Raw genomic sequence first — 57,671 nt, 5'->3', positions numbered from 1 at the left:
TTCTTCCATAGCCTGAAAAGCATTCGTGCAGAGGTTGACAACCACCTGATGGATTTGTGAGGGATCTGCAAAAATGTTACCGCAGGAGTTGTCGATCTGCTGTTCGATGGTAATGGTCGAGGGAATTGAAGGACGAAGCAGCTTCAGCGCTTCATTGAGAATCGCCTGAACGCTGACTACAGAGGGTGTGCGTTCGTCGGCCCGGCTGAAGCTCAGAATCTGCGCCACAAGGTTCCGTGCTCTCTCTGCCGCCTGCGTAATTTCAGTAAAGTATTCCTTCAGAGGGTCCTGATCAGAAAGGGAAAGGGCTCCCATTTCGGCATAGCCGAGAACAGGCGTGAGAATATTGTTGAAATCATGCGCGATGCCTCCGGCAAGCGTTCCGATAGTTTCAAGGCGCTGCGTATTTCGAAGCCGCGATTCCAGTTGCTGATTCTCTTCCTGCGCCAGCACCCGATCGGTAATATCAAAAAGAATGCCGTCGATACCCGAAAACACGCCTTCTTCTGAAAAAGCCGAGGTTTTACGATCTTCGATCCATCTGACGGCATGCGCTGCCGTCAGAATTCTGTAGATAATGATCTTGGATGCCTTTCTCTCTCGAAGTTCCTCATAGGTATCCACAACAAGTCTCATGTCATCCGGATGAATAAACGTCAACATCTGCTGCAGGGAACCCGAAAAACAGGATTCCAGTGATTCTGCAGAGAGAAAATCCGAATGCGAAAGAAATTTTATGGTATCATCGCTTGAATGCCGATATACAGCACCGGGAATATTATCGATAATGGATTTGAACTCCTCGCTCACGCGTTTCTCCAGATCGCTTTCACGCAAGACTGCCTCTGCCCGTTTCAGCTCCGAAAGATCGACCAAGGTCGTACGCACGCCGGATACCTGACCGTCCTGTCTTATTGGCGAGCTGTAGAGCAGAACCGGCCGCCTGGTGCCATCCTTCATGATGATGGTGTACTCGTTTCCTTTGGGTACATAACCCGGAGCAAGTATCTTCTTCTGGTTTGCCAGGGCGCGGTCAAGCTCCTGAAGCACACAGAAGCTGAATGCCGAAATTCCCTGGCGCAGATCATCATCCGAAAGACCAAAAAACGCTTTAACTTCAAGGTTGATATAGGTAACCATACCATGCAGGTCCGTCTCGAAAAGCGGCAGGGGCAGAAACTCTGTAAGCTCCCTGAACTTCTGTTCGCTCTCCACGAGCGCAGACTGGTTTTTCAGCCGTTCGGTAATATCCCGGATGATACCGAACAGCACCGGCTTCCCGTCCCAGGTACCATGCGTGATTTTCGTTTCCACCGGAACCTGTTCGCCCGACTTCGACAGCAGCGGCACATGACAGACATTGGCCTGTCCGGAAAGCATCTGCTGAACCGTCCGCCCGGCTTCCTCCCGCCGTTCAGGAGGGTGGACATCGAGGACATGCAGCCTCCTGAACTCGTCGTGCGAATAGCCGAGCAATACAGTACATGCGGCATTGGTATGCAAAATGGCGCCATCATCGGCAATGATGAACAGCATATCGTCGATCGTATCGAACAGCGAGGCAAAATTTCTGTTGGCGGTTGTAATTTTCTCATCATGGGTTGCCTGAGCGATAGCGGCGCCGATATGCGACGCTACCGTTTCAAGAGCTTTTCGGGCGAACTCCGGAACCTGGTCAAGCGAATGCGATGCCACGTTCAGGCTTGCGACCACCCGGCTCTTGCTGATGACCGGTAAAACCGCAACAGCCTTCAGACCTTCGTTCAGAATGGAGTTGCAGGGGTTGGTGTTCATCTCAGCAAAACGGCTGTAGATCGCACTCCCGTTTGCGACAAGCCGGCATTGTGAGGAATCCGACATATAGCAGAACGTCTCCCGGACAAAAGCATCCGAAAAGCCTTGACTGTATGCAAGGCTCAGACTGTTATCGGCTTCGTTGACCAGATAAATCCCGCCGCAATCCATGCCCGAAATGTCAAGCGCGGCCTGAAGGCAGCTTTTCAGCGTCTCTTCGAACGATGACGATACGCTCAGTTTCAGGGTAAGATCGAGTTCGCTCTGGATAAGCTGTTCTACCTGTTTTCGCTGCAGGGCATTGGCAATGATGCCGCCGGCCAACGTAAGCACGGATGCGGCTTCCTTCGGCCACTGCCGTTCTTCCCTTACGGCATCGAAGCCTATGTAGCCGAACGGTATGGTACCGGATACGAGCGGAATGAGAATCAGTGACTGAATATCCTGCTGTTCGAGAATGTCCCGTTCCGAAGCCGCTTCATCAGGCAGATCTGAAACTCTGGGAACGATAAGCAGTTCGTTATGTGCAATCTTTTTCGTTGACCATGAAAAATCATCGGTGGAAAGCTGCTTGAGAATATCTATCTGCGGCTCGATACCCCCGGCACACCACTCGTGGGTGTTATCCATGAGCCGTTGATTATCGTAGTACTGAAAAATATAGCTCCGGTCGGCCTGTACGAACTCCCCGATGATTTTCAGAGCCTCGTTGATCATCGAATCGATCTCTCCGGCGGGAACATTGATAAACTGGTTGGCCAGTGAAGATACGATCCATTCGAATTTCCGGTTGAAGGCAAGCGATTCTTCGGAGCGCTTTCGTGATGAATTATCGAGCAGGTAGCCTTCGTAATGGGTAATACAGCCCTTTTCGTCGCGGGTGATAACCGTAAAATCATAAACCCAGATAACCTTACCGTCCTTCCGTATAATCCGGTACTCCTGCTCGAATGAGCTCCGCTGCGGATCGGCAGAGCAGAGCGCAAGTTCATCCAGTACCCCCGGCAGATCGTCAGGGTGAATCATGCCGGAATAACTGACCGCTCCACTGCTCAATTCATGGCTTGAATAACCAAAAAGGGTTTCAATGTTTGGCGATACATACTCGACCGGCAGGCCGGAAGTGTTCATACGTCTGAAAACGGAAACAGGGCCGCCCATGAACAGATTTCGTTCCTGCTTGAGCCGTTCCTCGGTGAGCTTCCGGGCGGTTATATCCTGATGCGAACCGACCATCCTGAGCGGTTTTCCCGCGGCATCGGTCTCGAAAACCTTGCCCCGATCAAGCACCCAGATCCAGTGACCGAGTTTGTGCCGCATTCTCAGCTCTATTTCATAGAAATCTGTATCTCCTTCGAAATGCCTCGCAAGCCGTTCTTCTGCTTCCATGAGGTCGTCCGGATGACAGAAAGCTTCCCAGGTCACAATTGTGACCGGTTGCAGCTCTTCGAGGGTATAGCCTATCATTGCAGCCCACCTGCCATTGACAGTAACGTTGCCGGTTTGCAGATCCCAGTCCCAGTAAGCGGCTTTCGTGGCTTCGACAACCATTGAAAGACGCCTGAGTTCGGTCGTCAGTTCGGCATTCTCAGACTGCAAACGCTCATTTTCAGCCTGAAACCGCTCTATGTTTTTTTCCGACAAATTATGCTTCATTAATAATTGAGATCGACAAATCCATCAAATTCAAATATACCGGAAAAACATACAGACTCAATTAAACAACCAATGCGATGCCTGAAATGGCTTGATATGCGTTTTTTTACATCAGATACGTCAACAAGATAAACGACGCAATCGAACAGCTGAAAACCCCTCCGCAATGGCACGAAACGATATAAAAAAAGCCGGAAAACCGGCACGAGCCATTGAACAACCTCTTCATGCGCACACCAAAAATGCGCTACCGAGATCCCATTCCGCGGAAAGCCTCAACGGAAAGGTCAGGCGCAAAAAGCAGCAAGAGTTATCCGCCGTAATTCAGCTTCGACTCCCTCCGGGTCATTCGCTTACCGGACAACAGGCAGGCTGTTGTAAACCGTCGGCGGAATTCATGCATACCGGACTAAAAACATAAGATGGCAAAGCGGACAGCCTGTCAGGAACAACGCTCCAAAAACGATCCATGAATAAAAACAAACGGAAACACCATCCCCTGAACCATACCGGAAACAATAGCATAAAGCCCTATACCAAAAAAAATAAAATGTATCGGTACATATACCGGATTCTGAAATCTGTCAGAATCCGGTAACGATCCCTCTATAAACGACAGATATGCCGTCACACCAGAAATGAGGCCGAGCGCGGACAGTTACGCGTAACTTGCCTTAAAAAAATATTCAGCAATATATCCCCAGGAACAAAATGCTTTTCAATGCCGTCACAGATAAATATAAACATATCATAAGAAAATAACGACATCTACACTAAATACCGAAACATTATAAAAATGTATATATAAAACATATATGAAATCCGAAAACATATATACAAGATACACGGCCGGCAAAAAAAAGCGGCCGAAAGGCCGCTTTAAATCGAACGGAAACCCCCAATTTCCGTTCTCTCCTTGCTGGCGCGAAGGAGTGAAATGAACTTAAACAAATACCAAATAAAAACAAAAAATCAAATAATTTTACTTAAATTAAATACAGCATATATATACCGCTTTCACGACAAAACTATATTTTATATAATCAAATCAATCCGGCTCGCATTACGTATTCAGCAACCCTTTATCCACAAATTACAAATCATAGAAGTAATCCACGAAACTCCATCGCTCCAGCTGTATTTAAAAAATACATATTTCTCTTTAACGATTGTTACAAAGAAATTTATTGATGTTTTTTTTCGTTAAATTATTATAGGCATTATCAATGATATCCATCGGGAGGGGTCAATTTGCATGTATGCAGATATCGACAGACAGAAACTGATTCCGGGTCTGGCTACCGAGGGTTTCTGGGACTGGAACCTGAAAACCAACATTATATACCTGAGCCCGAGGTATTGCGAACTCACCGGTTGCATTCCCGAAGACCCTTGGTTCGACAAGGGCTTTGTGGACATGCTAACTCTCCCCGATGATCATCAGAAATTTTTCCTTTCGATCAGCAAACATCTTCAGGGTAAAACAGACGTATCGATCCTTGACTATAAAATGATATTGAGTGATGGTTCGGCACTCTGGATAGAGAGCCGATGCCGCATCGTCGAACTCGATGAAAACGAGCGGATTTCACGCATCGTCGGTACCGTTGCCAATATCACCGAACGAAATCAGGCTGAGCAGGAACTGCATAAGCTGAACCGCGCGCTTCTGACGATAAGCAACTGCAATCAGGCACTGCTTCATGCCGACAATGAAGCCGAATTGCTGCAGGATATCTGCCGGATTGTCGTAGAAACCGGAGGCTACCGGATGGCCTGGGTCGGCTATGCTGTGGATGACGACGAAAAAAGTGTCCGCCCGGTAGCCCAGGCTGGTATTGAGGAAGGCTACCTCGAGACGCTCAACATTTCCTAGGCGGATAGCGAACGGGGACAGGGCCCGACCGGAAAAGCGATCCGTACCGGAAAGGCCTGCTCAACACGTAATTTGCTGACCGACACAAGCTTCCTTCCCTGGCGCATGGAAGCCATAAAGCGTGGTTATGCTTCTACTCAAAGCCTCCCGTTAAAAACGGATAGCAAGGTATTTGGCGCCTTGAATATCTACTCCGCAATGGAGGACGCCTTCAATGTGGAAGAAACCGGACTCCTCTCCTCACTTGCCGAAAACCTCGCATACGGCATCACGATGCTGAAAACCCGCAAGGCGCATGAACTTGCGGAAGAAAAACTGCGTCAGAGCGAGGCGCGCTACCGGAGTCTGTTTCAGAACAAACATACCGTCATGCTGATCATCGATCCGACAGACGGCACGATTGTTGAAGCCAATCCGGCGGCCGTAACGTTCTATGGATGGAAATACGATGAACTGTGCAATATGAAAATTTCCGGGATCAACACGATGAGCGATCGGGAAATAAAGGCGGAAATGTAGCGATCCCTGAACAGGCAGTGCAGGTGCTTCAGTTTCCGTCATCGGCGGGCTGACGGCTCGATTCGCGACGTCGAGGTGGTAAGCGGCCCCATTTCCATCGGAGAAAAACAGTTGCTCTATTCCATCGTCAACGACATCACCGAACGAAAACAGTATCAGGAGCTGCTACTTGAAAGCAATGAACGCATGCATTTCATCATGGCGGCAACCAATGCTGGCTTCTGGGAGCATGATCTCGCATCGAATGTCCAGATCTGGTCGGATGAACTATGGCCGCTCTTCGGTCTCGAACCCTATAGCTGTCCCCCGTCATATGCAAACTGGCTGAAAACCATTGTCCCGGAAGAGAGGGAAATGGTTGAGCGAACCGCCAGGGAGACCATTGACAACGGCTCGGAATTCAACTGCATGTGGAGAGTTCGTGATGCTGATGGATGCGAGCGGTGGCTCATGTCAAAGGGAACGCCACATAAAGATAACGACGGTCGGCTCATGCGCTATGTTGGTATCGTTATCGATATCACCGACCGGAAAAAGGAGGAGGAAAACAAACAACAACTCGAATCAAGTCTCCGAAAATCCCAGCGCCTTGAAACCATCGGAACGCTTGCCGGAGGCATCGCGCATGACTTCAACAATATCCTCATGCCTATTCTCGGTTACGCTGAAATGGGCATCAACAGCATAGCCGAAAAGGAGCCCCTGCACGATTATTTTTCGGAAATCATGCTCGCAGCTGAACGGGCAAGGAATCTTGTTGAACAAATTCTGACCTTCAGCAGAACCCAGGAAAATACCCCCTCCGTCGTAAGCGTTCAGTCGGTTATCGCCGAGGCCATGAAACTCCTCCGCCCGTCAATACCGGCAACGATCAGCATTGAACAGCATATCGAGAACACCTGCAGGAATATTCTCGCCGATCCGTCACAAATCCATCAGGTTATCATTAACCTCTGCACCAATGCGTTCCATGCAATGGAGGAATCAGGTGGAGTAATGAGCATAACGCTCAGGGAAATTCTCCCCGATGCCGACATGCTGAAAACGCTGCCCGGGCTGCCTGCCGAACGCTATGTAGAGCTCGGCATAGCCGACACCGGGACCGGTATGGATGAAGCGACCATGGAGCGGATTTTCGAGCCCTTCTTTACCACAAAGTCCGTCAATAAGGGAACCGGACTCGGCCTTTCGGTGGTTCATGGCATCATCAAAAGCTATAAGGGGGCAATTACGGTTGACAGCCGGCCGGAAAAAGGCACCTCTTTTCGTATCTATCTGCCGGTAATTGACAAACCTGCCCCCGATGCGGCCCTCAAAGGAAACGCTTCAGCGGGAAATGGCAGCATTCTGTTTGTTGACGACGAAAAGGCCACAATCAAGATGATGACGATGATGCTGAGCAGACTCGGTTACCGGATTTGCGCCGTGAGTTCTCCGCTGGAAGCGCTCGATCGCTTCCGGGAGCGTCCCGACCGCTTCGATCTGGTCATTACCGATCTGACCATGCCCGAAATGAACGGAATCACGCTTGCCGCCGAACTGCATAAAACAAGACCCTATCTGCCGGTAATCCTGATGACCGGTTACGGAAAGGATATCGGATACAACGCGCTGAACCAGTCGGGAATCTGCAAATTGCTGAAAAAACCGCTGAAGATGACCGAGCTCGGCGCAGCGATCAGGGAGGTCATTTCCAGCAGGAACACATAACGGAAACGGCAATAAAAAAACCGTTCGGGTCATATTGGAATATATATTGTGTGTGTTACCCGGCACCGGAAAACACAATCGATTTTGCAGCAGCATGCCAGGCTCTGCGAAGTAAAAATTTCTGTTTATGGATGAAAAAACCTACCGCGTCAAAGGCATGCATTGTGCAAGCTGCGCGGCGATCATTACCAATAAACTCTCCCGGACGGAGGGCATAGAGAAGGTCGAGGTCAACCTTGCCACAGAACAGGCGAAAGTATCGTTCAGGGAGCACGAACTTTCCGACAGCGAAATCAACGCCATCGTCGGCAAGTTCGGCTATGAGCTCACTTCCGGGGAGGCAGGAGATACCGGCTCAGGCGGACGCTCACACCAACCGAAAGGGCCGGGTACCGGCCCGTCAGCGTTCAGCGAAAAACAGGAACAGTTGAAACAGCAGCAGCGCCTGGTCAGATTCTCGCTCCCTGCGGCGATGGTGGTGTTTGTTTTCATGATGTGGGATATCGCTTCGGCAGCGTTGCACGGCGTGCCGCACATGCCGCTATCGATGGAGGTGTTCAACGGCATTACCATGATTCTTGCCGCGATTTTCATCTTCAGAATCGGCAAACCCTTTCTCGACGGCATTCTGCTTTTCATACGCCACAAAGCGGCCAACATGGATACGCTGATAGGAATAGGAACCCTCTCGGCGTTCACCTACAGCTCGCTCATCACCATTTTCCCCTCGCTCAGGGAGCTGCTCGGCCTTCCCGACCACACCTACTTCGATGTGTCGATCGTGGTTATCGGTTTCGTGCACCTCGGCAAGTATCTCGAAGCCCGATCGAGGCTGAAAACCGGTGAGGCAATTGGCAAACTCGTCGGTCTGCAGGCAAAATCGGCACTGCTGCTGCGCAAGGGTGAGGAGATCGAAATTCCGGTCGAAGAGGTAAGGAAAGGCAACCTGCTCCTGGTCAGGCCGGGAGCGGTCATCCCGGTTGACGGCATTATTGCCGGAGGAAGTTCATCGATCGATGAATCGATGGTGACGGGCGAACCCCTGCCGGTAGACCGGAAAGAGGGCGATCCGGTTATAGGCGGCACCATAAACCGCCAGGGTTCGTTCAGTTTTACGGCCATGAAAGTCGGCAGCGACACCCTTCTTGCGAAAATCATTTCGATGGTTGAGGAGGCCCAGGGATCAAAAGCCCCGATCCAGAACATCGCCGACCGTATCGCAGCCATATTCGTCCCGGCGGTACTTCTCATCGCCGCACTCACCCTGATTGCGTGGCTTACCATAGGAACGGCACTTCTCGGCTTCTCTGCGGCACTCTCCTACGCGATCATGAGCTTTGTCGGCGTTCTGGTGATCGCCTGCCCCTGTGCGCTCGGGCTTGCAACCCCGACGGCAATCATTGTCGGAATCGGCAAAGGAGCGGAATACGGCATGCTCATCCGCAACGCGGAAAGCCTTGAACGGCTCAGTTCGGTCGATACCGTCGTCTTCGATAAAACCGGCACCATAACCAGAGGGCTTCCGGAAGTCACCGACAAGGGATCTCTCGACGGCAGCTCCTCCCCTGCCGAACTCCTGCTGCTTGCCGCGGCCGTCGAGCGCTATTCGGAACACCCGCTTGCCGGAGCGATCGTCGAAGCGGCAAGAGCCGGCGGAGCGGTGCTTCCCGAAATAACGGCATTCGAAGCCATGGAGGGCATCGGAGTCAGGGCGACTCTCGGAGAGCTTCGCGTCACAGTCAGAAAGCCTGAAGCGCAGGAAACCGCCCTGCCCTCCGTTCAGCTCCTGCTGCAACAGGGGAAAACCGTTGTCGTGATTGAAAAAGGAAGCACCGTCGCAGGCTATATAGCCCTTTCCGATACTATCAAGGAAGGAGCAAAGGAGGCTGTGGGCGAGCTTCGGAAGAAAGGGATTCGCATTATCATGCTGACCGGCGACAACCCTTCGGCCGCAGGCTATATCGCATCGCAGGCCGGTATCGACGAGGTGATTGCAGGAGTGCTTCCCGCTGAAAAAGCCGAAAAAATAGCGGCTCTCCAGAAGGAGGGCCGAACCGTCGCCATGGCCGGCGACGGCATCAACGACGCCCCGGCCCTGGCCCGTGCCGACGTAGGCATCGCCATGGCCACCGGAACCGACATTGCCATGGAGTCGGCAGGAATAACCCTCCTGAAGGGTGATATTCGAAAAATATCACAGGCAATAACGCTCTCGAAAGCAACGATGAGGGTTATCCGACAGAACCTGTTCTGGGCGTTCATCTACAACATCGTCGGAATTCCGCTTGCGGCCGGAGCCTTCTACCCTCTTTTCGGAATCTTTCTCAATCCGGTTTTTTCCGGAATAGCCATGGCGGGCAGCAGTGTATCGGTGGTAAGCAACTCGCTGCGCCTGAAGGCGAAAAAACTCCGGTGAGGAGATTTCACAGGCGCCGGAGGCATAAGGGCAACATCTATTGAAGTGCAATATGGGAACAGCCCGATCAAATCCGGGCGCGTACGAGAATTATAGCGGCGCCAATAAAAAAGGCGGCTACGAAACTTGTCGTAACCGCCTTCAAGTCGGGGTGGCGGGACTCGAACCCACGACCTCTGCGTCCCGAACGCAGCACTCTACCATCTGAGCCACACCCCGAAAAAACCGTTTATCCAGTGCCCTTGGACAGATTCGAACTGCCGACCTTTAGTTCCGGAAACTACTGCTCTATCCACTGAGCTACAAGGGCTTGCCTGATCAATCCTGTCGATTGCTTCTGGACTTTTAAGATACGCAATAGAATATTTTAAAGGAACAATTATTTTATTTTTTTGCCGGAAGATGACCGGTCACTCCCTCGCCCCTGCCTTGAGGATGCCGTCGACGGCAAGATTTGCACTCATGACCGCGCCCCCCATGGAATCGTAATACAACTGACGGGAAAAACCGCCGGCAAGAAACAGGTTGCGCACCGGCGTGCACTGCGTGGGACGATACTGCTCCATGTTGGGCAGCGGTGCGTAGACCGAGTGCGGTATCTTGACGAGTGTGGACTTCAGCACCTTTGCCCTGTGCGTTTCTGCCGGATAGCAGGCTCGTACGCTGAGGTCGACCTGACGGATAATCTCCTCCCTGGAGAGCTTCATCAGTTCACGGGCGGGAGCCACACAGAATTCGAAGCGTGTTTTTCCGCTGAACGGTTCCCCCCGAAGCGTCCGGTACTCGGGTGTCGTGCGGGCAAGGTTTGCGTAAACCGGTATGATGCCGTCCGGACTGAACAGGACGTTGTCGTCCGAAGCTATTTCGCGGTCGTACCAGATCTGCACGGAGATGACCGGCACACCCTCGAGATTTGAAAGGCCCCCGAAAAATCGGTCGCGGGACTTGAGACCGGGAGGAAGTATCCTGTTGAGATCGTGGATAGGCAGGGCCGAAAGGTAGTAATCGGCCGTAAGGATCTCGCCGTTGCGAAGCTGCACGCCCCTGATCTCGCCGCCGTCGAAAAGCAGTTCGTCGACCGCCGTTTTGTTCCTGAAAACCGCGCCACGCGAAGCCGAATAGTCGAGAAGCGGCTGATGCAGATACTCCTGGGGCGCTCCCTTCAGAAATCCCATGCAGGAAGAGCCGGGTATACGGTAGAACGTTTCGGTTACATCGAGAATGATTTTTGCTGAAATCTCTTCCGGCGGAATGAATTTCAGGGCAAGAGCCATGGGTCTGAACATCTTGTCCATGAGCCTGCTGCCGAATTTTTTCTGTTCGGCCCATTCGGCAAAGGTGAGATGATCCTGGGTGGGCGGATAGTCCGCCTGTTTCAGGGCAAGAGGAATCAGGGATCGGGAAAAAAAAGCCATCTCCCCGAAGGTGAAATAGCCGTTCTTCACAATGGCCGGAAGCAGGTGCAGCGGGCTGGGCATATCCCAGGTATTGAAGGTGAAGCGCTTTCCGCCTTCGAGGGTATAGGTAAGCTGATGCTCTTTCCAGAGAACCGCATGATAGGTTTTTATCTCCTTCATCAGGTCGTAGAGCACATCGTAGGCCCCGAAGAAACAGTGGGTGCCCGATTCGACCCAGTCGCCCTCATCATCCTTCCACGAGGAGACTTTTCCCCCGTATATCTCTCTTTTTTCAAGAACCCTGACCTGGAACCCCCTGTCGGTCAGACGTTTTGCCGCCGTCAGGCCTGCAAGACCGCCGCCGAGAATCAAAACCGATTTTTTTTCTGTACTCATGGTCTGAAATGAAACTTCTCTTATGCCGTCACCGGAAAATCCAGGGGGGCGCTACACCGCAGAGCGTCCCTCCATTGCCCGTGAAAGCGTTGCTTCGTCAATAAACTCGAGCTCCGCGCCAACCGGAATGCCCCGGGCAATCCTGGTGACACAGATACCGTAAGGCTTGAGCAATCTGCTTATGTAGAGAGAGGTTGTCTCGCCCTCGACCGTGGGATTCAGGGCAAGCACAACCTCTTTGACCGGAACCGGTTGATGCTTTTCTCCGAGACGGGAAAGCAGTTCGTGAATCCGGATATCGTCAGGACCGATACCGTCAAGAGGTGATATGACGCCGTGCAGGACGTGATACTGACCTTTGTAATGGCCGGTTTTTTCAAAAGCCAGCACATCGGAGGGAGACTCGACAATGCAGATAACCGAACGATCGCGTCCGGTACTGCGACAGATATAGCAGGGATCGGCGTCGCGGTCGGTCACGTTCTGGCAGACCGAACAGCGGACAACCTTTTCCTTCACATCCAGAAGCGCACCCGAAAGTCTCCGGGCATACTCCGGGGGCTCATGCAGCATGTGCATGGTCAGGCGCTGGGCGGTTTTGCGGCCTATACCCGGCAGTTTAGCGAACTCTTCTATCAGGGTTTCAATAGCCGCCGAAGTATAACGCATGGAAAGCTATTTACCGAGGTTCAGATTTTTCAGGATGTCGGCAGGATTGATCATGCCTCCGGCAGCTTTGGATATCTCCTCCTGCGCAAGTACTGCCGCCGCATCGAGAGCGGTGTTGACGGCCGCGATGACGAGATCCTGCACCATCTCCACATCGTCGAGAATTTCAGGATCGATCCGCAGTGAAAGCAGTTTCTGTTTGCCGCTCACGCTCACCTTCACCATGCCGCCTCCGGATTCTCCCTGGGCGACAAGCTTTTCAAGCTGATTCTGCACATCCTGCATTTTCTCGCCGGCTTTCTGAATCTGCTTCATCATATCCCCCAAATTCGGCATACTCATCGTTCGATTCTCCTTACAGGGTTACGGTTAGTGTCGTCACGGCTACTTTCTGCGCAGGGCCAGATAGATTTTCTCGAGAATATCGGCCGTCGTCAGCTTGTACTTTTCAAGCAGTTCGTCAGGTTTTCCCGATTCGCCGAACTGGTCTTCGACACCAACCATTTCGATGGGCACGGGAATGTTGCGTGCACAGACACCGGCAACGGCATCGCCAAGTCCGTTGTAAATCTGATGTTCCTCTGCGGTTACGATGGCCCCGGTATCGTTCGCGGCCCGAACGATGGCAAGCGTATCGACAGGTTTGATGGTATGCATGTTGATCACCCTGACGCCGACGCCCTCCCTTTCGAGAATGCGGGCGGCCTCGAGAGCTTTCCAGACCATGATGCCGCAAGCGATGACGGTAACATCGGTTCCGGGATGCAGTTCTATGGATTTACCGATCTCGAACCCATCTTCGTCGATCGTAAAATCAGGCACATTCGGCCTTCCGAAGCGGAAATACAAGGGCCCCTGATGCCTGGCGATCGCTCTGGTTGCCCGTTTGGTTTCGCTGTAATCGCAGGGAACGACCACCGTCATCCTCGGCAGCCCGCGCATGAGACCGATATCCTCGAGAATCTGGTGGGTGGCGCCGTCTTCGCCGAGCGTAAGCCCTGCATGCGAAGCGCAGATTTTGACGTTGAGGTTCGAATAGCAGACCGACTGGCGAATCTGGTCGTACACCCTGCCGGTGGCAAACACGGCAAAGCTTGCCGCAAAAGGAATTTTATCTGTTGTGGCAAGTCCTGCCGCCATGGAAATCATGTTGGCCTCTGCAATACCGGTCTGGAAAAAACGGTCGGGAAAAGCATCACGGAACTGATTCATGTTCAGAGAGCCGGTCAGATCGGCACACAGCCCAACTACGGCACTGTTTTCACGACCGATCTCCAGCAGAGCTTCACCAAATCCTGTACGGGTAGCCTTGTTCCCCCGCGAAACATATGCTGCGGCTTCGGCGCTGATGTTATTTTCTCCCATTAATTCCAGAATAACTTAAATTAAAAAAAGTAGTTCCGCCCGGCCTCGGTCAACAGGAAAATCCCGGACACCATGACAAAAGTCGAATATAAGCATACAGAAATAGCGGTAAAAAAACAATTAGGGCAAAACTTTCTCACCGACCGGAACATCACGAAAAAAATAGTCAGGCTTTCCGGTGCGGAGCCGGATGAGAGCATCCTTGAAATCGGCCCGGGGTTCGGCGCCCTGACCAGAGAGATCGCCGACATCAGCCCTTCGTTCACGGTAGTGGAAAAAGACCCGAAACTTGCAGCCTTCATCCGTGCCGAGTACCCGCAACTGCAGGTGATCGAAGCCGATTTCCTCAAAACAGATATCGAAGCCGTGGCCGCCGGCAAAAAGCTGCGGATTCTTGGCAACATCCCCTACTCCATCACCAGCCCGATCCTTTTCAAGCTGCTTGAAAACCGGCACTGTTTCAGCACGGCGACCCTCATGATGCAGCATGAGGTGGCCATGCGCATTGTCGCCGCTCCGTCCACCAAGGATTACGGCATCCTGGCCGTCCAGCTGCAGGCCTTCTTCGAGGTATCCTACGGCTTCAAGGTAGGACGCAAGGTCTTCAGGCCCCAGCCGGGAGTGGACAGCGCGGTCATCACCATGAAACCGAAAGACGGGGTACCGGTCAGCGATCCCCGGGGCTTCGGCCGTTTCGTGCGCTGCGCATTCCGCCAGCGTCGAAAAACCCTTCTGAACAACCTGAAGGAGAGCTACAATCTCGAAGCCGTTCTGCCTGAAACCCTCAAACTCCGGGCCGAGGCGCTTTCGGTCGAGGAGTTCTTCGAACTGTTCAGTGCGGTGAACCTTAAACCGGCAGAACCCTGACGCGGCGTTCACGATGCTGTGGTACAACAATTGTTGATTGGCCGTAACTGTATTTTTTCTTAACATGAAGGTTACCGGCTTAAGCCGCAACTACAATCATCGGGATTCCGCTCGAACACTATTCCGCCGGTCTCTTTCTGTTCCTTGCTGTTTGATTTTTTCCTGCGTTATATCAACATCCTAAGATTTTCAAAGGGGGGTTATCTGTATGTCGCAATCCTACAACACCGTCTTTCAGCAATCGATCGAGCAGCCGGAGGAGTTCTGGGGCGCAGCTGCCGCTGAGCTTCACTGGTACAAAAAATGGGATTCCGTCCTGGATTCCGGCAACCCGCCCTTCTATCGCTGGTTTACCGGCGGCATGACCAACACCTGCTACAACGCTCTTGACCGTCATGTGGACGAGGGCAGGGGAAACCAGCTGGCGGTAATCTATGACAGCCCGGTTACCGGCACCAAGGAGCGCTATACCTACCGGGAGTTCCGCGACATCGTCGCCCTTTTCGCCGGCGCCCTGCAATCGAGAGGCGTACGGAAGGGCGACCGGGTGATCATCTACATGCCCATGATACCCGAAGCGGTGGTCGCCATGCTGGCCTGCGCGAGAATCGGAGCCATCCACTCGGTGGTGTTCGGCGGCTTCGCATCCCACGAGCTTGCCGTAAGGATCGACGACTGCAAGCCGAAGGTTATCATATCGGCATCCTGCGGCATCGAGCACGGCAGGGTTGTCGATTACAAGCGGCTGCTTGACTTCGCCATCGAACTCGCCCACTTCAAGCCTGAAATCTGCATCATCAAGCAGCGCGATCAGCTTAAAGCAGAACTGAACGAAGATCGCGACCTCACCTGGAAACAGTCGCTGCTCGGCGCAGAGCCGGCACAGTGCGTTCCCGTGGAGTCGAGCGACCCGCTCTATATCCTCTATACATCGGGCACTACCGGCCAGCCCAAAGGCATTGTGCGCGACAACGGCGGCCACATGGTGGCCATGAAGTGGTCGATGGAAAACGTCTACAACGTCAAGCCGGGAGAGGTGTACTGGGCCGCCAGCGACGTGGGGTGGGTGGTAGGCCACTCCTACATTGTGTATGCACCGCTGCTTCACGGGTGCACCACGCTCATCTTCGAAGGCAAACCTGTCGGTACTCCCGATCCGGGAACATTCTGGCGGATCGTAAACGAGTACAGCGTCGCCGTGCTCTTTACCGCTCCGACCGCGTTCCGGGCCATCAAAAAAGAGGACCCGAAGGGCATGTATATGAAAAAATACGATCTTTCCAGCCTGCGAACGCTCTTTCTTGCCGGTGAACGCGCCGATCCCGATACGGTGAAATGGGCCGAGCAAATGCTGCAGGTTCCGGTAATCGACCACTGGTGGCAGACCGAAACCGGCTGGGCCATCGCCGCGAACTGCCAGGGTATCGAGCCAGGGCCCATCAAGTACGGTTCCGCTTCGAGGGCTGTTCCGGGCTACGACGTGCAGGTGATCAACCAGGAGATGGAACAGCTTCCCAGGGGACAGATGGGCGATATCGCCATAAAGCTTCCCCTTCCTCCCGGAACCATGCTGACCCTGTGGAAAGCCGACGTCCGGTTTGTGGAGAGCTATATGACGAGCTTTCCCGGATACTACCAGACAAGCGACGCGGGTTATATCGATGAAGACGGCTATATTCACATCATGTCGCGCACCGACGACATCATCAATGTTGCCGGTCACCGTCTTTCAACCGGAGCTATCGAGGCCGCGCTGTGCGAGCACCCCGATGTTGCCGAAAGTGCCGTTATCGGCGTCCACGACGATCTCAAGGGACAGGTGCCGCTTGGCTTCCTGGTGCTGAAAGCCAATGTCGATACCCCGGAAACCCAGATCGTCAGGCATGTGATCGAATACGTGCGGGAGAACATCGGACCGGTCGCTTCGTTCAAGAACGCCGTCATCGTCGAACGGCTGCCGAAAACCCGGTCGGGCAAGATCCTTCGCGGCACCATGCGTAAAATCGCCAACAGCGAGGAGTACCCCATGCCGGCCACCATTGACGATCCGGCAATTCTCGACGAAATCAGGGAGGCTCTGCAGACCATCGGGTATGCCGTGAACAGCCGCTCCATAACCAGGGAAACATGATCAGAAAAATCGACCATATCGCCATCGCCGTCCAGAATCTCGAAAGCGCACTCGAAACGTTCCGTAACGTTCTCGGGTGCGATGCCGGAGCCATCACCATCGAGGAGGTACCCTCCGAAAAGGTGCGGGTTGCGTTCATCCCGGTCGGGGAGACAAAAATCGAACTGCTCCAGCCGCTCGGCGACGACAGCCCCATTTCGAAGTTCCTTCTGAAAAACGGTGACGGCATGCACCATATCGCCCTCGAGACCGACGATATCGAGGCGGAAACGGAGCGCGCCCGCTCGCTGAACCTCAGCACGCTGGGCGCTCCGAAAGATGGGGCCGGAGGGAAGCGCATTGTTTTTCTGCACCCGAAAGAGACCAACCGGGTACTGATTGAATTCACCGAGAAACATTTCTGAACGGGAGATAACCCTTTAGCTGCAATCTGTGGAACATTTTTATCTGCCTTTTGAAAAAAGAGAGGGGTTCAGCTATTCGCATGAAGCTGTCGAGGCCCTCAGCGAATATGAAAAATATCAGCTCTCTTTTCATCCTGAACGCCCCAAGTACCTCGATTACCTTGCCGTTTTCATTGAGCCTGAAGAGTGCCTTTCGAGCGATGAGCCCGGCAGCTGCGTAATCCAGACGCACCGGGCGGCCATCCGCTCCGGCGAAGAGAGCGTTCCGGTCATGCTGATCGGACAGCAGTCCGGGCCTACATCGGATTTCGGTCTCTTGAAAAAGCTCATGAAGGACCCCCTGAGTTCCGGCCGCTGGAACCACGGCATGCCTACGCCGGGGGCTTTCCGGAAAGCCCTGGAAGCCATAAGGCTTGCCGAAGAGGAGAAGCGTATCATCATCACCGTTATCGACACCGCCGGCGCCGACCCGACGGAAGAATCGGAAGCCGGTGGCATTGCGTGGAATATCGGACGGTGCATGCAGGCGCTTGCCGAATCGAAGGTGCCGACTCTTTCGGTAATCATCAACCGGGGATGCAGCGGTGGAGCCATCGCCCTGACCGGCTGCGACGGGGTGCTCGCCATGGAGTACGCCACCTATATGGTCATCTCTCCGGAGGCCTGCAGTTCGATTCTCTTCCATACCCGGCACAAGGCCGGCCTTGCGGCGGAGATTTCCCAGATTACCGCAAAGGAAGGGCTGAAGAACGGTATCGTCGATGAACTGATCATCGAACCGGAAGGCCCTGCCCACCGTTTCAGGGAAGCCGCGATGAAATCCTTCAGAGGCTCCGTGGCAGGATGGATTGAAAAGCTTCGCGCCATCCCCCCCGATATGGTTTTCGAAACCAGAATGCGGCGCTGGGAAAAAATCGGCAACTGGCAGACGATCGGCGAAGAGGAGATTCTCGCTTTTGAAAAACCTGTCTCCTGCTTCATACCGAAACCTGAAAAAAGTCTTTTCGTTGCACGCCATAAACAGTGCATGGACAGTGAAGGCAAAAAAATCCACGACCCGGTGCTCTACTCGAAGCTGCTCGCCGACAACTTCGTCTGCAGCACCTGCGGGCATCGCTACACGCGCCTGACGGCTCACGACTACATCGACCTGGTGCTCGATCACGATTCGTTCCGCGAACACCCTGAAACCCGTCATATCGCCGACCTCGACATTCTGGACTTTCCGGGCTACCGGCAAAAAATAGAAGAGGCGCGCCACAAGACCGGAGCGGTATCGTCCTTCATTACCGGAGACGGCACCATCGAGGGAGAGGCAGTTGTGTTCTGCGCCACCAATTTCAATTTTCTGGGGGGCTCGTTCTGCATGTCGACCGGCGAAAAAATCTGGCAGGCCGCAAAAATTGCCATTGCCGGCAAAAAGCCGCTCATCATCCAGGCCTCGGGCGGAGGGGCGAGAATGCACGAAGGGTGCTCCTCCATGGCAAGTCTCCCGAAACTCCATGTGGCCTTGTCGAGCGTCGAAAAAGCGGGACTGCCGGTTATCACCATCGTCACCGACCCGACGCTGGGCGGCGTGGCTATCGGCTTCGCTTCGAGAGGGTTGAGGATTTTCGAGCATAACGCCGGCAATATCGGGTTTTCAGGCAAGCGGGTCATCGAACAGTACACCGGAAAGCCTACATCAAAAGAGTTCCAGACCACCTCATGGCTTCTGCAAAAGGGATTTGCCCGGCATACCTCCCTCCCCGGAAACATGAAGCATGACATTGCCGTCCTGCTCAGGCAGCCAAAGGAGAAGAACAGCCCGGTTCCCCCGGAAACGTTTTCATAGCACCAAAATTTCAATGATACCATACTCTGACAAACCGCTATTTCAGGAGTTTCCGCCTGTCGGCTGGAGCGAATGGAAAGCACAGGCCTCTGTGGATCTCCGCCAGACTCCCTTCGAACGAATCAGGTGGACCACCCCTGACGGATTCACCCTCGAGCCCTGGTACGCGCCAGGCAATTCGGTGACGCTGCCGGGCATACCCGAGCCGGAACCCGCAAACATCTGGCGGAACTGCCGGCGAATCGCCGTTTCGGACATCCATCAGGCAAACCGTACTGCCCTTGAGAGCTTTTCGCAGGACGTGACCGCACTGGAGTTCTCCTTCACCGATCCGGGCCTCTGTACCGGAAAAAACATCGCCCTGCTCCTGCGGGGAATCACTGTTCCTGCCGTCGCGATCTACTTTTCCGGCCTTATCGACGACCCCCTGCTGCTCATGGAAACCCTTGCCGCAATGCCTGAATTCAGCGGCAATACCGGAGGCATCCTTGCCGCGCCCGCCCAGGTGCCGGAAGGTCAAGAGCAGGCTTTCTGCAAGGCCGCCCGCTCCATGCCCGAGTTTCGCTTTCTTGCGGTCGATACCCTGCCGTGGCACACCCGGGGCGCCACAGCCTCCCAGGAGATCGCCCTTGCGCTTGCCGCTGCAAGCGATACCATCCACCGCTTTACGGAGGCCGGCATCGAGGCTGACCGTGTGGTTGCCGGCATGGAAATCATTATGGCCGCGGGATCGAGCCACTTCACCGAACTCGCCAAGCCGAGAGCGCTCAGAGCTCTCTTGCCCGCCCTTCTGAAAGCCTGGGGAGCACGGGAAAACACCATGCCCCGGCTCTTCGCAAGAACATCCACCCTGAACCGCTCGACGCTCGACCCGTTCACCAATATCCTGCGCCAGACGACCGAAGCGGTTTCGGCGGTTCTCGGAGGCTACCGTACCCTGCAGATAGATCCGTTCGACAACGGCCTTTCCGTTCCGGAAAACACGGCCGAACGTATTTCGGGCAACATTCACCTCATCCTCAGGGAGGAGTCCTTCCTGAACCGGGTTGCCGACCCGGCCGCAGGATCGCACTACATCGAAACCCTCGGCGCCGAACTGGCAAGGGCAGCATGGAGCTTTTTCCTTGAAATAGAAGCCGCGGGCGGCCTTGCGGCCGCCATTAAAAGCGGCGAGGCAGAGCGGGCCATAGCCGTGAGCGGCGCGGCGCGCAAAAAAAACCTGGACAACCGCAAGAAAACCCTGATCGGGGTGAACCGGTATCCCTGGCCTCTCACTCCGGTTCAGGAACGGAACATCGACGAACTGCTGCAGGCCCTGGAAGCGGAGCCTCCCGGCAGCCACACGGCGGCGTTCGAACGCCTGCGCCTGAAAGCCGAAAGACACCGCAGCCTCACGGGCCGGGTACCCTCCGTCTTTATCGGGCTTTCGGGAGACCCGGCCATCAGTTTCCGTCAGGCGGCGTTTGCCGAAGACTTTTTCCGGTGCGGAGGCTTCGACATAGCGGGCACCGCCATGCTTGAAGGCGGAGAGGATGCCTGCGAGACGGCGCTCCGTGAGAGTCCTGCAATCGTGGTGCTCTGCATTGCCGAAAAAGATCCGGTACCGTCGGCAGAGGCCCTCTGCCAGGCCCTTGCGGAACGGCACCCCTCGCTCATAACGGTTTTTGCCGGCAAACCGCCCGAGAACCCGGAAAAACTCCTGCAAGCGGGACTCGACAGCTTCATCCATACCGGCGTCGACGTCCTCGCCATGCTGCAATCGTACCACACCAAAACCGGAATACAATGAGACCGGACTTTTCAGTCATCGATATTTTCTCTCCCTCTGCAGCGCCAACACCCTCTGCAGGGCAACCCGTGCCGGAAAAGTGGACAACCGCCGAAGGTATCGGCATCCGCCCGCGCTACAGGGCAATCGACACCGAAGCATACCTCCACCGGCACTTCGCGCCAGGATTTCCGCCCTACACGGGCGGTCCATATACCACGATGTACACCTCGAGACCGTGGACCATCCGCCAGTATGCGGGTTTTTCGACCGCCGAGGAGTCGAACGCATTTTACCGGAAAAACCTTGCCGCCGGCCAGAAAGGACTCTCGGTGGCCTTCGACCTTCCCACTCACCGCGGCTACGATTCCGACCATGAACGGGTAGTCGGGGACGTCGGCAAGGCAGGCGTTGCCGTCGATTCGGTAGAGGATATGAAAATCCTTTTCGATTGCATTCCGCTCGACGATATCTCGGTTTCCATGACCATGAACGGCGCGGTACTTCCGGTCATGGCGTTCTATATCGTGGCTGCCGAGGAACAGGGCGTTCCGGCCGAAAAACTGGGCGGCACCATCCAGAACGACATTCTCAAGGAGTTCATGGTACGCAACACCTATATCTACCCGCCCGAACCCTCGATGCGCATTATCGGCGACATTTTCCGCTACACCAGCGCCAACATGCCGAAATTCAACTCGATAAGCATTTCCGGCTACCACATGCAGGAGGCGGGAGCCACCGCCGATCTCGAACTTGCCTACACGCTGGCCGACGGGCTCGAATACATCCGCACCGGCCTCAAGGCGGGGCTCGACATCGACGCCTTCGCCCCACGGCTCTCCTTCTTCTGGGCGGTCGGCATGAACTATTTCATGGAAATCGCCAAACTGCGCGCGGCAAGGATGCTCTGGGCGAAAATCGTCGGCGGCTTCAACCCTAAAAGTCCGAAATCCCTGATGCTGCGCTCGCACTGCCAGACCTCCGGCTGGAGCCTCACCGAACAGGACCCGTTCAACAACATCACGCGCACCTGCGTCGAGGCGCTTGCGGCGGCACTCGGCCATACCCAGTCGCTGCATACCAACGCACTCGACGAGGCTATAGCTCTCCCCTCGCAATTCTCCGCGCGCATAGCCCGCAACACGCAGCTGTACCTGCAGGAAGAGACCGATATCACCCGGAGCATCGACCCCTGGGCCGGCTCGCACTACGTCGAATCCCTCACCGGAGAACTTGCCGCGAAAGCCTGGAAGATCATCACGGAAATAGAGGAGGCCGGTGGAATGGTCAAGGCTATCGAGCAGGGCATCCCGAAACTCCGCATCGAAGAGGCGGCCACCCGCAAACAGGCCCGCATCGACAGCGGCGAGGATATCATTATCGGAGTGAACGGCTATACCACCAGCAGCCGTACCGATATCGAACTCCTCGAGGTTGACAACACCCTGGTGCTGCACCAGCAGATGCAGCGCCTTTCGGAAATCCGGGCCCGGCGCAACGGCGATGAAGCCGCGGCGGCTCTGGCGGCAATCGAAAAGTGTGCAGCAGGAGAAACGGGCAATCTGCTCGAACTGGCCGTCGATGCCGCGCGCAAAAGGGCGACCCTCGGTGAAATCTCATCCGCCTGCGAGAAGGTGTTCGGACGATACCGTTCATCGATCAGGCTCAACACCAACGTCTACCGCTCACAGATGCAGCACAACAGGCTATTTCAGGAGGCGCAGGAGCTTGCCGACCGCTTCGCTTCGCTCGAAGGGCGCAGGCCGAGAATCATGGTGGCCAAGGTCGGTCAGGATGGCCACGACCGCGGTGCAAAGGTGATAGCTGCGGGATTTGCCGATATCGGCTTCGATGTGGATATCAGCCCGCTTTTCCAGACCCCTGAAGAGGTTGTCGGGCAGGCGCTCGACAACGACGTGCACCTGATCGGCATATCGAGCCTTGCCGCCGGACATAAAACCCTGATTCCGAAAATCATCGCGGCACTCAGGGAGGCGCATCGCGACGACATTCTCGTCATTGCCGGAGGCATCATTCCCGAACGCGACCATGCGTTCCTCTACGAACAGGGGGTGGCCGGCATTTTCGGACCCGGAACGGTGATCACCGAGGCGGCAATACGCATTCTCGGCCTGCTGCTCGCAAAATTTGAACATGAGTAGCACCCCGAGAGCCATGCAAAAATACGTTAAACCCCGCGAACCCGGAGTTGACGAGATGGTCAGGGGTATTCTCGCTGGAGAGCGGCACATGCTGAGCCGTGCCATAACCCTCGTCGAATCGACAAAACCGGAACATGAAAAGAGAGCGCACGAGATCCTCGACCGCTGCCTGGCCGAAAGAAAAGAGACCGTCCGGATCGGCATAACCGGATCCCCGGGCGCCGGAAAAAGCACCTTTATCGAAGCGTTGGGCGAAATGGTCATCAGCGAAGGCCATCGGCTTGCCGTGCTGGCCATCGATCCGAGCAGCAGCCGCTCCAGAGGAAGCATACTCGGCGACAAGGCCCGCATGGAAAAACTCGCCGGAAAAAGCGAGGCGTTCATCCGGCCAACCGCCTCTTCCGGCCATCTTGGGGGAACGTCGCCGAAAACCCATGAGGCTATCGTACTGTGCGAAGCCGCGGGTTTCGACGTCATTATCGTGGAGACCGTCGGGGTTGGCCAGTCGGAAATAATGATCGACAGTATGGTGGACTTCATTCTGCTGCTCATGCTTCCCGGATCGGGAGACGAACTGCAGGGGATCAAGCGCGGCATCATGGAGATAGCCGATGCCATAGCCATCACGAAAGCCGACGGACGGCAGGCCGATCTGGCCAATGTATCGAGAGCCGATTTTGCGGCCGCGCTCGGCATGCTGCCGCCAAGGCACCCCTTCCACGAGCGCAGGACCTTTCTCACTTCGGCGCTCTCCGGCACCGGCATAAGCGACGTATGGCGGGAAATTCGCGATACCGTTGCGCTCATGCGCAATAACAACGTCCTGCAGGCCCGCCGGCAGGAACAGCTCGGGCAACTGCTCCGCACGGTACTCGACGGCATGCTCAAAGCCCGTTTTTTCAGCGATCCCTCCGTTCAGGCGCTGCAGCCCGGAATAGAGGAGCTGGTGCGTTCAGGAAACCTCAGCCCCTTCAGCGGCGCCAAAACCCTGCTCGATGCGTTTCACCCCAAACCCTGACGCCCGGGCCCACCAGGGAGCGGCATACCGCCAACCGGGCCAGGCGATCTGAAGCGCGCAAGAGATTTGTTACTGCTCCTCGATGAACTCCTTTTCTGCACTCTTGACAATCAGCACCGGGCAGTCGGCCTTGCGCACCACGGTTTCGGCCACACTGCCCATGATGAGGCGGCTGAGCCCCTTTTTGCCGTGCGAACCCATGATAACGAGGTTCACGTCGAGTTCGGCGGCTTTTTCAAGAATCACGTCGGCGGGATTGCCGATCTCAACCGAGCTTTCGACGTTCAGCCCCTCGCCGAGCAGTTCGTTTTTCAGGGCATCGAGGTCCTCCTCCGCAGCTTTTTCGAGATCCTCCTCAAGCGGGATATAGTTCAGGGAGAGATCGACGGCCATGGGCCTGGGCTCGACGACATTGAGCAGAAACATCGAGGCGCCCATGCTGACGGCGAATTCATGCGCATAACGCACGGCCTTGCGGGATGCATCTGAAAAGTCGATCGGGCAGAGAATGGTTCGAATCTTGAACATTGCTGTATGGGTTTAGGATTCCTTTGACGAAGACGAAGCCCCCTTTTCCACGAACGGCCGGAGAAGGTCTATCGGTACCGGGAAAAGAATGGTGGAATTGTTTTCTCCGGCGATATCCTGCAGGGTCTGCAGATAACGCAGCTGCAGCGCGCCTGGAGTGGCGGAAATGATAGCCGCCGCTTCGGCAAGGCGCTGCGAAGCCTGGAACTCCCCTTCGGCATTGATAATCTTCGAACGGCGCTCCCGCTCGGCCTCGGCCTGCTTGGCCATCGCCCTGCGCATCTCTTCGGGGAGATCGATCTCCTTCACTTCGACCTTGCCCACCTTGACGCCCCACGGAGAGGTATCCTTGTCGAGAATGGTCTGGATCCGCTCATTGATCTCGTCCCGCTCCGAAAGAAGATTATCCATTTCACCCTGGCCGCAGACGCTTCGCAGGGTCGTCTGTGCAAGCTGGGATGTCGCAAAATGAAAATCCTCGACATCGATGATCGATTTGACGGGATCGAGAACCCTGAAATAGACCACCGCACTGACCTTCACGGAGACGTTATCCCTTGTGATGATGTCCTGGGGAGGCACATCGAGCGTCACGGTACGCAGATCGACGCGCACCATCTTGTCGAGTCCCGGTATAAGGATAATGATGCCGGGCCCCTTCGGGCCGAGAAGCCTTCCGAGTCGAAACACGACAGCCCGCTCGTACTCGCGAATAATCTTTACCGACGAGCCGAGAAAAACCGCAAGAAGAATAATGATTGTAAGAATATTCATGGTCAGCATATCGCTACTCCTCTGTTTTTGTTACCTGTAACTGAAGTCCTTTAATACCCGTCACCCTAACCGGTGTTCCTTCCGGAAGTTTTTCGCCTGCAACGGCGTCCCACAGCTCTCCATGCACGAAAACCTTGCCTGCAGAAGAGGGGCCGATCTGCCTGACGACACTGCCTGACTCTCCCAGAAGGCCCTCCTGTCCACTCAGCTGTCGGGAAGAGGAGGAACGCAGGACAACCCTGACGATAGCTCCGGCCGCAACTGCAAAAACAAGAAATACAGGGAGAAAAACAAACAATGAAAGTTCCATTCCCGAGCCCGGAGTGCCGAAAAGCATGAGCGAACCGGCAAAGAGAGCGATGAGGCCCGCTATGGCAAGAACGCCTCCACTGGTTACGAACAGCTCGAGACCGAGAAAAAGCACCCCAAGCAGAAGGAGAAGCACTCCGGTGATGCTGACCGGAAGCATCTGCATGGCGTAAAGACCGAGAAGCAGCGAAACCCCTCCGGCAACGCCAGGGAAAATCGCTCCGGGATTGGCAAGCTCGAAGTAAAGCCCGGCAAGACCGGCAAGAAAAAGAATATAGGCAATGTTCGGATCGGCAATCCTCATGAGTGCCTGTTCCTGAAAGGTCGCCTCTATCGGCTTCAGTACCGCGTCTGCCGTTGCAAGCCTCACCTCGCCGGCTGCGGTCGTGACCTTCAGCCCGTCAACCCTCCTGAGCACGCCCGCCGGCTTCGAGTCGATCAGATCGATCACGCCGATCCGAAGCGCTTCCTGTGCGCTTGAGGCCCTGCTCCGGAGAACCGCCTGCTCCGCCCATTCCGGATTCCTGCCTCGAACCTCGGCGAGACTTCTGGCAAAAGCGGCAAGATCACTTGCGGCTTTACTGCTCATAACATCGCTCTGCGTGTCGCCGCCACCCATTCCTACCGGATGGGCCGCCCCGATCTCCGTGCCGGGCGACATGGCCGCAACATGTGCCGAAAGCATCAGGAGTGCCCCGGCGGAAGCCGCCTGAGCACCGGAAGGAGAGACATGGACGATAACGGGAATTCTGGAGGCCATGACATCTTGCACCATAAGGCGCAGGGAGCTTACCAGACCTCCGGGGGTATCGAGCTCTACCAGCAACGCCGCCGATCCGTCAGCATGAGCCTCTGCAAGCGCCCGTGAAAAATACTGCGCGCTTGCAGGATTTACCGATCCCGAAAGCACGATACGCGATACCGTGACCTTCCCGGCCGCACAAGCCTGCCTGAACGGAAAGAGCAGGAAAAGCGATATGAGCATGAATGCCGCACCGTTGCGGCAATAGGCGAAGCCTGTCATGAAAGGACTGTTGGGTGAAACGTGCATCTGCTCTCAATATAATGAAATAAACCTCGCTCATCGTTCCCGGAAAACCGGTATCCCCCGGAAACGCAGGATTTCGCGCCGGATAACATCAAAGAGGAAGGGCACACCTGCAACGGTTGCGCCCGACGAAACTAATGCATATGTTTCGTTGTTTTTTCTCACAGGTAACGATGAACACCTATTTCTGAATAAACAACCATACAATTAACCATGTACTTCGATCCTTTATACTTCGTCTTTGCCCTCCCGCCCATGCTGCTTGGCCTGTGGGCCCAGTTCAGGGTTAAATCGGCGTTCAAAAAATATTCGCAGGTGCGCACCAACTCAGGAATCAACGGAGCGCAGGCCGCACGCAAACTGCTTGAACGAGGCGGTCTGGGAAACGTAACGGTCGAGGCCACCCACGGCATGCTTTCCGACCACTACGATCCGCGCCACAAGGCATTGCGCCTGAGCGAGGCGGTCTACAGCCTGCCGAGCATCGCATCGGTCGGCGTGGCGGCTCACGAAACCGGCCATGCGCTTCAGGACAAAACCGGCTACATGCCGCTGCAGATCCGTTCGCTCATGGTTCCCGCCGTCTCGATCGGCAGCAACCTCGGCCCGATCATCTTCATGGTCGGCATGTTCATGGCCGGCACGCTCGGCACCTCGCTTGCCTGGGCAGGCATTATCCTTTTTGCAGCCACGGCGCTTTTTGCGCTCGTAACGCTTCCCGTGGAGTTCGACGCAAGCCGCAGGGCCAAGGAACTGCTCGTTTCGCAGGGCATCGTCTCCCCTGCCGAAATGCAGGGGGTAAACGCAGTGCTCAACGCTGCCGCGCTCACCTACGTCGCCGCCGCCGCGCAGGCGATCATGCAGCTCGTTTACTTCCTCACGGTAATGAACCGACGGAGTTCGTAAGAATATCGAACAGGTCGAACAGCGCACACGGAAGCTGTTCGACCTGCCGGACAAGAAAATCCTACCCGCCCAACACCTTCACCACCTCTGCCCTGATCTGCTGATACGACAGCGCTCCGGCAGTTCGCCACACCAGCTTCCCCTTGTCGAACAGCATGAGCGCGGGAATGCCCTGCACCTGGAACTGTGCCGCCGCAGCCGGCTGCCGGTCGACGTTCACCTTCACCACCACCATTCTGCCGCTGAACTCCAGGGCAAGCTTTTTTACCGACGGGGCCACCATCTTGCACGGCCCGCACCAGTCGGCCCAGAAATCCACGAAAACCGGCACCGCGCTGGACTGTATGAGATCGTTGAGCGATTTGGACATAGGTATTGTGTTTCATTTATGATGTAAACAACCGCGATCCCTGATTTTTTCAAGCCGGTCACTGATCATCAGGACATATTGTGAGGCGCATCAATGAATTTGCGCCGTCTTCCACTCGATACGGCACCCCGACCGGCGCAGCATGGCCGTTACGCTGCAGTACTTCTCCATCGAAAGCGAAACCGCCCTCTCGAAATCCTCCGGTGTGCAGTCGGGGCTTTCAAGCCTGTAGAGCACCCTGATGGCCGTAAACACTTTCGGGTGCTCGTCTGCCCGGTCGGCATCGACCTCCGCGGCAAGAAAGATGACCTCCCTGCGTTTTTTTTTGAGAATGCTGATGACGTCCATCATGGAACAGGCCGCGAGCGATTCAAGCACCATCTCCATCGGAGAGGGGGCCGATCCGGTTCCGTGAAATTCCGCCGACGTGTCGAACAGGGTGAGGTGGCCGGCCCTGCTGATACCGGCAAGGGGCATGGTGTTGCGAAAGGTGACGGATGTGTTCATGGCGGATTGTCTTCAGATTGCATGTTCTCAACAGATAAACCTGCAATCGGGCTTTTCAGTTTCGCACTCCCCGGCTCTTCCCTGCAGCGTCATTCAGAGATGAAACTTATAAATTGCACCCTCGGTTGGTTGTTCGAAAACAATACCTTGTGCATCTTTCATGGCGGTCGCCTTTACCGTACCCCCACAGGTTATCGTGTTCCAGCTCATGTTTCCCGCAACAGAAACCGTCTGCCTATGAACCATCTACTGAAGAAGCCGAGAAAACTCTATGTATCGAGAAAAATCGGGTTCAACGCCGCTCATCGCCTGTTCAATCCGGAACTCGGCGAGGAGGAAAACCGCACTCTGTACGGCAAGTGCAGCAACGAGCATGGTCACGGGCATAATTACGAACTGGAAATAACCCTCTGCGGGATCGTTGACCCTAAAACGGGCTTCCTGTTCGATCTGAAGGTGCTGAAAAGCATACTCGAAGAGGAGATCATTGCACGTTTCGACCATCGACATCTCAATTACGACGTACCGGAACTCGAGGGGTGCGTACCGACAACCGAGGTGCTTGCCGTGCTCGTCTGGGATATTCTTGAAAATCGACTCAAACAATTCAACAACCGGGAAATCTCCCTTTACGAAGTCAAAATATATGAAACAGGAAAAAACGCTGTCCGATACCTTGGAGAATAAACCGGCTCACCCTTCGGGCAGGGCAAGCCAGTGCATCGACGACGACTGCCTGTATGAAGTGCAGGATACCGATACCGGAGCGCTCCTGAGGATTGCCGATTCGGTTTACACCATGCTCGACGGAGTGGGTGAAGACCCGGAGCGCGAGGGACTGGTGAAAACCCCGGAACGGGTGGCCCGCTCCATGCGCTTTCTGACACGGGGGTATCGCCAGGATCCCGAAGAGGTGCTGAAAAAAGCGGTGTTCACCGAAGCCTACGATGAGATGGTGCTGGTGCGCGACATCGATATCTTCTCGATGTGCGAACATCACCTGCTCCCCTTTTTCGGCAAGGCCCATGTGGCGTACATCCCTGACGGAAAAATAGTGGGGCTCTCGAAAATCGCGCGGGTTGTGGAGATTTACGCCCGCCGTCTCCAGGTACAGGAGCGGCTGACCCAGCAGATCCGCGACGCCATACAGCACGTCCTGAAGCCGAAAGGGGTGGCGGTCGTTATCGAGGCCCGACATATGTGCATGGTGATGCGGGGCGTCGAAAAACTGAACTCCGTCACCACCACCTCGGCCATGTCGGGCGAGTTTCTTGCCTCTCCCTCCACACGAAGCGAGTTTCTGCGCCTTATTCGTCCCTGAATTATCCGCCTCGAAACGCAAAAAGCGGCCCGGATGCATGTTCACCCGGGCCGCTTCACGTTACTGACCAACGGCCTTGAGCCTGTTTTGGCCGATTATTCCCGAAGCCAGCCCTGCAGTATCGCCCTGCCCTGTGCGACCGCTTCGTCGAGCAACTCACGGGCTTCTCCGCTGAGACCGCTTCCGAGATCGAGGCTCCGTGGCGGTATGCCGATAAGCACAAACCGTTCCGGCATCCGTCCGTGCAACTGCGCAATGCCGAGAAGCTCGCTGAGGCCCATCTGGTGCGAGGACATCTTGCGGTGAATGAATGCCGGCAGCTCCTCCCTGTGATAGACATAGACCCGGCTTTCGAAATCGAGAGGAATGAGCGCATCGAACACCATCACGGCATCGCTCGATTCGATATAGTCGAGCAGATAGAGGCCCTGCGTACCGCCATCGACAAACTGAACCGTCTCCGGGTAATCCCCATCCTTTTCAAAGGCCCGTATGGCCTCCACCCCGAACCCCTCGTCGCCGAAAAGGATATTGCCGAGCCCGAGAACGTTTATCCGGTTGTATTTCAATTCGGTTCTTCCTCCACCTTGTGCTTGTAGCCGGTTATGATGGACGAGGTGACGCTGGTGCGGTCAACCACGTCGTGACGGAACACGGCATAGAGGTGCATGATCAGGTAGATGGGAAAAATCCATGCGAGCAGATGATGCGCGAAATGCAGCGCATAGCTCCCGCCGAACAGGGGAATCATCCAGCCGAACATGCTTTCGGAGAAACCGCCCGGATTGTTCTCGCCGTACATGGCAAGCCCGCTGAGAATCATGAAGGTCGAGCCGCAGAAAATGAAGATGAAATGCGCCAGTGCGGCAACCGGGTTATGACCCACATAGTTCGGCTCGTCACGCCGCAGAAAGAGGTACGACTCGACCTGCTCCCGAAAGGGTTTGCCCCACCAGGAGGGTGACCATGGCTGGAAACCACCGAAGCGCGCATACCTGTCGTCCCCGAAAAGCGCCCAGTACATCCTGAAAAGAAAGTTCGCTATAAAAACGAAGGCCGTAGCGAAATGCAGGTAGCGCCACCACGACATCCCGTTGTACCAGACCGCTTCGCCCAGAGGCGGGTTGATGACCGGTGCTGCAATATACATGCCGGTCAGCAGCAGCATAACGGTACAGATGGCGTTGACCCAGTGGTAGACGCGAACCGGGAGCCGCCAGACATAGATTTCCTCGATGATTCTGCCCATGGTAGCCTCCGGTTAAACGATTCTGACGCTGGTAACTTCCCGTCCGTTCATATCGAACACATGCGATGCGCAGGCAAGGCAGGGATCGAAGGAGTGCACTGTCCGGATAATTTCGAGCGGCTGCTCCGGATTGGCCATCGGCGTGCCTTTCAGTGCCGATTCGTAAGCTCCGGAATTGCCTTTGGCGTCCCGCGGAGATGCATTCCATGTCGAAGGCACCACAATCTGATACTCCTTGATCTTCTGCTCCTTGATGTGGATCCAGTGGCCGAGTGAACCCCGCGGAGCTTCGCTGTAGCCGAAACCCTTGCACTCTGCAGGCCAGGTGGACGGGTCCCAGCGGTCGCTGTTGAAGGTGCGGTAGTCCCCTTTTTTGATGTTGTCGACGAGCTGCTCGTAGAAATGGCGCATGAAGCCGGCGGTCTGCTTGCATTCGATACCGCGGGCGGCAGTTCTGCCGAGCGTCGAGAAGAGCGCTTCGGGACCGACCTCCAGTTTCGAGAGAACCATACCGACGGTATCCTTGATCATGGGATCGCCCTTGGCGTAGGCGACAAGCACACGAGCCAGAGGACCGACCTCCATCGGGTGGTTTTTCCAGCGGGGCGTTTTCAGCCAGCTGTATTTCTTGTCGGTGTCGAGATGCTCGAACGGAGGCTTGGGGCCACTGTATGCCGGTTTGGTCTCGCCTTCCCAGGGGTGCAGCCCCTTGTCGTCGCCTTTCGAATAGGTGTACCAACTGTGGCTGACCTCTTCGGTAACATGGGCGGCATCCCGCGGATCGACATCGTGCACGGTCGTGAGATCCTTGCCGAGAATCGCGCCTCTCGGCCAGAGCAGGGTCTTGAAGTCATCGAGCGATGTTTCCGGAAAATCGCCGTAGCTGAGGTAGTTGCCCAGCCCGCCGCCATAGAGCCAATCCTTGTAGAATCCCGCAATGGCGATGAGATCGGGAATATAGACCTGATCGATGAACTGCTGGGTCTGGTCGATGATTTTTTTGACCATCGCAAGCCGCTCGATATTGATGGCCGTGTCGCTGTCAGGATCGATCGCGCAGGCCATGCCGCCCACCAGATAGTTGGGATGCGGATTCTTGCCGCCGAAAATGGTATGGATCTTGACGATCTCCTTCTGAAAATCGAGCGCTTCGAGATAGTGGGCCACGCCGATGAGGTTCACTTCGGGTGGCAGCTTGTAGGCCGGATGGCCCCAGTAGCCGTTCGAGAAAATGCCGAGCTGCCCGCTCTCGACGAATCCGATGAGCCGCTGCTGCAGATCCCTGAAATAGCCCACCGACGATTTGGGCCATGAGGAGATGCTCTGGGCGATATCGGAGGTCATTTTCGGATCGGCTCTGAGCGCACTCACCACATCGACCCAGTCGAGCGCATGCAGGTGGTAGAAATGCACCAGATGGTCCTGCGTCTGCTGGGTGGCATTCATGAGATTGCGTATGATACGCGCATTGGTGGGCACTTCGATGCCCAGGGCATCCTCGACACACCTGACCGAGGCAAGCGCATGCACGGTCGTACAGACGCCGCAGATACGCTCGGCAAATGCCCAGGCGTCCCTCGGATCGCGTCCTCTGAGAATGACCTCGATACCGCGCCACATGGTACCGCTGCTGTAAGCCTCCTCGATGACATTGCTGTCGTTTACTTTCGCCTCTATTCTCAGGTGTCCCTCTATACGGGGAATGGGGTCGACTACAATTTTTTTAGCCATGCTCTACTCCTTGTTAAGCTTTATCCTCTGAATCCTTTCCTGCCTTGGCCTTTTTTACCGCCGTTACGGCGGCATGTGCCGCAGCGCCAGCGGCAGCCGCACCGACAGCGATCACTCCGATCCTGTCGGCGTTACTGTCCGTACCGAGGAACGAAACTTCCGCAAGACGCTCGTAGAACGGGCCCTTGTCCCAGAAGTTCGGCTCCGAGCAGCCGATGCAGGGGTGTCCCGAACCGATCGGAAAGCTGACCCCGCCGTTCCACTGGATTTTCGAACAGGAGTTGTAGGTTGTCGGGCCCTTGCACCCCATCTTGTAGAGACACCACCCTTTTCTTGTCGCCTCGTCGTCGAAGCTTCTGACAAACATGCCGGCATCGTAAAATGCCCGGCGGTAGCACTTGTCGTGAATTCTGGTATTGTAGAACGCTTTGGGCCTGCCCATGCGATCGAGCTCCGGCAGGGTACCGAAGGTGTGGAAGTGCGCGACCACTCCGGTCATCACTTCGGAGATGGGCGGACATCCCGGAACGTTGACGATGGGCTTGTCCTTGATGATCTCCGAAACCGGCGCGGCTCCGGTAGGGTTGGGATCGGCGTTCTGAACACATCCGTATGAGGCGCATGCCCCCCAGGCGATGATGGCCGCGGCATCTGCCGCCGTCTCCTTCAGCGTGTTCAGGAAGGAGTCGCCGCCCACCATGCAGTAGACCCCGTCGTCCTTGGTGGAGGCGTTGCCTTCCACGGCAAGAATATATTTGCCCTTGTAGTCCTGCATGATTTTCCTGCGCACATCCTCGAGCTGATGACCGGCAGCTGCGCTGAGCACATCGTCATAGTCGAGAGAGATCATGTTGAAGATGATATCCTCGATGGTGGGATGGGAAGAGCGGATGAAGGATTCCGAACAACAGGTACATTCGAGCCCGTGCAGCCAGATCACCGGAGTTCTCGGCTTTGTTTCCATGGCTTGAACTATTTTGGGTACCATCGAAGGGGAAAGGCCGAGATAGACCGAAGTAAGCGAGCAGAATTTGAGAAAATCACGCCGGCTTATGCCGCTGGCCCTGAAAATATCGGCGAAGGTCTGGTTGTTGTGCATTACTGCCTCCGGATTAAGTGAACCGGATCATCGGCATAAATCTGCCTGTTCCGGCGTGCCTGGCTGTGGGAAAGTCAATTGGATTAACTGATAACTTAACAATCGTTGATTAATTTTACCAGCATTCCCGTCACAATAATCCCGCTAAAAACAAAAAAACCCTGCATAATCGGAAGATTTGCAGGGTTTTGACATTATTTATTAACGCCGGAGCCGGCTCAGTAGATCGTCACTCCAAGCATCGATGAGGATACTTTTGCAAAATCGACCAGGGGCTTGAAGAAAAGACCGAAGTAGATGGTCAGCAGCATCAGCACCGCTATGGCGACCTTGTGGGCCATTCCGGTTCCGGCTTTCGCTTCCACGGGCTGGTTCGATTCCCTGAGATACATGTTAAGCGGAATGAGCATGTAGTAGTAGAGGGAGATGACGCTGGTCAGGACACCGATAAGGGCAAGCCAGATATAAACCGAGCCCTTGGCGAGAAGCGCCGAAAAAATCATGAGCTTGCCGATAAAGCCGACCGTCGGAGGAAGCCCGACAAGGGAGATGAGAAACACCGTGAGAGCCGCACCGGCAAGAGGCATCTCTTTTCCGAGTCCGCGGTAGTCGTCGAGATTTTCGCTGCCCGTTCTGTTGGAAATCATGATGACCACATAGAAAGCTCCAATGTTCATGAGGAGATATCCGAGCAGGTAGAACAGGGTGGCCTGGGTGCCAAGCGCGTCCATGGCGATGATACCGAGCAGAAGATAACCGGCATGGGCGATCGAGGAGTAGGCAAGCATTCTCTTGACATTCTTCTGCCAGAGAGCCACCACGTTGCCGTAGATCATCGAGGCGATGGCTATGACGATCAGCAGCATGAGCCAGTCGATGCCGACGATATCCTGGAACGGTTCCCCACCGTGAGGAATGGCCACATAGAAAAAGCGCATGAGAATGGCAAAACCTGCCGCTTTGGAACCCACCGAAAGATATGCTGTAACGGGCGTCGGAGCGCCTTCGTACACATCAGGACTCCAGAAATGGAACGGAACGGCTCCTATCTTGTAGCCGAATCCTGCAAGAATGAGCAGTGAGGCCAGCATCATGACAAGCGGATCGTAACCGTGCAGGGCAAGTTCCGAGCTGATCTTCATGATGTTGGTCTGGGCGGTAATGCCGTAAATCAGCGAGAAACCGTACACCATGAGTCCCGTGGAGACCGCTCCGTAAACCAGATACTTCAGGGCTCCTTCGGAAGAACGGGGGTCGTCTTTCCGGTAACCGGTAAGCACGTAGGCGGTAAGGCCCACAAGCTCCATGGAAAGAAACATCATGAGCAGATCGGTTGACGAGGCCATCATGATCATGCCGATAACCATGGCGACAATCAGCGCATAGTACTCGCCCATACTCCTGGCGTGGCGGTTGAGCTGATCGTCGGCTACCGATATCAGTACCGCAAGAATGCCGGAAATCACGAAAAAGTACTTGAAGAAGATCGCGAACCCGTCGAGCGCATACATCCCGAAAAAGATCTCTCCGGCTTCAAGCAGATGCTGCTGATAGATAAAGTAGAAGCTGCCGGCAAGGCCGAGAACGGCAAGCAGCGGCAACAGATTGTTTTTTCTGCCTTTCACGGCAAGATCGACGATGATCAGGAGCATGAAAAGCACTGAGAGATAGATTTCAGGCATGAAAAAACCAACGCCGGTTTTCAACGCAGCGATGATACTCTGTATTTCAGCACCTGATGGCAGCTCGAACATAATTCTCTTCGTTTATTCTTTTACCTCATTCGGCAGATTAATTCAATGCGGTCATCACGACAGGCGAAAGCACCTCGACGAGCTTGTTGATGCTCGAGGTCAGCATGCCGAGCACCGGCATCGGATAGATGCCGAGGAAAATGACGATAACGGCAAGCGGAACAAGCATGACCAGCTCACGGGCGTCGAGATCGAGCTTCCCTTTCCAGTCGTGGAAGTGAATGTGTTCATGACCATCGGCACCGACTTCGAGATCGTAGGCCGCATCGTCCTTTCTCTTGCCGAGGAACATCCTCTGGAGCGACCAGAGCAGGTAGGCTGCGCCGAACACGATACCGAGCACGGAAACGATTGCGACATTGCGGGTGGTAACCGAACTGAAGGCGCCTACGAAAACGAACGCTTCGGAAATGAAGCCGGAGAGTCCGGGAAGACCGAGCGAGGCAAACCATGCGATGGTGACGACGGCAGCGTAGACCGGCATATAGGAGGCAAGTCCACCGAACCTGTCGATCTGTCGGGTGTGTGCCCTGTCGTAGATCACGCCGACAAGAAGGAAGAGCATGGCGGTAATGGTGCCGTGATTGAACATCTGGTAGAGCGCACCGACCATGCCTTCGCTGTTCGCGGCGGCAAGACCGAGCAGCACATAACCCATGTGGCTGATGGAGGAGTATGCCACCATTTTCTTGAGATCCTGCTGGGCAAGCGCACAGAATGCGCCGTAGATGATATTGATGGCGCCCAGAACGGCTATCACGTAGAGCGAGGCCTGGAACACTTCAGGAAAGAGCGGGAAATTGATACGCATCATGCCGTAGGTGCCGAGCTTCAGCAGCACGCCGGCAAGAATGACCGAAATCGGGGTCGGGGCTTCGACGTGTGCGTCGGGAAGCCAGGTGTGGAACGGAAACATCGGAACCTTGATGGCGAAACCGATAAAGAGCACGATGAATGCCGCGTAACGCCACATGACGTTGTCGGGGCCGAGAATGGCATCCTTGATATAGTTCTCCTGGCTTGCCATGGCGACCAGGCTGAAGGTGTGATTTCCGGTAAGCGGATCGATAACGCTGAAGTAGAGACCGATCATGACGAGAAGCATGAAGACCGAACCGAACAGCGTGTAGAGGAAGAACTTGATGGCGGCGTATTCGCGGTTAGGCCCGCCCCAGATACCGATGAGAAAGTACATCGGAAGCAGCATGAGCTCCCAGAAAACGTAGAACAGGAAGAAGTCGAGCGCCACGAAACAGCCCATCATCGCCGTGGCGAGCAGGTTGTAGAGGATGAAGTATCCCTTCACCTGTTTCTGGATCGGCCAGCTCGAAAGAATTCCGATGATCGAGATCAGGGCGGTCAGGATCACCATGGTGATCGAGATGCCGTCCACACCGAGGAAGTACTCGATGTTGAGCGATCCCATGCCCCCCAGATCGAGATTGATCCACGGCACTCGTTCGATGAACTGGAAGGAACCTTCCGGGGCTCCTCCGGCGGCAGCGGTGATTCCCGGCAGAGAGGCATCATACCCCTGCCAGATCAGTACAGCGAGCACCCCCTGGGCGATTGCCGCAAGCAGTGACACTATTCTGATTATCTGCTTCTGTGAAGAAGGCACGGCAAGAATCACCAGACCGGCAAGAATAGGCAGAAAAACGATAAGACTCAGCATGTTCCGTATCTGTAGGTTTTCAATTTAAAAATAAATGCCTCTCAGGAGATCAGTTGTGTAAAGTAATAGATAAAGTACCCTATCACTGCAAGCATCAGCATAACAACATAGGTCTGCACCTTGCCGGTCTGGAGCTTCTTCAGGAGGGCTCCGGTGGTGTTGACGAAGAATGCCGTGAAGTTCACCGCGCCGTCTACGACATACCTGTCGAAGCCGCCGCTGGTAAAGGCCACTTTTTTCGTCACTACCGCAACGCCGTTTACGGCACCATCGACAATATTGGTGTCTATCCAGGACAGTACCTTCGAAAGAACAACCGAACCTTTTATGAAGGTTGCCTGGTAGATTTCATCCCAGTACCACTTGTTGAACGAAAAGAGATAGAGCGGCCTGATGCCCGCGGCGGTCCGGTCGGGATCGATGATCCGGAAGACATAGACCACAAGGGCAAGGCTGATGCCGAGCACGACCATGACGCTGGAGATCATGATGGCGGGATTGTGCGCCTCGTGTGCTGCATGGGCAATGGCGGCCTGCCGCGGATCGGAAAACTCGTGCGCCCCGGCTTCACCATGCACACCGGCTTCAGCGCCATGCCCTTCCGAAGCCACTCCCTCGGGCTGGGCATCGGTTTCGGCTCCGTGCGCCCCTGCAGGCACGGCTTCGGCAAGCAGAATGCCTGTGTGGTGGGCAGGAGATGCTGCGGTTGAATGATTCGAGTCGCCTGAAGACGAACCGACAACCGTTGCCGGTGTCGGCACCATGCTCATGAACCACCCCTTGGCCCCGTCAAGCGGATCGGGCGAATAGACGGCAAACACGGAGAGTGCGGCAAGAACCACCAGCGGAGCCCGCATGTTCCATGCCACCTCATGCACGCCGTGCGACTCTTCGTGATGAAGGTCATGGCCGTGGGCCGCGTGGGCGTCGTGTCCGTGATGGTGGTCATCCGCAGGCTTCAGGTGCGTGCGGCTCTCACCGAAAAAGACCAGCCAGATCTGCCGTCCCATATAGAATGCGGTCATCATGGCCGAGAAAAAGCCGAGAAACGGAATGAGCCAGTAGACGCCTCCGCCTTCGGCAGTGGCGAAGCCGATGGCTCCGGCAAGAATCGCGTCCTTGCTCAGGAAGCCGCTGGTCAGCGGAAGACCGGCAAGAGCGAGCGTTGCAAGGGTGAATGTGGCGAATGTCCAGGGCATGTGCTTGCGAAGTCCGCCCATCCAGCGCATATCCTGCTCGTGGTGCATGGCGTGGATGATCGCGCCGGAACCGAGAAAGAGACAGGCTTTGAAAAACGCATGCGTCACCAGGTGGAAGAGAGCGGCAGAATATGCCCCGACACCGAGGCCGAGAACCATGTAGCCGAGCTGCGAAACCGTCGAATAGGCCAGTACCCTCTTGATGTCGTGCTGGGTGATGGCGATGGTGGCGGCCATGAAGGCCGTAAAGGCTCCGATAAAGGCGATCACATGCAGCGCATCGGCGGTAAGCAGTACAAATATCCTTGCAACGAAGTAGACGCCTGCGGCAACCATGGTGGCCGCATGGATCAGTGCGGAAACCGGAGTCGGACCTTCCATGGCGTCGGGCAGCCAGACATGGAGCGGGAACTGAGCCGATTTACCCACGCAGCCCATGAAAAGCAGGATGCCTGCTGCGGTAAGCCACGCCTCGCTCATACCGAACTTTCCGGCGGCGAGGTTCGCGAAAATCTCCTGGTAGCTGAAGGTATGGAACTGCGAATAGAGAATCAGGATGCCGAGCCACATGCCGATATCGCCCACGCGGTTGGCAAGAAAGGCTTTTTTCTGTGCGTCGGCGGCGCTGTCCTTCTCGAAATAGAAGCCGATGAGCAGGTAGGACGAAAGACCGACAAGCTCCCAGAAAATATAGATGGCGAAGAGGTTGTCGGCAAGCACGATGCCGAGCATGGAGAAGGTGAAGATTCCGAGATAGGCAAAAAACCTCCCGTAACGCGGGTCGCCCGCCATGTAACCCGTCGAGTAGAGGTGCACCAGAAAACTGATAAGGGTTACCATGGCAAGCATGATCGCCGTGAGATTGTCGATCACGATGCCCATCTTGATGACGAGCGGACCTACTCCGGGCACATTGCCCAGATCGATCCAGGTGAAATCCCATGCAACCCTGAAAGCAGGATCGTAAGCCTGAACCACGACACTCCAGAAAATATAGAGCGAAATCGCAAATGTCGTACCGAGTATGCCGACACCGAGGAAATCACCTCTTCTCGGAAGCCGCTTGTTGAAGAAAATAAGGATCACAAACGACAGCAGCGGCAGAAGCAGAACGGCTATTGATAACTGTATTAAACTGTGCATGTTCTTTCGGTTTTCAGGAAATAATAAAACTGATTGTTCTTCTGCCCGTTCACTCCTTCATGGTGTCGATGGCTGACACATCGACACTCCTGAAGATTTTATAGATGTTGATGACGATTGCCAGGCCGACGGCTGCCTCGGCAGCGGCAAGAACTATGACGAACAGGCTGAACATCACGCCCTCCATGCCCCCGTTGAATTTCGAGAAGGCCAGAAAGTTGATGTTTGCGGCGTTCAGGATCAATTCCACACCCATGAGAATGACAATGGCGTTTTTCCTTGTCATCACGGCGAAAAGCCCGAAACCGAAAAGCAGTGCCGATATGGTCAGGTAGTGATTGAGACCTATGTTCGTAAGCAGTTCCATGAAACAGATGGCTTAATGTTCGTTATTGTGGACGTTGTCGTACCGGGCAAGGAACGCGGCGCCGATAAGGGCGGCCAGAAGCAGTATGGATGCCATCTCGAAGGGAAGGACGAATCTCGACATGGTTTCGATACCGATGCGCTCGACAACGCTTCCCTGCAGCTGAACCTCCGAAGGCTTCCAGGTGCCGGTCGTGTAAAAGGTGAAGAGCAGTCCCCCGACAGTCACCACAAGCAGCAGCGTTCCCGGAACCACATGAAGCACGTCGGTCTTCAGATCGGCCTGCATGATGCTGTTGGTGAACATCACGCCGAAGAGCAGAAGCACGAGAATGCCGCCGACATAGACAACGATCTGGGTGACGGCAATGAAATCGGCGCTGAGAAACACATAGAGCGCCGCCGCTCCGAAAAAGGTGAAGAGCAGGGCGAAGGCCGAATAGATTACGTTTTTGGAAAACACCACGAATGCCGCCGAAAAGACCGTGATTGCGGCAAAGATATAGAAGATAGTGACGAAGGTCGCGTTATTCATGTGTTATAGCCCTGGTTATCGTATTCTCTTACTGAGCGCTTTTTCCGTCGGCGGCTTTTGCGGCGACAGCCTCCTTCTCCCTGGCTGCCTGCGCCTGCTGCTCGGCGACCTTGCGACGCTTCGCCTCGGCCTCCAGACGTGATAGATTGCCGAAATGGTAGATCATGTTCTGCCGGTCGAACTCCGAAAAATCGCTGACCGGGGTGTGCACAAGGCACTCTGTCGGACAGACCGAAACGCAGATGCCGCAGGTCATGCATTTGGCCACGTCGATATCGAACACGGGAAGCCAGAACTTTTTCTGCTGGCCGCCCGAAGTCTTGCCGCACAGGGCCAGATCATCCGGCACTACCTTGATGGTCTCGATGGTGATACAGGTGACGGGGCACGCCCTTTCACACTGCCCGCAGCCGATACAGTCCTCGATATCGTTATAGAGACGGTAGCGGGCGTTCACCGGCGTGGGAACCGCCTCTCTGGGATACTGAAGGGTGCAGAGGCCGTCAACCTGCCTGAAATAATCGGCATCGTCGATACCCGCATCGCCCTTCCGGTGGACAGCATTGAAAAAATGCTTCAGGGTAATGCCCATGCCGGTAGCAATCGTTACCGCGCCTGCCTTGATATTGCTGAAATATTCACTCATAATCTTCTTTCGTCATTACTTGCCTTGCAGCGTCAAACCGGTTTACGGTACATAAATTTCCCAGATCGCGGTCAGCACGAAGCTGATGAATGCGAACGGTGTAAGAACCTTCCAGCAGAGATACATCAGCTGGTCAACCCTGAGTCTGGGAAGTGTCCAGCGAAGCCACATCTGCACGAAAATAAAGAAAAAGCCTTTCGAGATGATCCAGAACGCACCCCATACCGGGCCGCTTGTCCAGTCATAGAGGGCAACGGAACCGAGGTTCGGGAGCGGTGAGTTCCAGCCTCCGAGAAAAACGATGGAGATAATGGCCGAAACCATGAACATGCTTCCGTACTCGGCAAGAAAGATGACGGCAAACTTCATGCCGCTGTACTCGGTGAAGTACCCGGCTACGAGTTCGGATTCCGCTTCGGGAATGTCGAAAGGTGCACGGTTCGTTTCGGCAAGCGATGCGATGAAATAGATAAGGAAAGGGAGCCAGGCAATCGGAGACTGGAAAAGATAGAAGTGCGCAAAGCCGTAAGGCCCTGACTGCAGCACGTTTATCTGCTGCATATCGAGCGTCCCTGCCATCATGGCGCCGCAGAGCAGGGCGATGGCTGCCGGAATTTCGTAGCTCACGATCTGGGCGACGCTGCGTACCGCCCCGTAAAGGGACCACTTGTTGTTGGAGCCCCAGCCTGCGGCAAGAATACCCACAACTTCGAGCGCGACTATACCGATGGCGTAGAAGAGGCCGACGTTGAGGCTGGCTCCGATAAAGGCAGGACTGAAGGGAAGCACGGCAAAGGCGAGAAACGATCCGACAAAGAGAATTCCGGGACCGACCACGAAAAGGAACTTGTCGGCGGAGGTAGGCACGATGTCCTCTTTCTGCAGGAGCTTGAGAATATCGGCAAGGGTCTGCAGGATACCCCACTTGCCGACCTCCATGGGTCCGAGCCTGTCCTGCATGAAGGCCGAAATCTTGCGTTCACCGTACACGCCGTAGGTCAGGGCGTAAAGGGCGATGAAAACAAGCGGAATAGCGGCAATAATCACCAGGCCGAGAGGAAACCACGACAGGGTGAGCCCGGCAAGCGCATCGGACCAGGCATTGAGATTGTTACCCATAAGAAACGGCAGACGGATTTGCGAAATGGCGGAAACACTCATCGGTCAACCTCCCCGAGAACGATATCGATGCTGCCGATAATAGCCACGAGATCCGGTATAAGCTGACCTTTCGACAGATCTTTCATGGCGGATAGATTGACAAAACAGGAAGAACGCGCCTTGCAGCGGAGCGGTTTGGTCGATTTTCCGTCGCTCTGGATGTAGAAGCCGAGTTCGCCGCGGGGATTTTCGGCCCTTGCGTAAACCTCGCCGGCTTTCGGCCGTACCCTCTTTGGCACTGCGGATCTCGGATTGAAACCGTCGGAAGCGGGCATTTTCGAAATGCACTGCTCGATGATATTGAGACTCTCTTCCATTTCAAGTGCGCGAACCAGATGGCGCGACAGGCAGTCGCCGATATCAGAAAACTTGCCGTCGGGAACCGGAACATTGAAGTCGAGTTCGGGATAGACCGAGTAGGGATCGTTCCTGCGCAGATCCCACTTGACACCGGAGCCCCGAAGCATCGGTCCGGACCATGCGTAGTTGATGGCGACATCGGCGGGCATGATGCCGATCCCCTTGGTACGCTTGACGAAAATCTCGTTTTCCGTCAGAAGCTTGTAGAGCTCGACAACTTTCGGGCGGAAGTAATCGACGAACTCCTTGACCCGCTTGTTGAAATCGGCAGGAATATCGAAAGCGACTCCGCCGATCCATATGTAGTTGTAGAGCATGCGTGCGCCCGATGCCCATTCGAGCAGATTGAGAATATGCTCGCGGTCGCGGAAACAGAAAAGGAAGGGCGTAAAGGCACCGAGATCAATGCCGTAGGTGCCGATAGCCACAAGATGCGAAGCGATCCTGTTCAGCTCGGAAACCATCACCCTGATAAATTCAACCCTTCTGGGAATCTCGATATCGAGAAGCTTTTCAACAGCAATGCAGTATGCCCACTCGTTATTCATGCCTGCAAGATAGTCCATCCTGTCGGTATAGGGCACGATACCCGGATAATCGACCACTTCGCAATGTTTCTCGAAACAGCGGTGGAGATAGCCAAGATAAGGTTCCGCAGAGGTGACCACCTCGCCGTCCGTCATACATTCGAGCTTGAGCACGCCGTGAGTCGAAGGGTGCTGGGGACCCATGCTCAGCACCATCTCTTCGGTTGCGAGATCCTTCTCTATGACAACAACGTTGCCATCCTTTCGGGATACTCGTATCGACCCCTGCTCAGCCATTCCTAATTCCTGCATACTTGAGTCTGCTTTATTGCTGTTTAACCCTCATTAATACGGTACCTTGATCCCGTGGTAGCTCTCCTGCACCCTGTAGTCCTTGCGGAGCGGAAACCCTTCCCAGTCTTCCGGGCAGAGAATCCTGCGCAGGTCCGGGTGACCGGTGAACTGCATGCCGAACATGTCGTAAGCCTCCCGTTCATGCCAGTTGGCCGTATGCCAGACATAGGCTGCCGTTGGAATCGAACCGCCTTCTCTCGGGCATTTCACCTTTACGGCTATCCTGTGGCCGAACTCCCCGAGAGACTCGAGGTTGCATACAATGCCGAGCTGCTCTTCTGCCGGATAATCGAAGCCGGAAAGACAGGCCATGTAATTGAACTTCAGTTTCGGATGGTCGCGCATGAAAAGCGCGATTTCAGGCCATTTTTCGGTTTCAAGCACTTCGAAAAACGGCATGGTTTCATTGGCGTCGAAATCCGAAACCGCACCCTTGAACTGCTCACGGATAACCGCATATGCAGCTGCACTTTGCTGTACCGACTGGGGCAAAGCCCTACCTTCTTCCATTTCTGACATGATGCTCTGGATTACAAATTCATTTGTTATGCCCGCGCAGCCTGCCGCTCGGCATCGATAACCGGTTGCGGATCGATGCTCTTTTCAGCAAGCTTCCTGAGAGCATCGGCCCTTGAAAGCCCGATCTGCTCCATACGGATAAGCTCCTGCACTTTCATGAGACCACCGATGAGCGACTCGGGCCTGGGAGGACATCCCGGAACATAGACATCGACCGGAATAACCCGGTCCACGCCTTTGAGCACATGGTAACCGTGCTCCCAGTAGGGACCACCGCAGTTGGAACAGCTCCCCATGGAAAGCACATAACGGGGTTCCGGCATCTGTTCGTAAAGCCTGACAACCCGCTCGGCCATCTTCATGGTAACGGTACCGGCAACAATCATGAGATCAGACTGGCGGGGTGATGAACGGGGAAAAATACCGAAGCGTTCGAGATCGTAACTGGATGCGTTGGTGGCCATCATCTCGATAGCGCAGCATGCAAGACCGAAACCCATCGGCCAGAGCGAAGACAACCTTGCCCAGTTCAGAACGTTGTCGACGGAAGTTATCACGACATTGTGCTTCGATATACCGGCATCAAGTAAACCCATAACATGATAAAATCTGGTATTGTGAAAATCAGCCTCTCCTGCCGTCGGTTTTTCCGGCGGGCATTTCAGGCATTTTCGGAATATTGGGAGTTGGACGCACCCAGTCGAGATCACCCTTGACCCAGGCATAGGCAAGCCCGAGAATCAGGATTCCGGCGAAGACAAGCGCCTCGAAAAGCGCGAAAGGGCCAAGCTGCTTGAAAACGGTCGCCCAGGGGTAGAGAAAGACAACCTCGACGTCGAAAATGATAAAGATGAGGGCTACAACGTAAAAGCGGATATTGAACTTCACCCATGCGCTTCCGACAGCCTCTTCGCCGCACTCGTAGGTGGAGTTTTTCTCTGGATTTGGCCTGCTGGGCCGAAGCATGCGGGCCGTCAGGTAGCCGCCGGCCACAAACACTATTCCGAGAGCAAGAAAAACGAAAACATTTCCGAAACCACTCAGCGTCTGATCCATGAGCTGTGCATTAAGATTTATCCTGTCCCAGGGATGCCGGAAAAAATTCTGACACGTTTAACAATTATTGCTTGAAAGTGCGCCAAATATAAAAAAAAATTCCTTTATCGAACAGAAAAAAACCTGCGATATGGCGAGTGCCGACAAGCTTTTTCCAATACCGCCAAAAACTGACTGAATCTAAAAAAAATTACCTTAATTCATAATCTTATTAAACGATCAGGCTTTTTCTCCGTAAAACCTGCTGCTGATAACCCGAAAAGCCCTTAAAAAAAGAAAGAGCGAAAGCAGGGTGAGCGGCAAAACGATGGTCTGTACGACAAGAAAGGAGCTGGTTATCCGGAACAGGAGAGGCCCGAGCAGTGCAGTGAACGCCATCCAGATAATCGGAGCCCACGCAACAGCAAGAATAACAGGAAGTCCGCTTTTCATGAAACGCTTCCGGAATTCAGGATCGCCAAACAGCTTCATAGGGGTTGAAAAAACAGGGTTGCGATCTGTTCGGCCATCAGCGCGTCAAGATCTTTAAGAATTTCATACTCTTTTTTCAGGCCTTTCATGTCGCCCCTGGAAACATGGTACATGGCAAGCTTGCAGTGCGGCTCCGCATCGAGAGGATCCAGTTCGAGAGCCTTCTCGAAAGCCTCCCTGGCCTTGTCCGACTCGCCGTTGTCGAGGTAGACATCGCCAAGCACGCAGTAGAGACCGGCATGGGACGGATCCCTGGCGATAGCGCTTTTGAGGGTCTTCAGGGCAGCCTCCTCCTTTCCGAGGGTAAGCTGGATAAAGCCGAGATGCTTGTAAGCTTCCAGAAAATCCGGATCGAGTGCAATGGTCCTGAGAAAATCACACCCGGCTTTCCGGTAGTCGTTCATGGAAAGGTAGGCCACGGCCCTCGCATAATATGCCCGGGGATCGCGACTTCTGCGGGCGAGCATCCTGTCGAGCAGCTCCAGTGCCTGGCTGTTGCGCTCGCTCTGGAGATAGCATAGGGCAAGATCGTACTGTTTGCCGGAATCTTCGGGGCTTTGGCGAAGTTCGTCCTCAAGTCTGTCAATCTCGTTCAAGGTCGGCGGATTTACTGGTTGATGGTGCGCTCTGCGGGAAGCTCCTCTTCAAAGAGCTGCTGAATCCTGTAAAGCGTTGCAAGCTCGCCGGTAATTCTCGATGCGAGCCAGCAGGCAAATGCTTCGGATTCATTGATGCAGCGGACATACTGCACCCTGCTGAACCCGGAACGGGTGAGTTCCTTGCGGGCTTCGTACTCGGTTTCGCTGTTGTCGGCGAAAAAACCGTAGGGAAACATCACGACATTTTCGATTCCCTCCTCACGGAAAGCCGCAAGCGCCTTCTGGACGGTTTCCGACGTCCACTCCCCTCCTGCCGAATGGTTCATGCACCCCTGACGGACATCGGCGAACAGGTTCCTCGGATCGGCCATGATCCGCTCTTTCATCATCCCGAAAAACAGCCTGGTTTCGTCGAGGCCTGTAAACACCTTCGGCGGGTTGCCGGCCCGGTCGCGGACAAGGGTGCCGTGAATCACCAGCACAAGGCCGGTTCTGCCCGCTCCGGAACCCTTCATGGATGCATCGAGGGCCGAAAACAGATGATCGAGGTAAATCGTGTGCAGTTCCGGATCGCGCCACAGCTTGTTGAGCAGCCGTATGCCGGAATAGCGGTTTTCGCTGAACTGTTCGGCAATCATCCTGCAGGCGACGCCGCAGGAAAAAGCCGATTCCACGGGAATCATCGGTACCACAACAACTCCGTCACACCGCTCCTGCTGCTCCCTGAGCACGTTTTCGAGATACGGAGGCACAAAATAATAGGCGTCGATAACATCGACATCGACGTTATCGAACAGAGGATCGCGGCTCTCCCTCAGGCATGCGGCAATGGCTCCGGTCTGCGCCCTGTTGATCGAAAGCAATCCCGAACGGTAGCGGTTCAGCCGCCAGTTGATGAAATGCTTCGTTGAGCGGAAATCGGCGATGAAATAAACCAGTATCTTCGGAACCTTCACGATCTGGCTCGTTATCACCTTCAGGATTCTTCTCGAACTCGGCCAGAGATTTCGAAGCGTCAGCTTTTCGACCTCTCCATAGGTAACGATAAGAACAGCATACCGCTTTTTCCTTACAATCCTATCCACCATGTCAGCTCGGCAAACATTATCACAAACCCGATGATACCTCCGACAAGCGTCTGCATGAAATTATGCGCCTTGAGCTGTATTCTCGACCACATAAGGAGCGGAACCAGCATGAAAAGCCAGAGGGCGACTGCGCCGAACTTCAGGAAGAGCAGGGCAATGCCTGCGGTCAGCGTGAACAGGTGGATACTGATCTTCCACTGCAGGGTAACGAGAAGAATAAGCACGGTATTGACCGCATTGAACAGGAGAATCCCTGTAAGAAGCCGGGGCGCGTGCAGTTGCAGCATGAACTCATAGCCCAGCACATTGACGAAAGTCAGAACCAGAAGCGGCAGAAACCGCTGTTCCCTGAAGGTGATGTTGTAGTCCGAAACCTTGCCGATTTTCTTGAGCCCGTAGATCAGAAGCATCGGCGCAATCGTGCTTGCCGCGAACATAACCGTGAGATAGGATACTTTCGAAGGATCGTCCACGTATCCGAACAGCACGATAAAACAATATACAGCAGGAGCAACAACAACAGGACTTATCGCCCATGAAAGAAAATCCGCCAGACGATGAACATCAGAACGCATGGGCACTACCGGTCGAAGGTATAGAAAATTTTACGTAATAACGCGCAAAAGTATTCTATAAAGATAGTTTTTATAAAATAAAAAACCGCGTATATTCTTTGTCTTCATATCGCGAGAGTGGTGAAATTGGTATACACGCTAGTCTTAGGAACTAGTGCCGTGAGGCGTAAGGGTTCGAGTCCCTTCTCTCGCACATTGCCCGGGGGGTTGCCGAAAAAAAACCGTCGGGAGCATGCCAAAGTGGCGGAACTGGTAGACGCGCTGGACTCAAAATCCAGTGAGTGCAAACTCGTGAGGGTTCGAGTCCCTCCTTTGGTACCATTGTCATAACTCTCACCGGAAAAAACAGGTCGCCTTATGCAGCGAATGTACTCGCCCTGGCGTGAAGTCTACATGCAATCCTTCAAGGATGTCAAATCCGCCATAAAGGAAGAGAAATCAGTTTTTTCCGATATCCCTCCCGAAGAGGATGAGGAGCGGTTCGTGCTCCACCGGGGGAAAACCTGCTTCATCATCATGAACCTCTACCCGTACAACTGCGGGCACCTCATGGTGATTCCCTACCTGCAGACTCCCGATTTTTCAGCGCTCGACAGCGAAACCAGGCTGGAAATCATGGATCTCACCGACCTCTCTATCAAGGCACTCAAAGAGACCCTCAAGCCCCAGGGATTCAACTTCGGGGCAAACCTCGGCCGTGTTGCCGGAGGCAGCGTTGACACCCACATCCACTTCCATATCGTGCCGAGATGGGAGGGCGATACCAACTTCATGCCGGTACTTGCCGATGCCAAAGTGCTCAGCAATGACATGAAAACCACCTACACAAACCTGAAAAAAGCCATCGCAGCGCTTGCCGGGACAAAGAATCCCTGAACCTGCGCACCTCTGATGGAAACCATCCCCTGCCCCATCTGCGGCTCACCGGATTTCGAGCCTTTTTTTGAACTACCCGACCGATTCGATCCCTCCACCCGGTGGAAGCTTGTCCGCTCGCCGTCGTGCGGCTTGCTTATGCTCAATCCTCGACCCGGCGCCACAGAAATCCACGGCTACTATCACGAAGGCCCTGAAGGCGCTTACGACCCGCACCTGCATGAAACCCTTGCCTGCTCAAACAGGGACCGCATCTACCTTTCCGCCCGCAGGCTGCTCCTGAACCTGAAAGCCGCTCTGGTGCTCCATGGAACCAAAAAAGCCGCCGGATCGATTCGGGTACTTGAAACAGGATGTTCCACGGGCGATCTGTTGAAGCATCTGCACCGGAAAAAAGGCATCCCCGCCGAACATCTCGCAGGCATCGAAACCGATGGCCTGGCGGCGGATATTGCGGAAAGCCATTCGGGAATAAGGATATACAGAAGCGGAATCGATGAGCTGGAACGGGAATCGAGGTTCGACCGGATTGTTTTCTGGCATGCGCTCGAACATGTGCACGACCTGAACGGAGTTCTGGCCGGAACGGCCGGGAGGCTCGAAGAGAAGGGTGTGGTGGTTGTTGCTCTGCCCAACCCCGAAAGCCTCGACGCACGGCGCTATCGGGAAAACTGGGTCGCATGGGACGCTCCGCGCCATCTCTGGCACTTCACCCCCGCCACGCTTGCCGAACTGCTCGAACATCACGGACTGGAGATTTTCAGGACGGTGCCCTGGTTGGCCGACACCCTCTACACCTGCTGGTACAGCGAAAAACTTGCAGCAGCAGCTCGTGGTCGCCGTTTCGGATTCCGGAATATGGCCAACGCACTGCTGCAAAGCGCTCTCGGCGTTACGGCATCCATTTTCAGACTTCGGCACGCATCCACCCTGGTCTATTTTATCCGCAAGCGCTCGTAAAGAGATACCAGACCAGCCTTCACCTTCCGGCGGCAACCGCCACCGCCGAACGCCCCAGAGCCCGGTCGAGCAGCACACTGGCGGTCATGTAGTCGTAAACGGCCTGCAGGTAGTTGGTTTTAGCCCGATTCAGCTGCAGCTCCGCGTCGCTGAGTTCGAGACGCGAACCGATGCCCTCACGAAAGCGTAGCTGCGATATCCGGTAGCTGCGTTCGGCAACGCTGATGGTTTTCGACTGCACCGCGATGCGCTTCTGCGCTTCCCGGAAAGCCGAAAGACGAACCTCTACATCGGTTCTGATAGATGCCTTGAGGTCGGCATAACGGGTCATCACCTGCAGACGCGATATCTTGGCCTGCTCCACCCTGGCACTGATTCTGAAGCCGGTAAAAATCGGCAGGCTCAGCTGCAGGCCGACAGCCGATGAAACCGGCCAGTTTGAATCCGAAAGGCTGACGTCGTCGTTGAAGGCGCTCTGCGTTTCAAGCTGGCCGAAAGCCGACAGAACGGGAAAGCGCTCCGCCCGCGCGGCAAAAACCTTTTCGTCCTCGGCCGAAACCTGCAGTTCAAGCTGGCGAAGGTCGGGCCTCGATTGCAGCGCTTCACGGTAAGCCGAAGCGATATCCCCAGGGTAGGATGCCGGAGGAACCTCGAGCTTTCCGGTAAGCGTCACCTCGCTGTCGGCCGAAATACCCATGGCGTTTTTCAGCCTTGTCATGCTGATGCCAACCATATTCTCGGCCTGGATGAGATCGGGACGGAGATTTTCAACCGAAAGAAACGCCTGAAGGGTATCGATGTCGGCGGCAATGCCCTGGCGGAACATCGCCCTGGTATCCTTTTGCGCAAGCTCCCACCGCTCGATGCTCTGCCGGATAAGTTTAAGGCGGTCTCTGGAAATCAGTGCGTCGAAATAGGACTGCTTGATGTCGGCAACGACCGCCGATTCGGTGTTCCGGTATGCCTCATCGCTCATCTTGCGGACTACCGAAGCCGCCCTGATGCCCGCTATGGCCGCACCATCGAAAATTTTCTGTCGCAGATCGAGCGTTGCCGATGCGGAGTTGTCGGCACTGATTTCAAGAGGGGTGAAAGAATTCAGGTTGGGAGGGTCAGAAAAAACATTCGGGAAAAAAAGTACCGAAGGCTTCAGGGAACGGGTATAGGTAAAACCGGAAGTGATCTGCGGAAGCACCTCGGACCAGGTTTCCCGTATCTTGGCGGAAGCCATCTGCCGGTCGAGACGGGCGATCTCGAGCGAACGGCTCTTTTCGAGCCCAAGGCGCACAGCATCGTCGAGGGTAAGCCTGTAGCTCGAACTGTCGCCGGTGGACGCCGGTTCTGCCGGCAAAACCGGAAGGGGAAGGAGAAAAACGAAGAAAAAAACAACCGGCAGTATGAACCTGTTCATAAAAGAGTCACATCATACATGTTGACAAAAGAAATCGACCGCTTATCACGTTTTGGAATATACAAAGAGCCGAAGGTTCATAAAAATTCAGGAGCGGTAGCGCTCCGTCCACAACCGCCGCAACCTTTCGCCAAGCGTTTTCTCCCTGCCCTCGTCCGAAGGGCGGTAGAACGAGTGGGGCTGCATGCCTTCCGGGAAATAGTGCTGTTCCACAAAATGGCCGGGATAATGGTGAGGATAGCGGTACCCCTCGCCGTAACCCATGGTTTTCATGAGTGAAGTGGACGCATTGCACAGATGCAGCGGCACTGCGGCATCCTGGAAACTTCCGGCCGCGCGCATGGCCTCGTTGATACCCTCGTAGCTGGCGTTCGATTTCGGAGAAGCCGCAAGATAGGTTACCCCGTGGGCAAGGTTGATCCTGGCCTCGGGCAGTCCGATCATCTGGACCGCCTGAAACACCGATACCGCAAGCGAGAGCGCGAAAGGGTCGGCATTGCCGATATCCTCACTGGCGAAAATCACCATCCTGCGAGCAATGAAGAGAGGGTCCTCCCCGCCTTCGATCATTCTCGCAAGCCAGAAAAGCGCCGCATCCGGATCGCTTCCCCGCATGGACTTGATGAATGCCGATATGGTATCGTAATGGGCTTCGCCCCCTTTATCGTAGATCGGCGCCTTGTGCTGCAGGGCACGTTCAAGCATGGCGCGCGTTACCGATACCGCCCTGCTTCCGGGATCGGCGAGGGCAACGGCCGCTTCGAGTGCATTGAGCGCCTTGCGCGCGTCACCCCCGGCAAACTGCAGAAGAAACGGAAGGTCCTCGATCACCACATGGCGCTCCTTCAAAAGAGTGTCGCACTCCAGCGCCCGCCGGATGACCGCCTCGATATCGCTTCCGGAGAGCTGTTTGAGAACATAGACCTGCATCCGGCTCAACAGCGCGGCATTGATCTCGAACGAGGGATTTTCGGTGGTCGCGCCGACAAGAATGATCAGCCCCTGCTCGATGGCATGCAGCAGGGTATCCTGCTGAGCCTTGTTGAAACGATGGATTTCATCGATAAAGAGAATGGTCCTCAAGCCGGAACGCGCCGACTGGCGAGCGCCGTCGAGCGCCTTGCGCACCTCCTTCACCCCGGCGTCGATGGCCGAAAGCTGTTCAAAACGGTAGTGCAGCGCCCTGGCGCAGATTTCGGCAAGAGTGGTCTTTCCAGACCCTGGAGGCCCCCAGAAAATCATGGAAGGCAGCCTCTCCCCCCCCAGAAAACCGCGCAGCGGCCCCTCCTTTCCGGCAAGGTGCTCCTGGCCGCAGAGATCGTCGAGATTTCGGGGGCGCATCCGTTCTGCAAGCGGCTGAAACCGCTCTGGAGTTCCTCCGTCAGGGTTGTCCGGAAGTCCGAACAGATCGGGCTGAAGAGAGTCGCGGCCGACCATGGTCAAAATCCGTTCTCGCGCAGCCACGCCTCATCGAGCCGCGACACCTGGGAGGGCGAAGCGATCGACAGGGAGAACTGCCGTGCGACATACTTGCCCAGTATATCGAATTCAAGGTTCACCCGGCTTCCGGCCGCAAGGGCGCTGATGGTGGTGTGCCTGAAGGTGTAGGGAATCACGGCAACGGCGAACGAAGCCTCGCCGAGTCTGGCCACCGTCAGGCTGATGCCGTCGATGGCGACGGAACCTGCCGAAACCATGCAGGCGCTGAACTCCTCAGGATAGGATATCCATATCTCCCGGCTGTAACCGAGCTCGCGTACCTCCTTCACCACACCGACGCAGTCCACATGGCCGAGCACGAAATGGCCGCCCAGACGGTCCATCGGCCGGAGCGCTCGTTCGAGGTTCACCGGCGCACCGCTACAGAGCGAGCCCAGCGTGGTTTTCAGAAGCGTTTCCTCGACCGTATCGACCTCGAACCAGCCATCCGCAACCGAAACCACGGTCTGGCACGCTCCGTTGACGCTGACGCTTTCATCGACCGACAGACCGCTGAATGCCTCGGATCCCGCATGCTGCACCCGAAGGCGCAAGCCGCCATTGCGCCTGGCGGCCGCGCCGATGGTACCTATATCCTTCACGATTCCCGTAAACATTTGATTCCTGACTTGTTGTTCCGGAAAGGGCTTATCCTCTTTACCCGTCAATATACGGCAAAAAAACGGACTGGGGGAATGGCCACCGTTCTACCGATATGTCGTCCCTCCGGGACTGGAAAATATACCCTCGTATCAAGCCCCCGACCCATCGGGGGCGCGAGTGCCAAGTCCCCCCGACACATCGGGGGCGCGAGTGCCAAGTCCCCCCGACACATCGGGGGCGCGAGTGCCAAGTCCCCCCGACCCATCGGGGGCGCGAGTGTCAAGTCCGCCCCGACACATCGGGGGCGCGAGTGCCAAGTCCCCCCCGACACATCGGGGGCGCGAGTGCCAAGTCCCCCCCGACACATCGGGGGCGCGAGTGTCAAGTCCCCCCGACACATCGGGGGCGCGAGTGCCAAGTCCCCCCGGCCCATCGGGGGCGCGAGTGCCAAGTCCCCCCCTTATCCGTACACCACAAATCCCCCCGCCGGTACAGTAATGCGAACGGCCGAACCCTGGCGCGCCTCGACCGTAACGCCGTGCTGGCGGAAATCCTCAGCAGAGGAAAAGAGGCACTGCATGGTGCTGCCGGGCGGATGAATGGTGCTGTCGACCACCGCGTAAACCGTAAGCGCCTGCCCGATATCGGTATTGATCGCGCAAAGGCTCTCGCTGCCCGCGAAAATGCGCGACCAGGCAATAACCCAGCGCAGCGTCCCGTCTATCGGCTGCGGGTAATAAAAATCCCCGTCATAGCCTGTAGCGGAAACCTGGCGAAGATACTGCCTGCCCCGGCGCAGCTCGATACGCTGCCTGCGGAGCGCTGTAACTTCGCTGATGAAGCGGTAAACGGGATGTTCTTCATTGAAAAAATGCCGGTGCGTACTCTGGCGGGAACCGAACCGCCCGCCGAACATGCACTCGCGAAGGAAGACGTCGCTGTAGGAATCGTCACCATTGCGATGGTCGGCACCGTTGAAGGCCTGTTCCGTGCCGTAATAGATGCAGGGAATCCCCGCCGAAGCGAGGTTCAGGCCGAGTGCGGCAGGAAGCAACAGCTCGCTCTGAACACTGTCGCCGGCAAAACGGAACTTGTGCTTCACACCTACCTGGTCATGGTCGTCGAACATGGTAACCACATGACTGCCGAACCACTGTCGGGAACTCTTGTTGTCGAGAAGACTGTTGCGGAACAGGTCGAAATACCCCTCCTGCTCCTCGGTATCGGGGTTGCCGGGACTGCGCCACCCTTTTACCATGAACTCCAGCTTGTCGGGCATATCGTTGATACCGAGCGCGGCATCGAGCCCTGTTGTATCGAGAATGGCGGTTGCATGGGAACGTCCGCCGGTAATCTCGCCGATGATGTAGAAATTTTCCTTGCCGATGGAAGCCGCGAACTCGTGTACCGCAGTCGCGAAATAGCGCACAGCGCCGGGCTCCATGTGCTTCACGGTATCGAGCCGGTAACCGTCGATATCCGCATAGGCGATCCAGAACTGATAGACAAGCGACAGATCCTTCAGTGCCTGCGAAGCTCTGAACTCACGGATTCGCCGCTGCAGATCCCATGCCACAGAAGGGTCCTTGAGACCTTCACCCAGATTGACATCCTTCAGCGTACAGAAATCGCCATCGAGAAACTCCGGAAACCCGTCCCAGTTCCTGATCTGTCCATGACGGCTCCATGCAGACTCATGCTGCAGCTCCACTGGCCAGACAGCTCCACTGAAGTCCCCATCCTCCGCCACACCGAAAGAGAGGCTTCCCGGATCGCCGCTCCGGCTGCGATATCCATGCACAGGCCACTGGCGACCGTCCTGATAGGTATACTGCCGATCTCCTTCGTAAGCGAATACATCTCCGGCATGATTGATGATGATATCGAGAATAACCCTGATGCCAAGAGCATGCGCTGTCCGGACAAAATCCTTCAGCTCCTCGCGGGTACCGAAATGCGGATCGACGTCGAGGAAATTCTGGATACCGTAACCGTGGTAATCGCTGCTGCCGGTCACCTGGCGGAACACCGGGCTTATCCAGACCGCCGAAATACCGAGCCGCTTCAGGTAACCCAGCTTCTCTTTCATGCCCGAAATGGTACCTCCGCACCAGTTCCTGCCGGCCTCGAACCATGTCTGCCGGTCAGCAGAACCGGCATCGCTCCCCTGGCAGAACAGCGGAGTATTCCTGTCGGCTTCAGGCCCCGTAACGGGGTTGCCCGTGTTATCGGAAAACCCGCCGAACTCCCGTCCGTCGGAAAAGCGGTCGAGAAAGAGAAAATAGAGCACCTCGTCCTCCCAGGCCGCCGGGGAGGAGTAGAAATCTCTGCCTTCGACAAGTTTTCGAAAATCAATCTCCCTGAGACTGCGTTCAACGGTGTTCTTCGCCATGTTGCATCACTGGTATGGGGTTATCGGGCGGCTGGGCCGGGCCGGGAAAAAGCACTGCCCGAAGTATAAGCATAAAACGCTTGATTTAAACAGAATAAACCATATCTCAACAAACAGAAAAAGCCTGCACGAGGCCGGCTTTTTCTGTTGTCATGTGACCGATGGGACATATGGTACCACTGCAGGAGCGCGAGTGTCAACCGAGCACTTTCAGCGCTGCCGCATAATCCGGCTCCTCGACGATTTCAGGCACCAGTTCGCTGTACACCACCCGGTGCTCGTTATCGACTATGACCACCGCACGAGCAAGCAGGCCCTTGAGCGGACCCGTCGTGAGCTGCACGCCGAAATCCCTGCCGAACTCCGGTGAACGGAACACCGAAAGCGGCACCACGTCGCTCAGCCCCTCCACCTCGCAGAACCGCTTGTGGGCGAACGGAAGATCTGCGGATATGCACAGCACCACGGTATTGTCGAACGAAGCCGCCTCCTGGTTGAAACGTCTGACCGAAGCCGCGCAAACGGCAGTATCGAGACTTGGAAAAATATTCAGCACAAGACGCTTGCCCTCATAATCTGCCGGGCCTGATTCCGAAAGATCGGTCTTCACCAGACAGAAAAACGGCATTTCAACGCCGATTGCCGGAAGTTCGCCGGAGGTCTCCACCGGATTGCCTTTCAGGGTAACTGTTGCCATAGGAACGAAGGGTTAATGTTTGATGTTTGATCCGATTTCAAAAACGGGAAATACAGGTTTTTCGACAGCGTAACCCAAAAAACCGGGACCGGCTGCATTAAGTTTCATCTCCCCTCCCGTTTTCCCGTCATGAAAAGAAGCGGTACCTTCCTGAAAACGGCAACCATTTTGCGAAACAGTATGGAACAAAGGGAGTTCGACGCATTCGTCGTCGCAGAGCGGGACAGCGCATTCACGGGAACGGTGATAAAAAAACGCATCGCCGACCTGCCCCGGCACGGGCTGCTCGTGAGGGTACGGTACTCATCGCTGAACTTCAAGGACGCGCTTTCGGCAAGCGGCAACAGAGGGGTGAGCAGACGCTATCCCCACACGCCGGGAATCGATGCCGTGGGAACGGTCGTCGCTTCAGACTCGGAAAAATTCCGCGAAAACGACACCGTCATCATCACCGGTTACGACCTCGGCATGAACACCTCAGGAGGCTTCGCAGAGTACATCAGGGTTCCGCCGGAATGGGCCGTGGTGCTGCCGGAAGGGCTGACGATGCGCGAATCCATGATACTCGGCACGGCCGGCCTTACTTCTGCTCTTTCGGTGCTCCGCCTGACAGAATCGGTCAGACCCGAAGAGGGGAACATAGTGGTTTCGGGAGCGACCGGAGGCGTAGGCTCGCTTGCCGTGGCCCTGCTCGCCGGACTCGGATACCGCGTTGCGGCCATGACCGGCAAGGAGCAGGAAAGCGATTATCTGCTCGGCCTTGGAGCGAGCGAAATCCTTATGCGCAGGGATTACGAAGCGGAAACCGGGAGCGCGCTGCTCGACGCCAGGTTCGCCGGGGCCGTGGACACCGTGGGCGGCCATATTCTCGGCAATATCATCAAATCGATGCAGCCGATGGGCGTGGTTACCTGCTGCGGCAACGCGGCTTCGCCGAAACTCGACATAACGGTCTATCCTTTCATTCTCAGAGGCGTATCGCTCATCGGCATCGACTCGCAGAACTGCCCTCTTGCCCTCCGGGAAAAGGTCTGGAAAAAACTCTCGGGCCGGTGGAAGCCGGAAGGGCTCGAAAAGCTCTGTACGGAAATCCCGCTTGGCGATCTGCCCGGTAGAATAGAACTCATGCTTCAGGGAAAGCTGAAAGGCCGGACAGTGGTAAATATCGGCTGACGTGTAAAAATCCTGCTGATTTATGTAACATCACCCATAGGGTATCATAACACGTCATGGCAAAATAACTCTGATCATGTGCAGACGTGAAGTGGACCCCATTGAGCAGACAAAAAAAGGTCAAGTTTAAGGTGGTAACCCACCGGTTGGTTATGCAGCTTCTTGTTGCTGCCCTGTAGTCTCCGATGACCCTTCGGAGGCACTTTTTTGAGAGAACTTGTCAAC

The 57,671-nt window shown here is 55.3% G+C and carries 50 protein-coding genes, 4 tRNA genes and 1 pseudogene (1 of these 55 running past the window's edge); 19 read left to right on the top strand and 36 right to left on the bottom strand.

Going from position 1 to position 57,671, the window contains the following annotated elements; translation table 11 throughout:
* A protein-coding gene (locus tag K9G39_RS07555; protein WP_292004313.1) for a PAS domain S-box protein crosses the window boundary here: on the bottom strand, positions 1-3,393 show its 5' portion. It extends 729 nt beyond the left edge of the window; the window shows 3,393 of its 4,122 coding nt (coding positions 1-3,393); the start codon lies at positions 3,391-3,393; its stop codon lies off the left edge, out of view.
* Between the two features lie 1,312 nt (positions 3,394-4,705).
* On the opposite strand from K9G39_RS07555, the gene K9G39_RS07550 reads away from it, so the two are divergent.
* The 4 genes and pseudogenes from K9G39_RS07550 (at position 4,706) to K9G39_RS07535 (ending at position 9,971) form a co-directional block, all read left to right on the top strand.
* On the top strand, positions 4,706-5,326 hold the full coding sequence (locus K9G39_RS07550) for a PAS domain-containing protein (RefSeq protein ID WP_292004312.1): 621 nt from the start codon (positions 4,706-4,708) through the stop codon (positions 5,324-5,326).
* A gap of 24 nt (positions 5,327-5,350) precedes the next feature.
* A pseudogene (locus K9G39_RS11175) lies at positions 5,351-6,625 on the top strand (PAS domain S-box protein); the annotation flags it as partial.
* Between the two features lie 57 nt (positions 6,626-6,682).
* Positions 6,683-7,555, top strand: a complete 873-nt coding sequence (locus K9G39_RS11170; RefSeq protein WP_363319370.1) for an ATP-binding protein — start codon at positions 6,683-6,685, stop codon at positions 7,553-7,555.
* Between the two features lie 127 nt (positions 7,556-7,682).
* Positions 7,683-9,971 carry a heavy metal translocating P-type ATPase gene (locus K9G39_RS07535; RefSeq protein ID WP_292004311.1) on the top strand — a complete coding sequence of 763 codons (2,289 nt, stop codon included), beginning with the start codon at positions 7,683-7,685 and terminating at the stop codon, positions 9,969-9,971.
* A gap of 146 nt (positions 9,972-10,117) precedes the next feature.
* Here K9G39_RS07535 and K9G39_RS07530 read toward each other — a convergent pair.
* The 6 genes from K9G39_RS07530 to K9G39_RS07505 form a co-directional block, all read right to left on the bottom strand.
* Positions 10,118-10,190 (bottom strand) — tRNA-Pro (locus K9G39_RS07530).
* Between the two features lie 18 nt (positions 10,191-10,208).
* A tRNA-Arg gene (locus K9G39_RS07525) sits at positions 10,209-10,281 on the bottom strand.
* A gap of 100 nt (positions 10,282-10,381) precedes the next feature.
* Positions 10,382-11,764 (bottom strand): FAD-dependent oxidoreductase, encoded by a 1,383-nt coding sequence (locus tag K9G39_RS07520; protein WP_292004310.1) that lies wholly within the window; start codon positions 11,762-11,764, stop codon positions 10,382-10,384.
* Between the two features lie 51 nt (positions 11,765-11,815).
* Complete coding sequence (recR, locus tag K9G39_RS07515) at positions 11,816-12,433, bottom strand: recombination mediator RecR (RefSeq protein ID WP_292004309.1); 618 nt, start codon at positions 12,431-12,433, stop codon at positions 11,816-11,818.
* Between the two features lie 6 nt (positions 12,434-12,439).
* Positions 12,440-12,775, bottom strand: a complete 336-nt coding sequence (locus K9G39_RS07510) for a YbaB/EbfC family nucleoid-associated protein (RefSeq protein ID WP_292004308.1) — start codon at positions 12,773-12,775, stop codon at positions 12,440-12,442.
* Between the two features lie 42 nt (positions 12,776-12,817).
* Positions 12,818-13,798 (bottom strand): transketolase family protein, encoded by a 981-nt coding sequence (locus tag K9G39_RS07505; RefSeq protein WP_292004307.1) that lies wholly within the window; start codon positions 13,796-13,798, stop codon positions 12,818-12,820.
* Positions 13,799-13,870: 72 nt separating this feature from the next.
* Here K9G39_RS07505 and rsmA point away from each other — a divergent pair, with 72 nt between their 5' ends.
* From rsmA to meaB, 7 genes are all read left to right on the top strand, one after another.
* Positions 13,871-14,665 carry a 16S rRNA (adenine(1518)-N(6)/adenine(1519)-N(6))-dimethyltransferase RsmA gene (gene rsmA / locus K9G39_RS07500; protein ID WP_292004306.1) on the top strand — a complete coding sequence of 265 codons (795 nt, stop codon included), beginning with the start codon at positions 13,871-13,873 and terminating at the stop codon, positions 14,663-14,665.
* A 208-nt stretch (positions 14,666-14,873) separates the two neighbouring features.
* Entirely contained in the window at positions 14,874-16,796 is a 1,923-nt protein-coding gene (locus K9G39_RS07495) for a propionyl-CoA synthetase (RefSeq protein ID WP_292004305.1), read from the top strand.
* Entirely contained in the window at positions 16,793-17,200 is a 408-nt protein-coding gene (gene mce / locus K9G39_RS07490) for a methylmalonyl-CoA epimerase (protein ID WP_292004304.1), read from the top strand. Before K9G39_RS07495 ends, mce begins: the two co-directional genes overlap by 4 nt.
* Positions 17,201-17,228: 28 nt before the next feature.
* Positions 17,229-19,034: a carboxyl transferase domain-containing protein gene (locus tag K9G39_RS07485; protein ID WP_292004303.1), complete on the top strand. Its 1,806-nt coding sequence runs from the start codon at positions 17,229-17,231 to the stop codon at positions 19,032-19,034.
* 13 nt (positions 19,035-19,047) lie between these two features.
* Positions 19,048-20,823, top strand: coding sequence for a methylmalonyl-CoA mutase family protein (locus K9G39_RS07480; RefSeq protein WP_292004302.1), 1,776 nt, complete (start codon positions 19,048-19,050; stop codon positions 20,821-20,823).
* Positions 20,820-22,967: a methylmalonyl-CoA mutase gene (gene scpA, locus K9G39_RS07475; RefSeq protein ID WP_292004301.1), complete on the top strand. Its 2,148-nt coding sequence runs from the start codon at positions 20,820-20,822 to the stop codon at positions 22,965-22,967. The genes K9G39_RS07480 and scpA overlap by 4 nt, the downstream gene beginning before the upstream one ends.
* Positions 22,968-22,980: 13 nt before the next feature.
* Complete coding sequence (gene meaB, locus K9G39_RS07470) at positions 22,981-23,985, top strand: methylmalonyl Co-A mutase-associated GTPase MeaB (RefSeq protein ID WP_292004300.1); 1,005 nt, start codon at positions 22,981-22,983, stop codon at positions 23,983-23,985.
* Between the two features lie 69 nt (positions 23,986-24,054).
* Here meaB and K9G39_RS07465 read toward each other — a convergent pair whose 3' ends face one another.
* Genes K9G39_RS07465 through K9G39_RS07455 form a run of 3 tightly spaced genes read right to left on the bottom strand, consistent with a single transcriptional unit; the run spans position 24,055 to position 26,620 of the window.
* Positions 24,055-24,513: a universal stress protein gene (locus K9G39_RS07465; RefSeq protein ID WP_292004299.1), complete on the bottom strand. Its 459-nt coding sequence runs from the start codon at positions 24,511-24,513 to the stop codon at positions 24,055-24,057.
* A 12-nt stretch (positions 24,514-24,525) separates the two neighbouring features.
* A complete protein-coding gene (locus tag K9G39_RS07460; protein WP_292004298.1) occupies positions 24,526-25,296 on the bottom strand; it encodes a slipin family protein in 771 nt (256 codons plus the stop codon).
* A gap of 4 nt (positions 25,297-25,300) precedes the next feature.
* Positions 25,301-26,620 carry a nodulation protein NfeD gene (locus K9G39_RS07455; RefSeq protein ID WP_292004297.1) on the bottom strand — a complete coding sequence of 440 codons (1,320 nt, stop codon included), beginning with the start codon at positions 26,618-26,620 and terminating at the stop codon, positions 25,301-25,303.
* 237 nt (positions 26,621-26,857) lie between these two features.
* On the opposite strand from K9G39_RS07455, the gene K9G39_RS07450 reads away from it, so the two are divergent.
* The gene (locus K9G39_RS07450; protein ID WP_292004296.1) at positions 26,858-27,550 is read left to right on the top strand and encodes a zinc metallopeptidase; all 693 of its coding nucleotides are present in this window, start codon (positions 26,858-26,860) and stop codon (positions 27,548-27,550) included.
* A 61-nt stretch (positions 27,551-27,611) separates the two neighbouring features.
* On the opposite strand, the gene trxA is transcribed toward K9G39_RS07450, so the two are convergent.
* Positions 27,612-27,920 carry a thioredoxin gene (trxA, locus tag K9G39_RS07445; protein WP_292004295.1) on the bottom strand — a complete coding sequence of 103 codons (309 nt, stop codon included), beginning with the start codon at positions 27,918-27,920 and terminating at the stop codon, positions 27,612-27,614.
* 90 nt (positions 27,921-28,010) lie between these two features.
* Entirely contained in the window at positions 28,011-28,427 is a 417-nt protein-coding gene (locus tag K9G39_RS07440) for an OsmC family protein (RefSeq protein WP_292004294.1), read from the bottom strand.
* Positions 28,428-28,664: 237 nt separating this feature from the next.
* Here K9G39_RS07440 and K9G39_RS07435 point away from each other — a divergent pair, with 237 nt between their 5' ends.
* Together K9G39_RS07435 and folE are read left to right on the top strand one after the other, a co-directional pair.
* Positions 28,665-29,114: a 6-carboxytetrahydropterin synthase gene (locus K9G39_RS07435; protein ID WP_292004293.1), complete on the top strand. Its 450-nt coding sequence runs from the start codon at positions 28,665-28,667 to the stop codon at positions 29,112-29,114.
* Complete coding sequence (gene folE, locus K9G39_RS07430) at positions 29,074-29,748, top strand: GTP cyclohydrolase I FolE (RefSeq protein WP_292004292.1); 675 nt, start codon at positions 29,074-29,076, stop codon at positions 29,746-29,748. The genes K9G39_RS07435 and folE overlap by 41 nt, the downstream gene beginning before the upstream one ends.
* 95 nt (positions 29,749-29,843) lie before the next feature.
* Here folE and K9G39_RS07425 read toward each other — a convergent pair whose 3' ends face one another.
* The 19 genes from K9G39_RS07425 to K9G39_RS07335 form a co-directional block, all read right to left on the bottom strand.
* Positions 29,844-30,317 (bottom strand): HyaD/HybD family hydrogenase maturation endopeptidase, encoded by a 474-nt coding sequence (locus tag K9G39_RS07425; protein WP_292004291.1) that lies wholly within the window; start codon positions 30,315-30,317, stop codon positions 29,844-29,846.
* On the bottom strand, positions 30,314-30,997 hold the full coding sequence (cybH, locus tag K9G39_RS07420; RefSeq protein ID WP_292004290.1) for a Ni/Fe-hydrogenase, b-type cytochrome subunit: 684 nt from the start codon (positions 30,995-30,997) through the stop codon (positions 30,314-30,316). The genes K9G39_RS07425 and cybH overlap by 4 nt, the downstream gene beginning before the upstream one ends.
* 12 nt (positions 30,998-31,009) lie before the next feature.
* Positions 31,010-32,728: a nickel-dependent hydrogenase large subunit gene (locus K9G39_RS07415; protein WP_292004289.1), complete on the bottom strand. Its 1,719-nt coding sequence runs from the start codon at positions 32,726-32,728 to the stop codon at positions 31,010-31,012.
* A 13-nt stretch (positions 32,729-32,741) separates the two neighbouring features.
* Entirely contained in the window at positions 32,742-33,827 is a 1,086-nt protein-coding gene (locus tag K9G39_RS07410) for a hydrogenase small subunit (protein ID WP_292004288.1), read from the bottom strand.
* Positions 33,828-34,045: 218 nt separating this feature from the next.
* Complete coding sequence (locus tag K9G39_RS07405) at positions 34,046-35,581, bottom strand: NADH-quinone oxidoreductase subunit N (protein WP_292004287.1); 1,536 nt, start codon at positions 35,579-35,581, stop codon at positions 34,046-34,048.
* Between the two features lie 37 nt (positions 35,582-35,618).
* Positions 35,619-37,256 carry an NADH-quinone oxidoreductase subunit M gene (locus K9G39_RS07400; RefSeq protein ID WP_292004286.1) on the bottom strand — a complete coding sequence of 546 codons (1,638 nt, stop codon included), beginning with the start codon at positions 37,254-37,256 and terminating at the stop codon, positions 35,619-35,621.
* A 41-nt stretch (positions 37,257-37,297) separates the two neighbouring features.
* Complete coding sequence (gene nuoL / locus K9G39_RS07395) at positions 37,298-39,598, bottom strand: NADH-quinone oxidoreductase subunit L (RefSeq protein WP_292004285.1); 2,301 nt, start codon at positions 39,596-39,598, stop codon at positions 37,298-37,300.
* A gap of 49 nt (positions 39,599-39,647) precedes the next feature.
* Positions 39,648-39,965, bottom strand: coding sequence for an NADH-quinone oxidoreductase subunit NuoK (nuoK, locus tag K9G39_RS07390; protein ID WP_292004284.1), 318 nt, complete (start codon positions 39,963-39,965; stop codon positions 39,648-39,650).
* A gap of 12 nt (positions 39,966-39,977) precedes the next feature.
* Entirely contained in the window at positions 39,978-40,499 is a 522-nt protein-coding gene (locus K9G39_RS07385; protein WP_292004283.1) for an NADH-quinone oxidoreductase subunit J, read from the bottom strand.
* 28 nt (positions 40,500-40,527) lie between these two features.
* Complete coding sequence (locus K9G39_RS07380) at positions 40,528-41,145, bottom strand: 4Fe-4S binding protein (protein ID WP_292004282.1); 618 nt, start codon at positions 41,143-41,145, stop codon at positions 40,528-40,530.
* Positions 41,146-41,187: 42 nt separating this feature from the next.
* The gene (gene nuoH / locus K9G39_RS07375; protein WP_292004281.1) at positions 41,188-42,306 is read right to left on the bottom strand and encodes an NADH-quinone oxidoreductase subunit NuoH; all 1,119 of its coding nucleotides are present in this window, start codon (positions 42,304-42,306) and stop codon (positions 41,188-41,190) included.
* Complete coding sequence (locus tag K9G39_RS07370; protein ID WP_292004280.1) at positions 42,303-43,505, bottom strand: NADH-quinone oxidoreductase subunit D; 1,203 nt, start codon at positions 43,503-43,505, stop codon at positions 42,303-42,305. The genes nuoH and K9G39_RS07370 overlap by 4 nt, the downstream gene beginning before the upstream one ends.
* Positions 43,506-43,538: 33 nt before the next feature.
* Positions 43,539-44,057, bottom strand: a complete 519-nt coding sequence (locus K9G39_RS07365; protein WP_292004315.1) for an NADH-quinone oxidoreductase subunit C — start codon at positions 44,055-44,057, stop codon at positions 43,539-43,541.
* A gap of 35 nt (positions 44,058-44,092) precedes the next feature.
* Positions 44,093-44,662: an NADH-quinone oxidoreductase subunit B gene (locus K9G39_RS07360; protein ID WP_292004279.1), complete on the bottom strand. Its 570-nt coding sequence runs from the start codon at positions 44,660-44,662 to the stop codon at positions 44,093-44,095.
* A gap of 28 nt (positions 44,663-44,690) precedes the next feature.
* On the bottom strand, positions 44,691-45,122 hold the full coding sequence (locus K9G39_RS07355) for an NADH-quinone oxidoreductase subunit A (protein WP_292004278.1): 432 nt from the start codon (positions 45,120-45,122) through the stop codon (positions 44,691-44,693).
* 219 nt (positions 45,123-45,341) lie between these two features.
* Positions 45,342-45,593, bottom strand: coding sequence for a hypothetical protein (locus K9G39_RS07350; RefSeq protein ID WP_292004277.1), 252 nt, complete (start codon positions 45,591-45,593; stop codon positions 45,342-45,344).
* The gene (locus K9G39_RS07345) at positions 45,590-46,189 is read right to left on the bottom strand and encodes a tetratricopeptide repeat protein (protein ID WP_292004276.1); all 600 of its coding nucleotides are present in this window, start codon (positions 46,187-46,189) and stop codon (positions 45,590-45,592) included. Before K9G39_RS07345 ends, K9G39_RS07350 begins: the two co-directional genes overlap by 4 nt.
* A gap of 11 nt (positions 46,190-46,200) precedes the next feature.
* Positions 46,201-47,280: a ferrochelatase gene (locus K9G39_RS07340; protein WP_292004275.1), complete on the bottom strand. Its 1,080-nt coding sequence runs from the start codon at positions 47,278-47,280 to the stop codon at positions 46,201-46,203.
* Complete coding sequence (locus tag K9G39_RS07335) at positions 47,262-47,855, bottom strand: hypothetical protein (protein WP_292004274.1); 594 nt, start codon at positions 47,853-47,855, stop codon at positions 47,262-47,264. Before K9G39_RS07335 ends, K9G39_RS07340 begins: the two co-directional genes overlap by 19 nt.
* A 111-nt stretch (positions 47,856-47,966) precedes the next feature.
* Between K9G39_RS07335 and K9G39_RS07330 the strand changes: the two genes are divergently transcribed.
* The 4 genes from K9G39_RS07330 to K9G39_RS07315 all read left to right on the top strand — a co-directional run bounded on the left by K9G39_RS07330 (position 47,967) and on the right by K9G39_RS07315 (position 49,691).
* Positions 47,967-48,048, top strand: a tRNA-Leu gene (locus K9G39_RS07330).
* Positions 48,049-48,089: 41 nt separating this feature from the next.
* Positions 48,090-48,176, top strand: a tRNA-Leu gene (locus tag K9G39_RS07325).
* Between the two features lie 36 nt (positions 48,177-48,212).
* Positions 48,213-48,731 (top strand): HIT domain-containing protein, encoded by a 519-nt coding sequence (locus K9G39_RS07320; protein ID WP_292004273.1) that lies wholly within the window; start codon positions 48,213-48,215, stop codon positions 48,729-48,731.
* A 15-nt stretch (positions 48,732-48,746) separates the two neighbouring features.
* Positions 48,747-49,691 (top strand): class I SAM-dependent methyltransferase, encoded by a 945-nt coding sequence (locus K9G39_RS07315; protein WP_292004272.1) that lies wholly within the window; start codon positions 48,747-48,749, stop codon positions 49,689-49,691.
* A 19-nt stretch (positions 49,692-49,710) separates the two neighbouring features.
* Here the strand turns inward: K9G39_RS07315 and K9G39_RS07310 are convergent, their stop codons facing one another.
* The 5 genes from K9G39_RS07310 to tpx form a co-directional block, all read right to left on the bottom strand.
* Positions 49,711-51,102, bottom strand: a complete 1,392-nt coding sequence (locus tag K9G39_RS07310) for a TolC family protein (RefSeq protein ID WP_292004271.1) — start codon at positions 51,100-51,102, stop codon at positions 49,711-49,713.
* Positions 51,103-51,189: 87 nt separating this feature from the next.
* Positions 51,190-52,539, bottom strand: a complete 1,350-nt coding sequence (locus K9G39_RS07305) for a replication-associated recombination protein A (RefSeq protein ID WP_292004270.1) — start codon at positions 52,537-52,539, stop codon at positions 51,190-51,192.
* A gap of 2 nt (positions 52,540-52,541) precedes the next feature.
* Positions 52,542-53,198: a riboflavin synthase gene (locus K9G39_RS07300; protein WP_292004269.1), complete on the bottom strand. Its 657-nt coding sequence runs from the start codon at positions 53,196-53,198 to the stop codon at positions 52,542-52,544.
* 446 nt (positions 53,199-53,644) lie between these two features.
* On the bottom strand, positions 53,645-55,576 hold the full coding sequence (locus tag K9G39_RS07295) for an alpha-amylase family glycosyl hydrolase (RefSeq protein ID WP_292004268.1): 1,932 nt from the start codon (positions 55,574-55,576) through the stop codon (positions 53,645-53,647).
* Positions 55,577-55,772: 196 nt separating this feature from the next.
* Entirely contained in the window at positions 55,773-56,273 is a 501-nt protein-coding gene (gene tpx, locus K9G39_RS07290; RefSeq protein WP_292004267.1) for a thiol peroxidase, read from the bottom strand.
* Between the two features lie 180 nt (positions 56,274-56,453).
* On the opposite strand from tpx, the gene K9G39_RS07285 reads away from it, so the two are divergent.
* Complete coding sequence (locus tag K9G39_RS07285; protein ID WP_292004266.1) at positions 56,454-57,446, top strand: YhdH/YhfP family quinone oxidoreductase; 993 nt, start codon at positions 56,454-56,456, stop codon at positions 57,444-57,446.
* Positions 57,447-57,671 lie beyond the last annotated feature (225 nt).

The organism is Chlorobium sp., assembly GCF_021740465.1.
Classification (GTDB): Bacteria; Bacteroidota; Chlorobiia; order Chlorobiales; family Chlorobiaceae; genus Chlorobium.
This window is presented reverse-complemented; position numbering and strand designations above follow the sequence as displayed.

Excerpts from the sequence above, each read along its gene's own strand:
- K9G39_RS07400 (WP_292004286.1), bottom strand. The coding sequence starts at position 37,256 with ATGCTGAGTCTTATCGTTTTTCTGCCTATTCTTGCCGGTCTGGTGATT.
- nuoL (WP_292004285.1), bottom strand. The coding sequence starts at position 39,598 with ATGCACAGTTTAATACAGTTATCAATAGCCGTTCTGCTTCTGCCGCTG.
- K9G39_RS07520 (WP_292004310.1), bottom strand. The coding sequence starts at position 11,764 with ATGAGTACAGAAAAAAAATCGGTTTTGATTCTCGGCGGCGGTCTTGCA.
- K9G39_RS07405 (WP_292004287.1), bottom strand. The coding sequence starts at position 35,581 with ATGTTCGAGCTGCCATCAGGTGCTGAAATACAGAGTATCATCGCTGCG.
- cybH (WP_292004290.1), bottom strand. The coding sequence starts at position 30,997 with ATGGGCAGAATCATCGAGGAAATCTATGTCTGGCGGCTCCCGGTTCGC.
- recR (WP_292004309.1), bottom strand. The coding sequence starts at position 12,433 with ATGCGTTATACTTCGGCGGCTATTGAAACCCTGATAGAAGAGTTCGCT.
- K9G39_RS07495 (WP_292004305.1), top strand. The coding sequence starts at position 14,874 with ATGTCGCAATCCTACAACACCGTCTTTCAGCAATCGATCGAGCAGCCG.
- K9G39_RS07295 (WP_292004268.1), bottom strand. The coding sequence starts at position 55,576 with ATGGCGAAGAACACCGTTGAACGCAGTCTCAGGGAGATTGATTTTCGA.
- K9G39_RS07360 (WP_292004279.1), bottom strand. The coding sequence starts at position 44,662 with ATGGGTTTACTTGATGCCGGTATATCGAAGCACAATGTCGTGATAACT.
- K9G39_RS07305 (WP_292004270.1), bottom strand. The coding sequence starts at position 52,539 with ATGGTCGGCCGCGACTCTCTTCAGCCCGATCTGTTCGGACTTCCGGAC.
- folE (WP_292004292.1), top strand. The coding sequence starts at position 29,074 with ATGAAACAGGAAAAAACGCTGTCCGATACCTTGGAGAATAAACCGGCT.
- K9G39_RS07510 (WP_292004308.1), bottom strand. The coding sequence starts at position 12,775 with ATGAGTATGCCGAATTTGGGGGATATGATGAAGCAGATTCAGAAAGCC.
- K9G39_RS07440 (WP_292004294.1), bottom strand. The coding sequence starts at position 28,427 with ATGAACACATCCGTCACCTTTCGCAACACCATGCCCCTTGCCGGTATC.
- rsmA (WP_292004306.1), top strand. The coding sequence starts at position 13,871 with ATGACAAAAGTCGAATATAAGCATACAGAAATAGCGGTAAAAAAACAA.
- K9G39_RS11170 (WP_363319370.1), top strand. The coding sequence starts at position 6,683 with ATGAAACTCCTCCGCCCGTCAATACCGGCAACGATCAGCATTGAACAG.
- K9G39_RS07385 (WP_292004283.1), bottom strand. The coding sequence starts at position 40,499 with ATGAATAACGCGACCTTCGTCACTATCTTCTATATCTTTGCCGCAATC.
- tpx (WP_292004267.1), bottom strand. The coding sequence starts at position 56,273 with ATGGCAACAGTTACCCTGAAAGGCAATCCGGTGGAGACCTCCGGCGAA.
- K9G39_RS07300 (WP_292004269.1), bottom strand. The coding sequence starts at position 53,198 with ATGTTTACGGGAATCGTGAAGGATATAGGTACCATCGGCGCGGCCGCC.
- K9G39_RS07460 (WP_292004298.1), bottom strand. The coding sequence starts at position 25,296 with ATGCTGACCATGAATATTCTTACAATCATTATTCTTCTTGCGGTTTTT.
- K9G39_RS07365 (WP_292004315.1), bottom strand. The coding sequence starts at position 44,057 with ATGGAAGAAGGTAGGGCTTTGCCCCAGTCGGTACAGCAAAGTGCAGCT.
- K9G39_RS07285 (WP_292004266.1), top strand. The coding sequence starts at position 56,454 with ATGGAACAAAGGGAGTTCGACGCATTCGTCGTCGCAGAGCGGGACAGC.
- K9G39_RS07435 (WP_292004293.1), top strand. The coding sequence starts at position 28,665 with ATGAACCATCTACTGAAGAAGCCGAGAAAACTCTATGTATCGAGAAAA.
- nuoK (WP_292004284.1), bottom strand. The coding sequence starts at position 39,965 with ATGGAACTGCTTACGAACATAGGTCTCAATCACTACCTGACCATATCG.
- K9G39_RS07450 (WP_292004296.1), top strand. The coding sequence starts at position 26,858 with ATGTACTTCGATCCTTTATACTTCGTCTTTGCCCTCCCGCCCATGCTG.
- K9G39_RS07320 (WP_292004273.1), top strand. The coding sequence starts at position 48,213 with ATGCAGCGAATGTACTCGCCCTGGCGTGAAGTCTACATGCAATCCTTC.
- scpA (WP_292004301.1), top strand. The coding sequence starts at position 20,820 with ATGAGACCGGACTTTTCAGTCATCGATATTTTCTCTCCCTCTGCAGCG.
- K9G39_RS07410 (WP_292004288.1), bottom strand. The coding sequence starts at position 33,827 with ATGCACAACAACCAGACCTTCGCCGATATTTTCAGGGCCAGCGGCATA.
- K9G39_RS07370 (WP_292004280.1), bottom strand. The coding sequence starts at position 43,505 with ATGCAGGAATTAGGAATGGCTGAGCAGGGGTCGATACGAGTATCCCGA.
- K9G39_RS07465 (WP_292004299.1), bottom strand. The coding sequence starts at position 24,513 with ATGTTCAAGATTCGAACCATTCTCTGCCCGATCGACTTTTCAGATGCA.
- K9G39_RS07355 (WP_292004278.1), bottom strand. The coding sequence starts at position 45,122 with ATGGATCAGACGCTGAGTGGTTTCGGAAATGTTTTCGTTTTTCTTGCT.
- K9G39_RS07550 (WP_292004312.1), top strand. The coding sequence starts at position 4,706 with ATGTATGCAGATATCGACAGACAGAAACTGATTCCGGGTCTGGCTACC.
- K9G39_RS07380 (WP_292004282.1), bottom strand. The coding sequence starts at position 41,145 with ATGAGTGAATATTTCAGCAATATCAAGGCAGGCGCGGTAACGATTGCT.
- K9G39_RS07480 (WP_292004302.1), top strand. The coding sequence starts at position 19,048 with ATGATACCATACTCTGACAAACCGCTATTTCAGGAGTTTCCGCCTGTC.
- K9G39_RS07415 (WP_292004289.1), bottom strand. The coding sequence starts at position 32,728 with ATGGCTAAAAAAATTGTAGTCGACCCCATTCCCCGTATAGAGGGACAC.
- K9G39_RS07310 (WP_292004271.1), bottom strand. The coding sequence starts at position 51,102 with ATGAACAGGTTCATACTGCCGGTTGTTTTTTTCTTCGTTTTTCTCCTT.
- meaB (WP_292004300.1), top strand. The coding sequence starts at position 22,981 with ATGCAAAAATACGTTAAACCCCGCGAACCCGGAGTTGACGAGATGGTC.
- nuoH (WP_292004281.1), bottom strand. The coding sequence starts at position 42,306 with ATGAGTGTTTCCGCCATTTCGCAAATCCGTCTGCCGTTTCTTATGGGT.
- K9G39_RS07535 (WP_292004311.1), top strand. The coding sequence starts at position 7,683 with ATGGATGAAAAAACCTACCGCGTCAAAGGCATGCATTGTGCAAGCTGC.
- K9G39_RS07335 (WP_292004274.1), bottom strand. The coding sequence starts at position 47,855 with ATGCGTTCTGATGTTCATCGTCTGGCGGATTTTCTTTCATGGGCGATA.
- K9G39_RS07455 (WP_292004297.1), bottom strand. The coding sequence starts at position 26,620 with ATGACAGGCTTCGCCTATTGCCGCAACGGTGCGGCATTCATGCTCATA.
- K9G39_RS07315 (WP_292004272.1), top strand. The coding sequence starts at position 48,747 with ATGGAAACCATCCCCTGCCCCATCTGCGGCTCACCGGATTTCGAGCCT.
- trxA (WP_292004295.1), bottom strand. The coding sequence starts at position 27,920 with ATGTCCAAATCGCTCAACGATCTCATACAGTCCAGCGCGGTGCCGGTT.
- K9G39_RS07505 (WP_292004307.1), bottom strand. The coding sequence starts at position 13,798 with ATGGGAGAAAATAACATCAGCGCCGAAGCCGCAGCATATGTTTCGCGG.
- K9G39_RS07350 (WP_292004277.1), bottom strand. The coding sequence starts at position 45,593 with ATGAAGCTGTTTGGCGATCCTGAATTCCGGAAGCGTTTCATGAAAAGC.
- mce (WP_292004304.1), top strand. The coding sequence starts at position 16,793 with ATGATCAGAAAAATCGACCATATCGCCATCGCCGTCCAGAATCTCGAA.
- K9G39_RS07340 (WP_292004275.1), bottom strand. The coding sequence starts at position 47,280 with ATGGTGGATAGGATTGTAAGGAAAAAGCGGTATGCTGTTCTTATCGTT.